This is a genomic window from Trichococcus collinsii (assembly GCF_900107505.1).
Classification (GTDB): domain Bacteria; phylum Bacillota; class Bacilli; order Lactobacillales; family Aerococcaceae; genus Trichococcus; species Trichococcus collinsii.
In genome coordinates, this window is record NZ_FNQH01000002.1 from 230,685 (window position 1) to 288,355 (window position 57,671).

Annotated in this window: 54 protein-coding genes and 1 tRNA gene (1 of these 55 only partly in view); 17 read left to right on the top strand and 38 right to left on the bottom strand. The window is 47.3% G+C overall.

Annotation, left to right across the window (positions count from 1 at the left end):
* Together BLV66_RS05385 and BLV66_RS05390 are read right to left on the bottom strand one after the other, a co-directional pair.
* On the bottom strand, positions 1-62 hold the 5' portion of the coding sequence (locus BLV66_RS05385) for a universal stress protein (RefSeq protein ID WP_086987458.1). The gene continues 352 nt to the left of window position 1, outside the view; only the first 62 of its 414 coding nucleotides appear in the window; the start codon lies at positions 60-62; its stop codon lies beyond the left edge, outside the window.
* A gap of 218 nt (positions 63-280) precedes the next feature.
* Positions 281-1,411, bottom strand: a complete 1,131-nt coding sequence (locus BLV66_RS05390; RefSeq protein WP_086987457.1) for a carbohydrate kinase — start codon at positions 1,409-1,411, stop codon at positions 281-283.
* A gap of 222 nt (positions 1,412-1,633) precedes the next feature.
* Between BLV66_RS05390 and BLV66_RS05395 the strand changes: the two genes are divergently transcribed.
* Positions 1,634-2,257 carry an HAD family hydrolase gene (locus tag BLV66_RS05395; protein WP_086987456.1) on the top strand — a complete coding sequence of 208 codons (624 nt, stop codon included), beginning with the start codon at positions 1,634-1,636 and terminating at the stop codon, positions 2,255-2,257.
* Between the two features lie 83 nt (positions 2,258-2,340).
* On the opposite strand, the gene BLV66_RS05400 is transcribed toward BLV66_RS05395, so the two are convergent.
* The 15 genes from BLV66_RS05400 to BLV66_RS05470 all read right to left on the bottom strand — a co-directional run bounded on the left by BLV66_RS05400 (position 2,341) and on the right by BLV66_RS05470 (position 19,223).
* Positions 2,341-3,000 (bottom strand): tetratricopeptide repeat protein, encoded by a 660-nt coding sequence (locus BLV66_RS05400; protein ID WP_086987455.1) that lies wholly within the window; start codon positions 2,998-3,000, stop codon positions 2,341-2,343.
* 300 nt (positions 3,001-3,300) lie between these two features.
* A complete protein-coding gene (locus BLV66_RS05405; RefSeq protein ID WP_176974150.1) occupies positions 3,301-4,467 on the bottom strand; it encodes a CapA family protein in 1,167 nt (388 codons plus the stop codon).
* Positions 4,468-4,791: 324 nt separating this feature from the next.
* On the bottom strand, positions 4,792-5,919 hold the full coding sequence (nspC, locus tag BLV66_RS05410) for a carboxynorspermidine decarboxylase (protein WP_218131814.1): 1,128 nt from the start codon (positions 5,917-5,919) through the stop codon (positions 4,792-4,794).
* A gap of 21 nt (positions 5,920-5,940) precedes the next feature.
* Entirely contained in the window at positions 5,941-7,152 is a 1,212-nt protein-coding gene (locus BLV66_RS05415) for a saccharopine dehydrogenase family protein (protein ID WP_086987452.1), read from the bottom strand.
* 251 nt (positions 7,153-7,403) lie between these two features.
* On the bottom strand, positions 7,404-7,991 hold the full coding sequence (gene leuD, locus BLV66_RS05420; protein ID WP_086987451.1) for a 3-isopropylmalate dehydratase small subunit: 588 nt from the start codon (positions 7,989-7,991) through the stop codon (positions 7,404-7,406).
* Entirely contained in the window at positions 7,978-9,366 is a 1,389-nt protein-coding gene (leuC, locus tag BLV66_RS05425) for a 3-isopropylmalate dehydratase large subunit (RefSeq protein WP_086987450.1), read from the bottom strand. The genes leuD and leuC overlap by 14 nt, the downstream gene beginning before the upstream one ends.
* Positions 9,367-9,381: 15 nt before the next feature.
* Entirely contained in the window at positions 9,382-10,428 is a 1,047-nt protein-coding gene (gene leuB / locus BLV66_RS05430; RefSeq protein WP_086987449.1) for a 3-isopropylmalate dehydrogenase, read from the bottom strand.
* 17 nt (positions 10,429-10,445) lie between these two features.
* Positions 10,446-12,002 (bottom strand): 2-isopropylmalate synthase, encoded by a 1,557-nt coding sequence (locus BLV66_RS05435; RefSeq protein ID WP_086987448.1) that lies wholly within the window; start codon positions 12,000-12,002, stop codon positions 10,446-10,448.
* Between the two features lie 645 nt (positions 12,003-12,647).
* Positions 12,648-13,646 (bottom strand): ABC transporter substrate-binding protein, encoded by a 999-nt coding sequence (locus BLV66_RS05440; RefSeq protein WP_086987685.1) that lies wholly within the window; start codon positions 13,644-13,646, stop codon positions 12,648-12,650.
* A gap of 444 nt (positions 13,647-14,090) precedes the next feature.
* The gene (locus tag BLV66_RS05445) at positions 14,091-14,666 is read right to left on the bottom strand and encodes an SOS response-associated peptidase (RefSeq protein ID WP_086987447.1); all 576 of its coding nucleotides are present in this window, start codon (positions 14,664-14,666) and stop codon (positions 14,091-14,093) included.
* Positions 14,667-14,767: 101 nt separating this feature from the next.
* Positions 14,768-15,454: a DUF554 domain-containing protein gene (locus tag BLV66_RS05450; protein ID WP_218131802.1), complete on the bottom strand. Its 687-nt coding sequence runs from the start codon at positions 15,452-15,454 to the stop codon at positions 14,768-14,770.
* Between the two features lie 205 nt (positions 15,455-15,659).
* Positions 15,660-16,217 (bottom strand): NADPH-dependent FMN reductase, encoded by a 558-nt coding sequence (locus BLV66_RS05455; RefSeq protein WP_176974151.1) that lies wholly within the window; start codon positions 16,215-16,217, stop codon positions 15,660-15,662.
* A 303-nt stretch (positions 16,218-16,520) separates the two neighbouring features.
* The gene (locus tag BLV66_RS05460; RefSeq protein ID WP_086987445.1) at positions 16,521-17,048 is read right to left on the bottom strand and encodes a biotin transporter BioY; all 528 of its coding nucleotides are present in this window, start codon (positions 17,046-17,048) and stop codon (positions 16,521-16,523) included.
* Position 17,049: 1 nt separating this feature from the next.
* Positions 17,050-18,042: a biotin--[acetyl-CoA-carboxylase] ligase gene (locus tag BLV66_RS05465; protein WP_086987444.1), complete on the bottom strand. Its 993-nt coding sequence runs from the start codon at positions 18,040-18,042 to the stop codon at positions 17,050-17,052.
* Between the two features lie 350 nt (positions 18,043-18,392).
* Positions 18,393-19,223 carry an aminotransferase class IV gene (locus BLV66_RS05470; RefSeq protein WP_086987443.1) on the bottom strand — a complete coding sequence of 277 codons (831 nt, stop codon included), beginning with the start codon at positions 19,221-19,223 and terminating at the stop codon, positions 18,393-18,395.
* Positions 19,224-19,461: 238 nt separating this feature from the next.
* Here BLV66_RS05470 and BLV66_RS05475 point away from each other — a divergent pair, with 238 nt between their 5' ends.
* Entirely contained in the window at positions 19,462-19,992 is a 531-nt protein-coding gene (locus tag BLV66_RS05475) for an HD domain-containing protein (RefSeq protein WP_086987683.1), read from the top strand.
* A gap of 70 nt (positions 19,993-20,062) precedes the next feature.
* Here the strand turns inward: BLV66_RS05475 and BLV66_RS05480 are convergent, their stop codons facing one another.
* From BLV66_RS05480 to BLV66_RS05515, 8 genes are all read right to left on the bottom strand, one after another.
* Complete coding sequence (locus tag BLV66_RS05480) at positions 20,063-20,422, bottom strand: hypothetical protein (RefSeq protein ID WP_086987442.1); 360 nt, start codon at positions 20,420-20,422, stop codon at positions 20,063-20,065.
* 153 nt (positions 20,423-20,575) lie between these two features.
* Positions 20,576-21,394: a cell wall hydrolase gene (locus BLV66_RS05485; RefSeq protein WP_176974152.1), complete on the bottom strand. Its 819-nt coding sequence runs from the start codon at positions 21,392-21,394 to the stop codon at positions 20,576-20,578.
* Positions 21,395-21,897: 503 nt separating this feature from the next.
* Positions 21,898-21,968 (bottom strand) — tRNA-Gly (locus BLV66_RS05490).
* Positions 21,969-22,113: 145 nt separating this feature from the next.
* On the bottom strand, positions 22,114-22,326 hold the full coding sequence (locus BLV66_RS05495) for a heavy-metal-associated domain-containing protein (protein WP_425445318.1): 213 nt from the start codon (positions 22,324-22,326) through the stop codon (positions 22,114-22,116).
* Positions 22,327-22,354: 28 nt separating this feature from the next.
* Positions 22,355-24,820, bottom strand: coding sequence for a heavy metal translocating P-type ATPase (locus BLV66_RS05500; protein ID WP_086987439.1), 2,466 nt, complete (start codon positions 24,818-24,820; stop codon positions 22,355-22,357).
* A 4-nt stretch (positions 24,821-24,824) separates the two neighbouring features.
* Positions 24,825-25,286, bottom strand: a complete 462-nt coding sequence (locus BLV66_RS05505) for a CopY/TcrY family copper transport repressor (protein ID WP_086987681.1) — start codon at positions 25,284-25,286, stop codon at positions 24,825-24,827.
* Positions 25,287-25,451: 165 nt separating this feature from the next.
* Positions 25,452-26,042: an Ada metal-binding domain-containing protein gene (locus BLV66_RS05510; RefSeq protein ID WP_086987438.1), complete on the bottom strand. Its 591-nt coding sequence runs from the start codon at positions 26,040-26,042 to the stop codon at positions 25,452-25,454.
* A 172-nt stretch (positions 26,043-26,214) separates the two neighbouring features.
* Positions 26,215-26,889: a deoxynucleoside kinase gene (locus BLV66_RS05515; protein WP_245826759.1), complete on the bottom strand. Its 675-nt coding sequence runs from the start codon at positions 26,887-26,889 to the stop codon at positions 26,215-26,217.
* Between the two features lie 236 nt (positions 26,890-27,125).
* Here BLV66_RS05515 and BLV66_RS05520 point away from each other — a divergent pair, with 236 nt between their 5' ends.
* Together BLV66_RS05520 and BLV66_RS05525 are read left to right on the top strand one after the other, a co-directional pair.
* A complete protein-coding gene (locus BLV66_RS05520; RefSeq protein WP_086987437.1) occupies positions 27,126-28,118 on the top strand; it encodes an aromatic acid exporter family protein in 993 nt (330 codons plus the stop codon).
* 388 nt (positions 28,119-28,506) lie between these two features.
* Complete coding sequence (locus BLV66_RS05525) at positions 28,507-29,607, top strand: 5-methyltetrahydropteroyltriglutamate--homocysteine S-methyltransferase (RefSeq protein ID WP_086987436.1); 1,101 nt, start codon at positions 28,507-28,509, stop codon at positions 29,605-29,607.
* Positions 29,608-29,883: 276 nt separating this feature from the next.
* Here the strand turns inward: BLV66_RS05525 and BLV66_RS05530 are convergent, their stop codons facing one another.
* From BLV66_RS05530 to BLV66_RS05550, 5 genes are all read right to left on the bottom strand, one after another.
* On the bottom strand, positions 29,884-30,792 hold the full coding sequence (locus tag BLV66_RS05530; RefSeq protein WP_086987435.1) for a patatin-like phospholipase family protein: 909 nt from the start codon (positions 30,790-30,792) through the stop codon (positions 29,884-29,886).
* A gap of 164 nt (positions 30,793-30,956) precedes the next feature.
* The gene (locus tag BLV66_RS05535; RefSeq protein WP_086987434.1) at positions 30,957-31,739 is read right to left on the bottom strand and encodes a flagellar motor protein MotB; all 783 of its coding nucleotides are present in this window, start codon (positions 31,737-31,739) and stop codon (positions 30,957-30,959) included.
* The gene (locus BLV66_RS05540; RefSeq protein WP_086987433.1) at positions 31,736-32,548 is read right to left on the bottom strand and encodes a motility protein A; all 813 of its coding nucleotides are present in this window, start codon (positions 32,546-32,548) and stop codon (positions 31,736-31,738) included. The genes BLV66_RS05535 and BLV66_RS05540 overlap by 4 nt, the downstream gene beginning before the upstream one ends.
* Before the next feature lie 287 nt (positions 32,549-32,835).
* Positions 32,836-33,729 carry an EamA family transporter gene (locus tag BLV66_RS05545; RefSeq protein WP_086987432.1) on the bottom strand — a complete coding sequence of 298 codons (894 nt, stop codon included), beginning with the start codon at positions 33,727-33,729 and terminating at the stop codon, positions 32,836-32,838.
* Positions 33,730-33,950: 221 nt separating this feature from the next.
* Positions 33,951-34,451, bottom strand: coding sequence for a GNAT family N-acetyltransferase (locus BLV66_RS05550; protein ID WP_086987431.1), 501 nt, complete (start codon positions 34,449-34,451; stop codon positions 33,951-33,953).
* Between the two features lie 214 nt (positions 34,452-34,665).
* On the opposite strand from BLV66_RS05550, the gene BLV66_RS05555 reads away from it, so the two are divergent.
* The 7 genes from BLV66_RS05555 (at position 34,666) to BLV66_RS05585 (ending at position 42,539) form a co-directional block, all read left to right on the top strand.
* Positions 34,666-35,367 carry a response regulator transcription factor gene (locus BLV66_RS05555; RefSeq protein ID WP_086987430.1) on the top strand — a complete coding sequence of 234 codons (702 nt, stop codon included), beginning with the start codon at positions 34,666-34,668 and terminating at the stop codon, positions 35,365-35,367.
* Positions 35,364-36,788, top strand: a complete 1,425-nt coding sequence (locus tag BLV66_RS05560) for a sensor histidine kinase (RefSeq protein ID WP_086987429.1) — start codon at positions 35,364-35,366, stop codon at positions 36,786-36,788. Before BLV66_RS05555 ends, BLV66_RS05560 begins: the two co-directional genes overlap by 4 nt.
* Before the next feature lie 211 nt (positions 36,789-36,999).
* The gene (locus BLV66_RS05565) at positions 37,000-37,686 is read left to right on the top strand and encodes a polyphosphate polymerase domain-containing protein (RefSeq protein WP_086987428.1); all 687 of its coding nucleotides are present in this window, start codon (positions 37,000-37,002) and stop codon (positions 37,684-37,686) included.
* 301 nt (positions 37,687-37,987) lie between these two features.
* A complete protein-coding gene (locus BLV66_RS05570; protein ID WP_086987427.1) occupies positions 37,988-38,662 on the top strand; it encodes a DUF4956 domain-containing protein in 675 nt (224 codons plus the stop codon).
* A 76-nt stretch (positions 38,663-38,738) separates the two neighbouring features.
* Positions 38,739-40,613 carry a carbohydrate-binding domain-containing protein gene (locus BLV66_RS05575; RefSeq protein ID WP_086987426.1) on the top strand — a complete coding sequence of 625 codons (1,875 nt, stop codon included), beginning with the start codon at positions 38,739-38,741 and terminating at the stop codon, positions 40,611-40,613.
* Positions 40,614-40,720: 107 nt separating this feature from the next.
* Positions 40,721-41,689 carry a serine hydrolase gene (locus BLV66_RS05580; protein ID WP_086987425.1) on the top strand — a complete coding sequence of 323 codons (969 nt, stop codon included), beginning with the start codon at positions 40,721-40,723 and terminating at the stop codon, positions 41,687-41,689.
* Positions 41,690-41,942: 253 nt separating this feature from the next.
* Entirely contained in the window at positions 41,943-42,539 is a 597-nt protein-coding gene (locus tag BLV66_RS05585) for a 50S ribosomal protein L25 (protein ID WP_086987424.1), read from the top strand.
* A 131-nt stretch (positions 42,540-42,670) separates the two neighbouring features.
* On the opposite strand, the gene BLV66_RS05590 is transcribed toward BLV66_RS05585, so the two are convergent.
* Both BLV66_RS05590 and BLV66_RS05595 read right to left on the bottom strand, forming a co-directional pair.
* Entirely contained in the window at positions 42,671-43,213 is a 543-nt protein-coding gene (locus BLV66_RS05590) for an NAD(+) diphosphatase (RefSeq protein ID WP_086987423.1), read from the bottom strand.
* Between the two features lie 209 nt (positions 43,214-43,422).
* Entirely contained in the window at positions 43,423-43,872 is a 450-nt protein-coding gene (locus BLV66_RS05595) for an SRPBCC family protein (protein WP_176974153.1), read from the bottom strand.
* A 365-nt stretch (positions 43,873-44,237) separates the two neighbouring features.
* Here BLV66_RS05595 and BLV66_RS05600 point away from each other — a divergent pair, with 365 nt between their 5' ends.
* Positions 44,238-45,467 carry a DUF438 domain-containing protein gene (locus BLV66_RS05600; RefSeq protein ID WP_245826744.1) on the top strand — a complete coding sequence of 410 codons (1,230 nt, stop codon included), beginning with the start codon at positions 44,238-44,240 and terminating at the stop codon, positions 45,465-45,467.
* Between the two features lie 181 nt (positions 45,468-45,648).
* On the opposite strand, the gene BLV66_RS05605 is transcribed toward BLV66_RS05600, so the two are convergent.
* The 4 genes from BLV66_RS05605 to BLV66_RS05620 all read right to left on the bottom strand — a co-directional run bounded on the left by BLV66_RS05605 (position 45,649) and on the right by BLV66_RS05620 (position 49,023).
* Complete coding sequence (locus BLV66_RS05605; RefSeq protein ID WP_086987421.1) at positions 45,649-45,909, bottom strand: hypothetical protein; 261 nt, start codon at positions 45,907-45,909, stop codon at positions 45,649-45,651.
* An 18-nt stretch (positions 45,910-45,927) separates the two neighbouring features.
* Positions 45,928-48,057: a ferrous iron transport protein B gene (gene feoB / locus BLV66_RS05610; RefSeq protein WP_086987420.1), complete on the bottom strand. Its 2,130-nt coding sequence runs from the start codon at positions 48,055-48,057 to the stop codon at positions 45,928-45,930.
* Entirely contained in the window at positions 48,057-48,293 is a 237-nt protein-coding gene (locus tag BLV66_RS05615) for a FeoA family protein (RefSeq protein WP_200831798.1), read from the bottom strand. Before BLV66_RS05615 ends, feoB begins: the two co-directional genes overlap by 1 nt.
* A gap of 232 nt (positions 48,294-48,525) precedes the next feature.
* Complete coding sequence (locus tag BLV66_RS05620) at positions 48,526-49,023, bottom strand: AI-2E family transporter (RefSeq protein ID WP_245826743.1); 498 nt, start codon at positions 49,021-49,023, stop codon at positions 48,526-48,528.
* A gap of 158 nt (positions 49,024-49,181) precedes the next feature.
* On the opposite strand from BLV66_RS05620, the gene BLV66_RS05625 reads away from it, so the two are divergent.
* Positions 49,182-50,522, top strand: a complete 1,341-nt coding sequence (locus BLV66_RS05625; RefSeq protein ID WP_256327833.1) for a hydroxymethylglutaryl-CoA reductase, degradative — start codon at positions 49,182-49,184, stop codon at positions 50,520-50,522.
* A gap of 276 nt (positions 50,523-50,798) precedes the next feature.
* Here the strand turns inward: BLV66_RS05625 and BLV66_RS05630 are convergent, their stop codons facing one another.
* The gene (locus BLV66_RS05630; RefSeq protein WP_086987417.1) at positions 50,799-51,971 is read right to left on the bottom strand and encodes a hydroxymethylglutaryl-CoA synthase; all 1,173 of its coding nucleotides are present in this window, start codon (positions 51,969-51,971) and stop codon (positions 50,799-50,801) included.
* Positions 51,972-52,227: 256 nt separating this feature from the next.
* Between BLV66_RS05630 and BLV66_RS05635 the strand changes: the two genes are divergently transcribed.
* The 4 genes from BLV66_RS05635 to BLV66_RS05650 all read left to right on the top strand — a co-directional run bounded on the left by BLV66_RS05635 (position 52,228) and on the right by BLV66_RS05650 (position 56,504).
* Positions 52,228-53,409, top strand: a complete 1,182-nt coding sequence (locus tag BLV66_RS05635) for an acetyl-CoA C-acetyltransferase (RefSeq protein ID WP_086987416.1) — start codon at positions 52,228-52,230, stop codon at positions 53,407-53,409.
* A 186-nt stretch (positions 53,410-53,595) separates the two neighbouring features.
* Complete coding sequence (gene thrC, locus BLV66_RS05640; RefSeq protein WP_086987415.1) at positions 53,596-55,083, top strand: threonine synthase; 1,488 nt, start codon at positions 53,596-53,598, stop codon at positions 55,081-55,083.
* Positions 55,084-55,413: 330 nt separating this feature from the next.
* On the top strand, positions 55,414-55,857 hold the full coding sequence (locus BLV66_RS05645) for a YaiI/YqxD family protein (protein WP_086987414.1): 444 nt from the start codon (positions 55,414-55,416) through the stop codon (positions 55,855-55,857).
* A gap of 26 nt (positions 55,858-55,883) precedes the next feature.
* The gene (locus tag BLV66_RS05650) at positions 55,884-56,504 is read left to right on the top strand and encodes an HD domain-containing protein (RefSeq protein ID WP_086987413.1); all 621 of its coding nucleotides are present in this window, start codon (positions 55,884-55,886) and stop codon (positions 56,502-56,504) included.
* 174 nt (positions 56,505-56,678) lie between these two features.
* Here BLV66_RS05650 and BLV66_RS05655 read toward each other — a convergent pair whose 3' ends face one another.
* Positions 56,679-57,650 (bottom strand): ROK family glucokinase, encoded by a 972-nt coding sequence (locus BLV66_RS05655; protein ID WP_086987412.1) that lies wholly within the window; start codon positions 57,648-57,650, stop codon positions 56,679-56,681.
* Positions 57,651-57,671: the final 21 nt, after the last annotated feature.

The window sequence follows — 57,671 nt, forward strand, 5'->3', positions numbered from 1 at the left end:
AACGCCTTGATTGAAGCCTCCGATCCGTCCACTGGGATCAATATGTTTTTATACTGAACCATTCAAACTCACTCCTTTGGAATAATCAATCAGAAAACGCTTTCCTTAATCTTATTTTACTATACTTACGGAAGAAACAAAAGATTAGCCGCCCTTCGGTTGATAAATTTACAAACCAAAAAGAGCCTGGGTGGCAGGCTCTTTTTGGTTATTTCTTACTACAATTAAAATCATCTTATTGGACGATTGATTTTCTCTGCACTCGTACGGTCTTATCTGACTAAATTTCTCTGCTTTCCAACTTACCGATTTCCTTGACATCCTTACGCAGCACCGATTGGGAAAGATTCGGGCGCACTTTATAGGCTGATTTTGATGACATGACGGCATTCACTAAGCCAGTCTGGATCATTTCCGTAATATCATCAGTCCTCAAGTAGGAATAAACGATTCCGGCACAAAGCGCCTCGTTCGTTCCCCAGATGTAGGTGTCGCTGTCTTTGTCGCTGTTCTTGAGGTCGTAGACGTGCATGCCGTATTTTTCGCTGGCATAGCCTACGCTCTGACTATTTCGGGTGATGATGACGTGTTGAACGCCTTGGCCCATCCAAAGCTGCAAGGCTTCACGCAAGGATGCATCATCCTTGATTTCGATCCCGAAGTGTTTCTCGGTTTCGTCATGCTTTGTGATGAGCAATTTCAATCCTTTTAGATTTTCCGGGATATTATAAAGCTTCAGTAAGGATGCGCTGACTAGGGCGACTGGAATATTGTACTTTGCGCCGATCTCAAGTAAGTGCTCCACGCTTTCTTTTGGACAATTCGAATCGATTATGATCGACTTCGCCCGCTTCAGCGTCGCCAGATGTTTCAACAACCACTTTGGCTGCATGTATTCATAGATATCCATCTCTGCCAACCCGATGATCATCTTGCCTGATTCATCGATGACTTCCATAAAGGTTCCTGTCGAAAAGCCAGGGACCATTTCCACTTCAGAAGTCTTCATCAATGGGCGCATGGATTCCTCGATCGTATGCCATTCCGCATCATCCCCGACCAGAGACAGCATGACGACATCTTCCTGCAACCTGCCCAGATTCTCAGCGATACTGAGAGCAACCCCTCCGATTGAAGTCTGGGAGGTGACATTGTTCGATTGTCCATGAACAAGACCGCCTTCCACAAAATAGCGGCGATCAATGCAGGCAGCGCCGATGCAAACGATTGGTCGTGTGTCATTGATGACATAGGCTTTCCCCAAAAGGTATCCCCGTCTCACTAAGCCGGAAATGATGTTTGCCACCGCGGGCCGTGACAAGCCAATCTTTGTAGCTAAATCTTGCTGCGAAATGAAAGGATTTTCCTTTATGTAGCTCAGTATTTTTGATTCTTTCTCGTTTAAAGCCATGTTTCAATTCCCCTAACTCTATTAAAACTCGGCAATGCCGATCTTATTCTTTTAGCAACAGTTTCTGCTCCTAAAGGTATAGTATATAACCAATTGGCCCAGTTTCCAAACGAACACGGCACATTGTAACCTTTTTTTAATGCGTTTGCATCATTCAGGGTCGTTTTATTACTATTCAAAGCGTGTTATAATGACAGGGACTATTTTAAGGGAGCTGTTCAAATGATTCATACATTTATTTTTGATGTCGACGGTACAATTGTGGATACCGAAGATTCCATATTCAGAGGTCTGGATGATGTCCTTAAGGAACACGCCGGAAGACCTGCAACACCGGAAGATATGCGTGTGATTTTTGGCATACCAGGCATGGAAGGCTTGCAGTCTTTAGGCTTTACCCCTGAACAAGCTGCCGATCTGCATCCGAAGTGGAGTGCGCAATCGAAAACTTATTCGGACAGCGTGAGTATCTTTGCCGGAATGGAAGATACACTGCGTCATTTGAAGGAAAACCATCATCTGCTGGGCATTGTCACCTCCAAGACAAAAGAGAGTTACGAGCTGAATATCACACCCTACGGTTTAGATGGCTTTTTTGACGTTATCATCACTTCCAGTGATACTGAAGAACACAAGCCTTCCGGGCAACCTTTGACGGAATGCCTGCGGAGATTGGGCGTTGCAGAAAATGAAGCCATCTACATTGGAGATTCCATTTATGACAATCAATGCGCACGCAATGCGGCTGTTTCATTCGGCTTGGCGGAATGGGGCTCGCATACGTCAGAAGGCTTCGATGCCGATCACATCTTCAAGGCACCTTCGGATATTCTATCTATTCTGTAGAAAATGCAAGCAACCTGAAAACGGGTTGCTTTTTTTCATTTTAAGAATGAATTTGTGCGGTCCAAAGCTACCTATTACTGTTTTCACTGTACATCCTCAACACGCTTCAGCCTTTCCAACAATTCATCTGCCGCTTCTTCATTTTTATTTTTCATGTATAAGGCATGGCTTTCGAGATAGGAATCCCGGGCTTTTTCCAAATCATTGAGGGTGAAATGATAATCACCCAGCCCGCGCATGATTCCGGCCTGACATTCCTCATCTTCGGATTTATCGGCATACTGTTTCGCCTTGTCCAGATTAACTTTGCTTTTCATTGGATTCCGTTGTAACAATGATAGAATGGCCGTCTCATGATAGCTTCGTGCCAACCCGCAATAATCATCAGGGAAATGCGTCAGTCGAAAAGTAATCTCTTCCTCACACATCAATGACGCCAAATCGTATTCCTCCAAATAACGGGTGTTCACCGCCAAGGCATGCAAATACTCGGCTTCCTTCTCCAAATCTTTGTTTTTCTTCGCATAAAACAAAAGCTCCTCGAGACATTCTTTGGCTCCAGCAAAATTTTTCTGCGCAGCATAGCACTTCGCTAACTTATTTACGACTTTTTGGTATTCTTCCGATTTCGGATCATCCAACATATATAAAGCATCAATGTATTTTTTCTCAGCATGAGCATAGTCGCTCGCCTGCATCGCAATTTCAGCGATTTCGATCAGTTGATGAACTTCCTTATCCATAGCGCATCCCCCTTACAGCACAAAGAAATTGTTATCGCTTTCAGTTCCATCTTAACATCATTCAGATGGTTTCACAAAGGATAACAACATCAGTAAAGAGCAAACAAGGCCGCACTTTTCGACAGTATTCTACAGTCCGGATTTTGCGCCAAATAAAAAGGCGCCCTTAGCCAGAGCGCCATCTTGTAAAAATGAAATCCCTAAACCCACAATGAATAAAAAAACGCAGTTACATACACATAATTTTGTTTTAATAATTTAGATACCATGTCAGTAAGTCACTTTACGGTATTTCTTTGATCACTCCAGCATTTCTGCCGGAATGACGTTCTTCACGATTGAAAGATAGTTATCCGGCGATATTTCAAAGCCTTCATATCCATTCAATCCATGCTGTAAAGCCAATTCTTCCGAGTAGTCTTCCAACTTATAGATTTTGAAATCACGTCTTGAGTTCTCAACATTTCCCGGATCCGCCACATAATGCGCAACGGTAGGCTCGAATTGGACATTTTCGACGGTTACACTATTATCAGCAGCAACGACGAAATCAAAAGTCACCATGCCGCCGAGCGTGTTGTAATCCGTCAATGAATGCGCGATGAAATTTCCCAGTGAATAGACCACAAGTGTTTGATTTTGATTCACGCCTGTAACCCACTCGATCGGCTGCAGAATGTGCGGATGGGTACCGATAACAACATCGACCTCCAAATCGGCGAAAAGTTGTGCATAAGTGCGCTGCATCTCATTGACTTCCTGCGTATTTTCATCACCCCAGTGCGCCGAAACGATGACGACATCACTAACGGTTTTGGCATTTGCCACATCTTGGCGAATCTGCTCTTCGTCAAAATAAGCGACACGGTAGGAAGTGTCGGGCTCAATGCCATTCGTCCCGTATGTATAGGTCAAGAAAGAGAACGTGACGCCTTCCCTCTCGATTGTCCGGATTTCATCACGGTCCGTCTGACTCTCATAAATGCCCGTATAGACAACATCCTCTAGTTCATTCCAGACCGCCAGAGAATTGAGGGCTCCGGGATAATCATAATCCAATGCATGGTTCGTTGCGCCGTTGACCAAGTCAAAGCCTAGATCACTCATATCCTGAGCTATTTCAGGCGGTGTATTAAACGCCGGATAACCGGAATAGGCATAACCATCCCCTGCGCTAATCGTTTCTTGGTTAAGAAAAGCGATATCGGCTTCTTCGATATCCCCCGCCACATTCTCGTAGATAGACTTGAATTCGTAGGTCCCGTCCGCCAGTTTCGCATCCTGGAAAACGGAATCGTGGATCAAGTTGTCACCGACTCCGATGAATGAAATCACTTTTGTCTCATCTTTTTCGATAGGTACATCTTTTTGTTCGGAAGAGGTGTCCACGGATATACCTTCAGAAACCGTATCCGGCTGATCCGCGCACCCCCATAAACCCAGTACCGCCAAAGATGTCACTAACATTTCCCCCCTCATGTCATTCCCCTTTCTACTGGATTTCTGCGCAATATTCGACAATTTGATTATACCGGACCTATCCGGCTTTGTCACTTGAACCAAATCGTTTAAAGCCATGTTGTATTTTCAATGGCTGTACTTTTTTTGCCCCGCAACTCCGGCGAGGCTTCTTTCGCAGGAGTTGACCGGTAATATTTTGTCTCTTCTCCGAGAAGGTATCTGCCCACCGGAGGAGACCATCAGAATGTGGTGATCAACTCCGGCCAAGCCTCCCACGCCGGAGAACAGCAAAAAAGCTGCCTCATCTAGAGGCAGCTCCTAAAATAAAAACTAGAGGCGTGATTTGAAATCTTCGTATCCGAAGGTTTTGATGACTTTTGTGCCATCTTTGACCGTATGGGCCGCGATGGCCGGCAGTTGGATGCCGTTGAAAGTCGTATTCTTCACCATGGAATAGATGGCCATATCCGTGAAAATCAGGCGATCGCCCGCAATCAGCGGTTCATCGAAGGAGTAATCCCCGATGACGTCTCCTGCCAAACAAGTCTGTCCGCCTAAACGGTAAGTATGTTCTTTCTCATCCGCTTCACCGGAACCGATAATGAACGGACGGTAAGGCATTTCCAATACGTCAGGCATGTGGCAGGTAGCGGATGTATCCAAGATGGCCAGATTCATCTGGTTGTAGGTCGTTTCAAGCACGCTCGCAACAAGGAAGCCCGCATTCAAAGCAATCGCTTCGCCAGGCTCAAGATAGACTTGCACAGCATATTTCTCTTTGATGTAGTTGACGATCTTCACCAGTTTGGCGATATCGTAGCCTTCTTTAGTGATGTGGTGTCCGCCTCCGAAGTTCACCCATTTCATACCATGCAGGTATTTCCCGAATTTCTCTTCAAATGCGACCAGTGTCGCTTCCAAGGCATCGGAACCCTGTTCGCAAAGGGTGTGGAAATGCAGACCGTCCAACAGTTCGACTTGGCTTTCATCAAAATTGACAGCAGTCGTACCCAAACGCGAAAATGGACTGGCTGGGTCATAGAGTGCATGGTCCTGAGTGGACAGCTCCGGATTGACGCGCAGACCGATTTCGATCGGGCGATCGCTATTTTTCACCATTTCGGCATACAACTTCACTTGGTTAGGGGAATTAAAGACGATGTGATCCACTATCGGGAGCAACGCCTCCATTTCTTCCTTCTTGAAAGCCGGCGCAAAGACGTGCGTCTCTTTACCGAATTCCTCATAACCCAATTGTGCTTCGTGGACAGAGCTGGCGGTCGTGCCATCCAAGTACTCGGCTACCAAAGGGTAGAAGTGATACATCGAAAAAGCTTTCTGGGCCAACAAAATCTTGCAGCCCGTCTGATCCTTGACCGATTTCAGGATTTCCAGATTGCGGCGCAATAAGGTTTCATCCACCACATAGCTGGGGGTCGGCAAGGCTTGAAAATCGATTGTAGTGTCCATCCGTACCTCCTAATCGACCAAGGTAGGATTGAAGTCCTCTTGCCAAGGCAAGCCGTAGACGTTCAATGCTTCCATGAATGGATCCGGATCGAATTCTTCGATGTTATACACACCTGGTTTCTTCCATTGTCCGGTCAAGACCATAGCTGCCCCGATCATCGCAGGGACGCCGGTTGTGTAGGAAACAGCTTGTGATCCCACTTCTTTGTAGCATGCTTCATGGTCGCAGACGTTGTAGATGTAATATGTCTTTTCTTTACCGTCTTTGATGCCTGTGAAGATGTTTCCGATGTTTGTTTTTCCTTTAGTGCGTGGTCCTAATGAAGCTGGATCAGGCAATACGGCTTTCAGGAATTGCAGCGGCACGATTTGTTTGCCTTCGAATTCGATCGGTACGATTGAAGTCATGCCGACATTCTCCAATACCTTCAAATGCGTCAGATAGCTTTCGCCGAAAGTCATGAAGAAACGGATGCGTTTAATGCCTTTGATGTTCAAAGCCAAAGATTCAATTTCTTCGTGGTGCAGCAAGTACATATCTTTCTTACCTACTTGATCGAAATTGTATTCGCGTTTGATTTCCATCGGTTCCGTTTCAATCCATTTACCGTTTTCCCAATAGCTGCCGTTTGCGGTAACTTCACGGATGTTGATTTCCGGATTGAAGTTGGTTGCGAAAGGATAACCATGGTCACCGCCGTTGCAGTCCAGGATATCGATCGTATGGATTTCATCGAAATGATGTTTTTGGGCATAGGCAGAGAATACGCTCGTTACGCCCGGATCAAAGCCCGATCCCAATAAAGCTGTGATGCCAGCTTTTTCGAAGCGTTCGCGGTAATCCCATTGCCATTTGTATTCAAATTTAGCTGTATCTTCCGGTTCATAGTTCGCTGTGTCGACATAATCTGTTTTAGTCTCAAGACAGGCATCCATGATGGTCAAGTCTTGGTATGGCAAAGCCACATTAATCACGATATCCGGTTTGTATTCATTGATCAGCGCCACTAATTCAGGAACATTGTTCGCATCCACTTGGGCAGTCGTGATTTTGGAACGCCCAGCATAAATGCCGCTTTCGATCCGATCTTTGATTTCATCGCATTTTGACTTGGTACGACTGGCAATCATAAATTCTTCGAACACTTCTGAATTTTGGGCACATTTATGGCATACGACGTTGGAAACGCCACCGGCACCAATAATTAAAGCTCTACTCATCTTATTCATTCCTCCTGTAGGGAAAATTCATTCATCCATCCTGCGGGCCTTTTTCTGCAGATATCCTCAAATCGGGGCTTAACGACAGACAAGATATTATAACATAAAGCAGTATAGGATAATGTTTTTTTAGCGACAACGACAACATATCGTCATATTTGATAGACTTTGACGCAACTCCATCTTACAACACTTCAAAAAAACAAGCGAGAATTTCCCTCTAAGTTGAAGGAAATTCTCGCTTCTTCGATTTATGCGTATATATTATCCCATTTTGCTTCGTACGCATCAATTTCATCTTTAAACGCCATCGTTTCAGTGATGTCGTCGATGCCGTTTTCCAATTTATGCTTCCAAGTCGGATCGATAGCGAACGGATACTCGGCTGTGCTGGTTCTAACCACTTGATTCGGCAAATCGATCTGAATGGTTTCATCCGCAGGCAATTGCGCCAAAGCATCACGTTGCTCTTGTGGCAATTCGATCAACAACAGTCCGTTCTTTAAGGAATTCATGTAGAAGATATCGCTGTAGCTGCCGGCGATGATGACGCGGAAACGGTAATCCTTCAATGCCCAAGCGGCATGCTCACGGGATGAGCCGCAGCCGAAGTTGTCCCCGGTTACGAGGATCGTTGCTTCTTGGCGGTCGGCATCGTTCAAAGGGAACTCCGGATTCGGGTCGCCGTTTTTCAGGAAACGCCATTCATCAAAAACGAAAGCGCCGAAGCCGGTTTTTTCGATCCGTTTCAGAAATACTTTTGGGATGATTTGGTCGGTGTCGATGTTGTTGTTCATCAAGGCAACGGTTTTACCGTTATGTACTTTAATTGGCTCCATAAGTCACTGCTTCCTTTCTGATGTCCACAAATTTACCGTTCACTGCTGCAGCGCCTGCCATGGCCGGGCTGACCAAGTGCGTCCGCGAACCCTTACCTTGACGGCCTTCGAAATTACGGTTGGAAGTCGAGGCACAGTGTACGCCGGCAGGCACTTTATCCGGGTTCATCCCCAAACAAGCCGAGCAGCCTGGTTCGCGCCATTCAAATCCTGCGTCGATGAAGATTTTGTCCAATCCCAACTCTGCGGCTGCATCACGGACTGTCCGGCTGCCCGGAACGACCATAGCCTGGATATGACTAGGCACTTTGCCGCCCTTGACGTATTTCGCCGCTTCGATCAAATCGGACAGACGCGCATTCGTACATGAGCCGATGAAGACAAAGCCCAACGGAATTTCTTCAGCCGTCTGGCCAGGCTGCAGATCCATGTAGTTATAAGCGCGCTCGTCATTCTTGTCCTGGATTTCAGGGAATTTTTCGCCGAATTGCACGCCCATGCCTGGGTTTGTGCCCCAGGTTACATAAGGCGCCAAGTTGGAAACTTCGATAGCAATGTCAGTGTCATATACAGCATCCGGATCACTCTTCAACGTTTCCCAATCCGCGATGGCCTTCTCCATGTTTTCCGGTGCATACCGGCGGCCGCGCAGATAATCATAGGTAGTCTGGTCCGGCGCCATCATACCGATTTTAGCCCCAAATTCGATAGACATATTGCAGATCGTCATCCGTTCTTCCATCGTCAAGGCTTCGACGGTATCCCCGTAGAACTCAATCGCGTAGCCGCTCCCGAAGGCTGTCCCGTAAGTCGCAATCAGGTGGAGAATAATATCTTTCGCATAAACGCCTGCAGGCAATTTTCCGGTGATTTTGACGCCCATCGATTTCGGTTTTTTCTGCCAGATCGACTGTGTTGCAAAAACATGTTCAACTTCCGAGCTGCCGATACCGAATGCCATGGCTCCGAAAGCGCCGTGCGTAGCCGTATGCGAATCTCCGCAGACGACAATCTTGCCGGGTTGGGTTGCGCCCAATTCCGGTCCGACCATGTGAACAATCCCTTGGTTGGCTGTTCCAATATCCATCAATGGGATATTGAATTCTGCGCAGTTCTTCTGCAGCGCTTCGATCTGTTTCTTCGAAATCAGATCTTTGATGTTGAAGATATCTTCCGTCGGCACATTATGGTCGACAGTTGCGATCGTTTTGTCAGGGCGTCGGACTGGGCGGTTGGTTTCGCGCAAGCCGTCGAAGCCTTGTGGTGAAGTGACTTCATGGATCAAGTGCAAGTCCACATACAACAATTGTGGTTCACCTTCTGGTCCTGTAATAACGTGTCTGTCCCAAAGTTTATCAAAAAGTGTTCTGCTCATATTGTGTACTCCCCTTCACTTTTCCAAAATGGCTTTCACTTGTTCAGTAAATGCTGTCGTTGTAGTCGTGCCACCCAGATCAGCCGTCAGGAAACCGGCATCCATCACCTCAGCGGCCGCTTTTTCAAGTGCATCCGCCTCTTCATGTAGCTGGAAGCTTTGGCGCAGCATCATGGCAACTGACAGGATCATCGACATCGGGTTCGCGATGTTTTTCCCGGCGATGTCCGGTGCGGATCCATGGATTGGTTCATATAAGGATGGACCGGACACAGCATGGCTTCCGGAAGGCAACATCCCCAATGAGCCTGTGATGACGGATGCTTCGTCGCTCAGGATGTCGCCGAACATGTTTTCCGTAACGATGACATCGAATGCAGTCGGATTTTGGATAATCTTCATCGAAGCCGCATCGACATACAAATGATCGACGGTAACTTCCGGGTATTCCGTCGCGATTTCATTGACTGTTTTGCGCCACAGTTTGCTGCTGGCCAATACGTTCGCTTTATCGACGGAAGTCAGTTTTTTGCTGCGCGTCATCGCGATGTCAAAAGCTTGGCGGACAATCCGATCGATTTCGCTCTTCTTATAGAAGAGAGTATCTGTCGCTTCTTCGTCATTCCAGTGCTTCGGCTGGCCGAAGTACAATCCGCCTGTCAATTCGCGGACAACGATGAAGTCAGTGCCTTTAACGCGTTCCGTCTTCAACGGGGACAGGTGGGCGATGCTATCGCTCACTGCGATCGGGCGAATGTTCGAGAAAAGTCCCAAAGTCTTACGCAATTGCAACAGGCCATCTTCCGGCGTTTTCTCGGCGTTTTCCCATTTTGGTCCGCCGATTGCGGCCAAAAGGATCGCATCAGCTTCGGAACAGCCTTTGATTGTTTGTGGTGGGATCGGATCGCCGGTTTCATCGATGCCGGCTCCTCCGAATGGGTAAACCGTCACGTTGAATTCATGTTGAAATTTTTTGCCGATTGTTTCCAGCAAAGTCAATCCACTTTCCATTATCTCTGGTCCAATGCCATCTCCGGGCAACGCTGCAATCGTATAATTCATCTTACTTTTCCCCCTCATCAGAAATGTGCTGATACTTTTTCTATTGTCTGTTTATTTTTTGCTTTACCGCTGGCTTGGATATAAGCTTTCGCTGATGCCGTCAGGACGTCGAAGTCGATGCCTGTGCCGTTATAGCTCTTGCCGTCCTCATCCTCCACGACCACGTGCACTTCTGCTTGTGCATCTTTTCCGCCCGTGATGGCTTCGATATTGTATTCCTTCAAAATGATTTCTTGATCCAGGATGCGGTTGATGGTGTTGTAGATGGCTTCGATGCTTCCTGATCCGGTTGCTGAATCCTGCATCTTCGCGTCTTTATTGCGCTTGTCCTGGATGCCGACGATAGCTCCTTGGATGCCATCCTTGACAAACTGCACTTGCAGGCGTTTCAACTCATAAACCGACTCGTCCTCGATAGATTTTCCGACCATCAATGCATGGATGTCCTCTTCGGTCACGTTCTTCTTCTTGTCAGCGAGTTCTTTGAAACGGGCGAACAATATTTTGATTTCTGCCGGGTCGCTGATTTCATAGCCCATTTGCGCAATCCGATCCACAAAGGCGTGACGACCGGAAAGTTTGCCCAACGGCAGCGAATTGTGCTCCACACCGACCAATTGCGGCGTGATGATTTCGTAGGTTTCCGGATTCTTCAGCACACCATCCTGATGGATACCGGATTCGTGTGCGTAGGCGTTGCCACCGATGACGGCTTTGTTGCGCGGAATTGGCATGCCGGAAAGGCGGCTGACCAAATCGCTTGTGCGCTTCGTTTCCTTCAGGACCATACCGGTTTCTTTTTCATAATAGTTTTTGCGGATATGAAGAGCGACCGCAACTTCTTCCAGAGCCGTATTCCCTGCACGTTCGCCAATTCCGTTGATGGTTCCTTCTACCCGAAGCGCGCCATTTTCGACTGCGGCCAAAGCATTGGCTGTTGCCATGCCCAGATCGTCATGGCAATGGGAGGAGAAGATGACGTCATCAAAGCGGGTTACGTTTTGCTTCAGGTATTTGAACAGGTTACCGAACTCGGTCGGATTGGTGTAGCCAACCGTGTCAGGGATATTGATGACTGTTGCGCCCTTTTCGATGGCCAGGTTGATGACTTCAACCAGGAAGTCCCAATCGCTTCGGGTAGCATCCTCCGGTGAGAACTGGACTTTCTCGAATTTTGATTTGGCGTATGCCACATGGTGTCCGATCGAGGCCAAAACTTCTTCCTTAGTCATTTTCAGTTTGTATTCCATATGAATGGGGCTGGTCGCCATAAATATATGGATTTGCGGATCGACTGCATCCCTCAAAGCATTGTAGGCAGCATCGATGTCCTTTTCGTTACAGCGGGCAAGACCTGCTACCGTCATATTTTTGACGGCACCGGCAATCGCCTTTACTGCTTCGAAGTCGCCTTCTGAAGAGATCGGGAAACCTGCTTCAATAACATCGATCCCCCATTTTTCCATCTGCAAGGCAATCTGCACCTTTTCCTTCGTATTGAAGTTCACACCAGGTGTCTGCTCCCCATCGCGCAGGGTCGTATCAAAGAATTGAATGTACTGTTTTTCGGTCATGGTCTTTTCCTCCGGTTCATTTTTCGTTTATTGGTTTCATTAAAGAATCATAAGAGTAAATTTCGAAAAAAAATGCATCCACAAATAATGGATGCATTTCGAAGGTCAATAAATAATCGCTTCAGCCCCATTATTTGTCAATGCCAAGCAGGGCTCAAACGACTGATATTACAGTGTCCAAGCCCTGCTATAATAATAAGCCATTAAAAGAAGGGGTTATCCCCATGATTACGTTATCTGATACGTTTGCATCTCCCATGACGATCCCCTCCTCTTTTTTTGTAGCCTTCTAATTTTTCGTTAAGTTTTATTATCGTATTCTCATTTTATGCAAAGTAGCTTCTTTTGTCAACCCCTTTTGGTGTTTCCTTACAAAATCATGTGAAGCATCGCGGAACTAGGGAGGCGCGCAGTGGATTGGGGTGGATTGTCCTCTCCAACTCCGATTAGGCCCCTTTCATCGGAGTTCACCGGTAACTTTTGGGATCATCTACGATGAAGCCGCGCTCATCGGAGGAGCTAACTTAATTGTTAGCCGAACTCCGGCAAGGCCTCCGCTCCCCGGAGCAGAGCGCTAAAATCCTGGAATGCACACAAAAACGAGGCAACCCCACTTAGTGTGGCAACCTCGTTTTTGTGCGCAGATTATTCCGGCAATTTGATGCTGTCTGGATCGATACCCAACGCTTCAGCCATCTCTTCATTTATGACCAATTGAAGCGTCTCAGGGAATTGGACAGGCAATTCGGAAGGGAGCTTGCCTTCTTCCAAAATCTGCAAGGCCATTTCACCCGTTTGACGTCCTAATTCCTTGAAGTCGATTCCGTATGTCGCAAGACCGCCAGCTTCAACCATTTCAGTTGCACCAGGGATGACCGGGATTTTAGCTTCCATAGCGATTTGGCCGACAGTTGCCATCGTGCTTGATAAAGTATTGTCCGTTGGGATATAGATCGCATCGACTTTTTGTACCAAAGACTCCATCACTTGTTGGACGTCATTTGTGGAAGTAACCGTCATGATTTCAACATTCACGCCTGCTGCTTCCAACAATGCTTTCGCTTGATCGCTCTGAACAATGGAATTCATTTCACTGGAGTTAAAGATGATGCCGACTGTTTCCGCAGTAGGTACGATCGACAACAACAGTTGTATCTGCTGATCCATCGGGCTCTGATCGCTTGTTCCGGTGATGTTTGCACCTGGCTCTTCTGCGCTTTCCACAAGTCCAGCATCGATCGGATCAGTTACGGCAGTAAACAAAACCGCATTTTCTTTTTCTGCATTCGCTATTGCTTGTGAGGCTGGTGTCGAAATCGCTAATATGAGGTCATTGTTGCCAGCTAAACGCTCAGCCATACTTTGCAGGTTGGCTTGGTCACCCTGGGCATTTTGGTAATCCACAATCAGATTATCGCCTTCCACATAACCGGCTTCCTCCAAAACTTCCAAGAAACCTGTACGTGCAGCCGATAAGGATTCGTGCTCAAGGATCTGCAGTATTCCGATATGTACAGCATCCGCTGAGGCTGTTGAACTTGCAGCAGAAGAATCCGTTGCTTCTTCTGTACCGCCGCCGCATGCGCCGAGCAGCAATGCAGAAGCCAGTGCCAAGGTTGTCGCTACTTTCTTTTTCCAATCCATTCCAATCATTTCTTTTCCCCCTATTTTTTAAATTGTGCGAGAACTGATTATGCAATCAATCGTTTGTTCCGGGTACACAAAAGCCCATTTAGATACGATCATCTAAATGGGCTTTTGCTAAGGTAAGTTTATGGAAACTCAACAGCCCAAATAGATTTTTTCATCTACGGGGCCTGTCACATCACGTAAAAATGCTTCAGCCTTCATAGATACAAACAAATTTTTGTTCATTGTTTGCATCCATGTCAGGCATGTCTACAAACAGCATCTAAAGTAGCTAAAGTCAAAGCTAAGGATATGATTGTGGTGTGTTGATTGCGTTTGCATAAGTTCTCCTCGCACGTCATTTATTTGTTGCTTTCAGTTTATAAGAATTAAATAAGGATGTCAACGATAAAATTAAATTTAGATGAGTGTGTTCTCATTTTACGGAAGGTCGATTGCTCATTGAATCAGCAACCGATGTTCTGTAGGTTTCAACAACTTCCAGACCAGATTCGGATCAGCTTTCTGATCCAGATAAAAGGCTTCATCTTCAGGGTCCAGTATCACCGGCATGCGATCATGGATGGCACGCATCTGTTCATTGGCGGCAGTAGTTATGATTGAAAAAGCTGTAAAAGGTTTCTCATTTTCATCCAGATACGTCTTCAGGATACCTGCCATCGAAAAAATCGGGATATCCGATACAAAAATTTTCCGCTTCAACTTTTCTTCCCCGACTTTCTCCCATTCAAAGAATGCAGTCGCCGGCACCAGACAACGCGCAGTCCGGAAAGGCTGGCTGAATGTTGGCTTTTCGAGTACGGTTTCCGCTCTGGCATTGATCAAAGGACGCTTAGCGAAAGGCTCCATAAATCCCCAACGATGATGGACCAGCTCATTGCCCGGCATTATAAGCGGTGTGCTGTTGGTCGGGAATATTTCCGCACGTTCTTCGACGTCCACCTCCATTTCCCCCAATAAGTACCTGTCCCATAACTCCCTCTTTGTCGCTTCAAGCGCATAACGTCCGCACATAGTTCTTTCCCCTTTCCGATGGCTTTCCTTGATACCGATTATAGAGAAGGATGGGTCATTGTACAAAAAAGACGCCCTATTGGAACGCCTTTTTTGTTCATTCACATAAAAAAACCGAAAAGGATTGGGAAAAGGACTGCCGGAGCATAATTCATAATTTTCAGATCCGTCAGTTTCAACATATTGAGAGCCAGACCGACAATCAGAAGAGAACCAACGCAGGTCATTTCGTTGATCACAGAATCCGTCAAAAGCGGCGAAAGGACATTGGCAAAAAGCGAAATGCTTCCTTCATAAACGAGGATCAGTCCAGCTGAAAGCAGCACGCCGATGCCTAAGCTGGATGCCATCACAATGGCTGCAATGCCGTCGATCAGAGACTTCGCGAAAAGCGTATCGTGATTGCCGGTCAAACCGCTCTGCAGTGCACCGACGATCGCCATCGCGCCCACACAGAAAAGCAGACTTGCCGTCACAAACCCTTTTGAAACCGAAAGCCCTTCGTCAGGTGAAGCAACCATATTCTCGACTGTATCCCCGAGTTGATTGATTTTTCTATCCAACTCGAGTCCATCGCCGACCAAAGTGCCAGCAACCATCGACAGAATGGTGATCAAAATATTTTCGCCTTTCAGCATGCCACTGATCCCTATGTATAATACGCAGAGGGCCAAAGCGTTCATCACCGCGTTCGCTAACCTTTCCGATAAACCTTTCTTCAATGCCAAACCGATGCTGCCTCCCAAAACGATGGCAGCGCTGTTGACCAAACTTCCCAACAAAACCAATTTATCTCCTCCAGCTGTTGTTACGTGTATTCTGATTACGTGATTCGAATGCTTACTTTTCTGCAAGCTCAGTACGTTTCAGTATAGACGTTAGCTTTCAGAAAATCAATGGACGAAAGATGAAGGAAGCATTTGTCCAAGAATGCGAAAAGACCACCATGTAATAATGGCGGTCTACTCTCAGCATTCATATTCTTCCATACTATTAACGGATAGTTTTCAATGCTCCGGACCATTTAATCAATTCGTTGAACATCGCTGTCGCATTGCCTGCATGATAATCGTTCGGTACAAAATTACTCATGTTCTCGAAATCAGTCATCAATGAGAAGTTCACTGTTGTGTGCACTGTTGCTACGCTCAATTCGCCTAGGATAACGCGCATGTTTTCGTGTGCGCGGGCCCCGCCCAAGCTTCCGTATCCCACAAATCCGGCTGCTTTATCGGCAACTTCAGGCTTAAGGAAATCCAACGCATTTTTCAAAGCGCCACCGACTGCATGGTTGTATTCAGGTGTCACAAACACGTATCCATCGAATGAAGCCATTTTTTCTGACCAAGCTTGGATCGCTGCGCCAGCTGCTGCTTGACGGTCTTCCGGTAATTTAGCGCCCAACAAAGGCAAGTCATAGTTTGCTAAAGCGACGATTTCATATTCGATGCCGCCGTCATTGCGTTTTTCGGCAAACTCGTGGATCCATTCTGATACTGCTGCTGAGTTTCTTCCTTCACGTACGCTTCCTGAGATAATTCCGATTTTCATAGTTGTTTTCCCCTTTTCGTCTGTTGTTATTGTTGTATTTTTACTTCCGAATAAAGCATTACTAATTCGAGATATTATAGATGTGTTTTCCAATTTTTTTCCTCCATGCACTTGTTTTTCAATGAAGGACTCACCTTCACTTCTCTTACATTTCGTAAGCTTGATATCATTATGCCACATTCCAGAATGTATTTCAAGTTATATATTCACGAATTCGAGATATTTTATTAAATAAAAACATCCAATACCGTCAGATAGCGGTTTTGGATGCCTTTTAAATAATTTTATTTTCAAAAATCGAAATCAGTGTTGGAATACGCGCGCACGACCTTTTAAGCGGTCAGCAAGGATGATAGCCAACAAGGCTTTGGCGATATCTCCCGGAATGAACAAGATCATGCCCATTTGGAAAATTTCCGCCAAGCCAAATTGATTGCCCATGACACCATTCAGGATTGCAGCCATGTAAGGCAGTCCGATTGCATACATGACGATGGTGCCTGCAACAGCAGCAAGCCCGTAATTCAAGAAGCTACCCTCTTTTTTATGCACGAGATAGGAAATCAATGTTGCGGCTGCGACAAAGCCAAAAACAAAGCCGAAGCTGGGCGACAATAAGGATTGGAAACCTCCAAGCAATAATTTCAGCAACAGATGCAATGATTGCGCGAAGAAAGCAGCTTTCGGACGCAGGAAGAAGCCGGTCAGCAGCACCAAAAGTGTCTGCAGAGTGATCGGAACGGGTCCGATGGGGATGCTCAGGAAGCCGCTGACGAATGTCAAAGCCGCAAATATGCTGATTTGGGTTAAATCTCTTGTTGATAATTTCATGTTATTTTCCTTCTCTCTTTTTGATTTTGATGCTGATTTCGCCATATGTCAGGGTTTTCGTTTCCCCATTGGGCAAGGCTACAACTAGTCCGCCATCGTCGTCGATTGCGATCGCTTTGGCTTCGATCGTTTCGCTTCCTTGGGGAAAAGTAACTTGTTCACCCAAGACGAAGCAACGTTTGCGGTACTCGTCCAGGTAGGACCGGGATGCCAAATCAGGGTAAAGGACATAAAAACGGTTGAGTATTTCGGCAGCCATTTGGTTCCGTGTCACCACGGCATTTTTTGAATCGAACAACGTGCCGGCAATCGATTGGATTACATCAGGAAAATCCGTTTCAGGCGCCCGGAAGTTCAGGCCGATACCTAAAATGATCGTTCCGATTGTCCGCGATTCCATATCCATGATCCCTTCCGTCAGGATGCCGCAGACTTTCCTGCCATCCAGGAAGATATCATTCACCCATTTGATTTGGGGTTCTTTTCCTGTCAATGTTTCGATTGCCTGACAGACGGCCACAGCGGCGGCAGTCGTGATCAAAGTGGCGTTGTCCAGATCAGCAACCGGCTTCAAAACCAAACTCATGTACAGGCCCGATTCGCTAGGTGAGTAGAAAACTCTACCCAAGCGCCCTCTGCCCTTTGTCTGTTCTTCCGATAAGATCACGCCTTCGAAGGTCGCTTCTTCGTTGACGATGCGTTTGGCCTCCAAGTTGGTCGAATCGATAGTTTTATGCGCAATGATCCGGTGATCTTTCAGCGCTTCCGATAGCAGAGGCACGATGGCGGCCTCCGACAACAAATCGTTTTCGACTGACAGTTGATACCCTTTATTCGTCGTTGCTTCTATCTGATAGCCTTCTTTTTTCAGGCCGTTGATTGCTTTCCACACGGATGTTCTGGAAACTTCCAATTTATCAGCCAAATCTTGGCCGGAAATGCTTTCGCCTTTATGCTGCTCCAGAAACTGCAGAACTTTCTCCTTTGTTGACATCCTTTCCCTCCATTCTCTTTAAGAAAAGCTGAACGGGTTCGCTCAGCCCTGAAAGAAATTTAGGAAATCTGGCCCTGAATGAGCATCGTAGAGCGCAATGGGTCAGATTTATCTAATTTCCGAAGGGCTAACCCGTGAAGCTAGCCACCATGTTGAGATGCATAAAATATTTTGCTATCCTGTAAAACACCTATGGTGATACACTTTTGATTACAAAATAATCTTATACTTTTCTTGAATATAAAAAAAACCACCACTTGAACCGAAGTGATGGTCTCAATGCTATATTCAGTTTAACTGCTGACCCACCTCTTGTCAACCCACAAAACAAAAAGGGTGACAATGTTTTTTTAGTGTTTCTTTGCTACCTTATACGCTCTGACCATTTCGGCATAATCCGCCATGATCGTCCGCACTATCGGATTGTCCATCGTCGGAATCGCAACCGTTCCGATTTTCGATATCGGCAGCACATTATTGCCGGTTCCGGAAACGAAGGCTCCTCCAGCATCCTTGACCCACTCGACAGGGATGGCCGTCTCGTTGATTGGAATCTGCCTTTTTCCACATATTTCGAACACTTTCTTGCGTACGATGCCCAGCAGGACCGCTTTTGCAGGGGGCGTGTATAATTCTTTCCCTTTCACAAAAAAGACATTCGTGCGGCTGCCTTCCGTGATTTCCTCGTTACCATCCACAAGCAGCAGCTCATAAACGTCTTTATCCACCCGTTCCTGCAGCACAGCTTTCTGGTAATCCGAACGGACAAGCTTGATGTTCGGATCCAGTCGTTCGATACTGAACAGGCTCGTCGTGATGCCCTCTTCATAATAGCTTTTTGGCGGGTAGATACTTTGGGTGAAAAAGATCCACAAAACGCTTTCGCTTTTTGACGTTTTCCCAAGGATGAACTTAAGGTTCTGATTCGCCACCTGATTGGCGGCTATCAGGCGATAGATGCGATCCTCGATGGATTCCGCCGTAGCTGGCAGCGGCAGGTCCAGATAAGCAGCGGACCGGAAAAAACGATCTAGATGATCCTCCAAAAATATCGCAATCCCATCCTCGACACGGATGACTTCGTATACCGTACGGCCTTCAAATTCCGGATAGCTTTCGCCGTCAGTATTTTTGACAAGATCATCGTTCAATAAGTAATACGGCCCTTCCACTTTTTCCATATTCGACGCTCCTTCCCGTTCTTATATTCCTTATTCTACTCCGGAATCCCGAAAAGTACACGCCAATTCGCAAAACAGCGGATGTGACAGCCAAATGACAAACAACTTAAAAATTAGTAAAAGTGAAGAAAAACACAACGAGTCCCTTCCTTTTTTTCTGCTGTGGGTGTATAGTATGGGCATCATGAAAAATACAAACACAACTACTTACATAAAGGATGATAGAATAAGCATGCAGATGACACAATCCCATTGGAAAAATGATATTGAATATGTTGCTTTGGTCGAAGATCTCATCTATCACGAAGAATTATTACACATGGAGACCATTACCCACCACCACTTCACCAATCGTTTGGAACATTCGATCCGCGTATCCTACAAGAGTTACCAGCTTGCAAAAAAATGGAATCTGGATACCCGTTCCACTGCACGTGCCGGTTTGTTGCACGACTTCTTCCATGAAGATCGTGATGCTGTCGCACAGCTGAACATCGGTGCCCATGCAGATGCCCATCCGAAAATCGCTTGCGAAAATGCTTGCCGCATCACTGAAATCAGCTCTTTAGAGCGCGATATCATCCTTAAGCATATGTTCCTGGTAAGCCGTTGCGGCCTGCCGCGTTACAAAGAAAGTTTTGTCGTAACCTACGTAGACAAATATGTCGCGATCAGAGAGGTCGTCGAACCGATCAAAGAAATCGCTGGATCCCGTATCCGCAATCTGGTTTCCAAATTTAGTCCGGTAAACTTGAACATCAACATTTAAGTGTAAATTTATAAAGAAGCCCAAGAAAACTTCCGCTTTGTCGGAATTCCTCTTGGACTTCTTTCTTTTTTCAGTGATTCATTTTTTTCTTTTTTGAGATGATTTCGGCGATCGAGATGATCACCACAAACCAGACAACAACATTGTCGAACCCGAATCCTGATTGTGAGGTCCCACCGAGCAGCGTCAACAATGCCATCCAGGACAACAGATAGACCAGTGCAAAAATTTGCCCATTGATTTTTTGGGTATCATCGACATTCCGAGATCGTTTCAGAACGATGGACAGAACGAACAATGCTACCAACACCCCGATGTTCACTTTCATCACAAAGCCGTTGGACAGATAGGAGTCCTGAAAAAAGTCAGCTATCATCAGCAATGTCAACGGAATGTAGAATAATAACTCACTGTACTGCTTTATTTTCATAACTTTCTCCTACTTTCGCTGAATAGTTTCTCCTTATTCTATACCAGTAGGCGAGTACTCACAAGGAGCTCGTAAGGATTGGGGTCTCGCACAAAAAAGCTGAATCCGCAAAGGATTCAGCTTTTCTTGTACTATCAGGATTGTTCATATTATTTAGAAGAATACGTTTGTTACGCCATCGCCTGAAGCACGGAAGCTTTGTGCTGAAGTTGAACGGTAACCGTTCAATACTTCGTTTACTGCTTGGATTGTGTCAGCCGTTGGTGCTTCTGCTGCTGCAGCTCCGTTTGAAACTACTGAAAATTGACCTGATGCATATAATACAGCGTCAATAGTCGTTCCGCCCCAGATACCAGATTCTACACGGTTCATGATAACTGATGCAACGTTCAATTTTTCTTGGTAGCTTGGACCTGCTTCTGCTTGGACTACTTGATACAAGAAGTAGCTAGCTTGGTAAGTCGTTGCTGCCGTTTGTGCTACTGGAGCTGGCTCAACATATGTTTCTACAGCGGGTGCTGCAATTGGTTCTGCAACTGGTGCTGCTGCTTGAACTTCTTCAACTGCTTCAACGGGTGTTTCAACTTCCACCGCTTCTTCAGAGCTGACATCGTAGCTCTTCACTTCTGAGTCTTGTTCAACAGTCACGATGCTATGGTCCGCTGACAATACGATTGCGTTGCCGGCAATAATCATATCTGCATTTCCGATGCTGTTGACATCAACTAAGGCATTAACTGATACGTCAGTAGCCAATGCGATTGCTGATAAAGTATCGCCCCATTGGAAAGTGTATTTGCTGCCGCTCTCCAAGTTTTGGATATCTGCTTTGATTTGATCTGCTGTACGTGCTGTCCAAGTGGATGAAGTATATTCTGTTGCGTTTGCTTGTGTAGGGTTCGCTGTTGCCATAAAACCGATGGCTGCTAAAGTTGCGCTCGTTACGAATAATCTAGATTTGAAGTTTTTCATGTGTGTTTTGTCCCTTTCTTCTCTTCGCAATGTTTTCGTATTGCAATTTATACTCTTCATGACCTTTTTTATTTGATAAATGAAGTATTTACCCAGGTCTCGATCGGAGTTCTTTCAACAGAGACAATCCTATCATGAATCAAACCACCAAAGTTAAAAATACATTCTTTGTTATTCCATCTTAACGTGACTGTCTCAAAAAACTGTTTACTTTACAAACATAAGTCAAATATTACGCTGTCGTAATATAGAAAATCAATTTGTAACAATTAGAACAATGACTGTCTTTTTTCACAAACTCCATGTCAAAAAATATCCAAATCACTGATTTATCAATTGTTACAGCTGTAACATATGTTTCAATGTGTTTCATTTCTCAAGCGAATCGGACCTAATCGGCTTTTAATGCATAAAAATTATTACAAAACATTTGCTTATTATAAACATAAATAAAAAAACCTTACCGAATTTACCGGTAAGGTTAAGATGCATTCAATTCTGTAAGCGGGCGACGGGAATCGGACCCGCGACATGACCTTGGGAAGGTCGCATTTTACCACTAAACTACGCCCGCATTCTGGTCTGTTCGACCGGACTGCATGTTCCATTTTACTCTTAAATTGTGCTCACTACAATAGCCAAACAGAAAAAATGTACAAATTTGTGCGGAAAAAACTCCCTCAGTGGTTACCGAGGGAGCCACAACTATTATTTTTTACTTATTTGCTGCCGGTTACTTTGAATTTCGTATCTACTAGCGCTTCATTGAAAGTAGCTTCGGATATGTCTTGGTTCATTTTGACTGTTGCTGTTTTCCCTTCCAAATCAACGGTTACCTCTTCCACACCAGCAATCGCAGAGAATTTCTCTTTGACTGTCGCTACGCAACCATCGCATTTCATTCCTTCAAGCATCAATTCTTTTTCCATCATCGTTTCCTCTTTTCTATTTATTAATCCTTTACCGTTTTGAGACGGAAGGTTTGAATCCTTTCAGACGTAATGCATTCAATACAACCGAAACCGAGCTGAAACTCATCGCTGCTCCGGCAATCATCGGATTCAGCAAGGGTCCCCCGAAGACGTGCAGGATGCCCATCGCAACAGGAATACCCAGGACATTATAAGCGAATGCCCAGAAAAGATTCTCCTTGATGTTTTTGATGGTGGCTTTGCTTAGTTCGACGGCCGTGGCTACTGCCATCAAATCGCTCTTCATCAGCACGATGTCCGCCGATTCGATGGCGACGTCCGTACCCGACCCTATGGCGATTCCGATATCAGCTTGGGCCAAGGCTGGTGCATCGTTGACACCATCTCCAACCATGGCGACTTTGCGGCCATCCGTTTGCAGTTTCTTGACTTCTTCCGCTTTATCTTCAGGCAAAACTTCACTCAAGACACGGTCGATGCCCACCTGGTTAGCGATGGCTTGCGCCGTACGTTTATTGTCGCCTGTAATCATTGCGATTTCGATGCCCATATCACGGAGTTTTTTGATTGCGGCCGCACTGCTTGCTTTCACCGTATCGGCAACGGCTATGATGCCGGCCAATTCACCATCCATTGCGATGTACATTGGTGTTTTGCCCTGTTCAGCCAGCGAGTGGGAGGTTTCGGCAAATGACCCGAGTCTGATTGCATGGTTCAGCATCAACTTTTCATTTCCCAACAGGAGCTCTTTCCCGTCGATGGTGACAGCAATACCGTAACCTGGTAGCGCATTAAAGGCGGATGGTTTCAATAAAGATAGCTGTTTCTCCTCGGCATCGCGAACGATGGCTTCTCCAAGCGGATGCTCCGACCCTTTTTCAGCCGATGCCGCCAACAGCAACAGTTCATCCGGATCCAGCCCTTCACGGACCAGAACATCCGTCACTTTCGGCTTGCCTTCAGTGATCGTCCCCGTCTTATCGAAAACGATAGTCTGGATTTTATGCGTCACTTCCAGAGCCGTCCCGCTTTTGATCAGCACACCATTCTCGGCTCCCTTACCGGTACCCACCATGATGGCTGTCGGGGTCGCCAAACCCAGAGCGCAAGGACAAGCGATGACCAATACGGAAATCGTGATGGTCAGTGCAAAAATCCAGGATTCTTGTCCCAGGAAGTACCAAGCCAGCCCGGCAAGAACAGCGAGCACGATGACGATCGGAACGAAGTAGCCCGAAATCGTATCAGCCAGTTTTGCGATCGGTGCTTTTGAACCTTGGGCATCTTCCACCAACTTGATGATCTGCGCAAGGGCCGTATCTTTCCCGACTTTTTCGGCACGGTATTGGATCGTTCCGTTTTTGTTGATGCTGCCGCCGATGATGGCATCACCCGCTTTTTTCTCCACCGGCATGCTCTCGCCTGTCAGCATCGATTCATCGACGGATGTCAGACCTTCCGTCACTTTCCCATCGACAGCCATTTTCTCGCCGGGACGGACAACCAGAATGTCCCCTACCATGACGGCATCCAGTTTGATTTCCTGCTCATTGCCGTCACGGATGACGCGGGCTGTCTTTGGCGCCAAACCCATCAGTTTTTTGATGGCTTCCGAAGTCTTGCCTTTTGAGACGGCCTCAAAGTACTTCCCTAAGGTAATCAGGGTAAGAATCACGGCTGCCGATTCGTAATACAAATTCATGACAAGCTCGTTGTTCCCTCCGATTGCTGCAAATGTACCATAGAGACTGTACAGAAAGGCGGCACTGGTTCCCAAAGCCACCAGCGAATCCATATTCGGGTGTCCTTTGAACAAGGACTTGAATCCTACTGTAAAAAATTTCATCCCCAGCACCATCACCGGAATCGTCAGGACGAGTTGCGTGAGCGCGAATGTGACCGGGTACATAGTCGGATGGAGGCTCATCGGCAACGGCAGCCCCAACATATGGCTCATCGCGATATATAAAAGCGGAACCGTGAATACAGCCGAGAGCCAGAAGCGTCTCCACATATTTTTGATGTGCTGTTCTTTTTTCGCTTGGTTTTGGTCGCTTTCTTCTATAGTAGCGTTCTCTTCGATCGCTTTATAGCCGGCTTCGGCCACAACTCTTTCGATATCCCCAACATGGAGCACTGTCGGATCGTAAGAGACGAACATTTTTTCGGTAGCCAGGTTCACGGATGCATCAGATACGCCCGCCACTGCCCGGGTCACTTTTTCCACAGTTTGGGAACACGAGGCGCAACTCATGCCTTCGATCAGAAAGGTCTTTTCCTTTTTGTTCGCCACCAACACATAACCGGCTGCATCGACTGCATTTTTCAAAAGCTCTTCGGAAAAATGGCTTTCATCGACGGCAACCGTCAGTTTCTCGGTCGCCAAATTAACTGTGGCCTCCTTGACCCCCGCTACTTTGGCGGCAGCCTTTTCTACGGCTTGTGAGCACGATGCACAGCTCATGCCTTCTATATCATAACTTTTATTTTCCATTCGTTCATTCCCCCTCATGTACGCAACCGGTTTGTTTGCAGTTGCATTGTCCTGGCGTGCACATACACTTCACTTCATCGACTGCCGTCAGCTTTTTGGCGGCGATCACCTTTTCCAAAAACGCCACATCCGCGTGGCTCAGCGTCGCCCTTTCGATTAGTTCCGCTATCGTACTGCCGACTTTTTTCGTGCAGACGTGCGCCAAAAGGTCTTCGGTAGCGCCGCCGACGCTTTCCTGTTCGGATACGTTTGCGCTGTAGATGAATTTATTTCCGATCGGTTCAGTAGCCAACAAACCTTTGTCGACGAGTCTTCCGATCAACGTTTTGACGGTAGCTTGTTTCCAATCCATTTTCTCCTGCAAAACCGAAATGATTTCTCGGCTGGTCGCTTTCCCGTTTGTCCAGACAACACGCATGACTTCCCATTCAGCGTCGGTTATCTTCTTCTGCGTCGAATCGGTCATTTTTTTCATCCTTTCGTTGTTGACTCCTGCTTCTGAAGTAAGTTTACATCTGTAGACGTTTTATGTCAAATGATTTTGATCCAAAATAAAAAAACAGCAACTTACCGCTGATTCGGTTGCCTGCTGTTTTGCTCTCAATTTATTTGTTTGCACTATAGTGGGTCGTTAGGGCCGGTGCTCTCTTTTGCGCTTGCGCACTTGTCTGCGGTATAAGGTCGGTGCCATGCCTTCCTTTTCCTTGAATTTTCGGGAAAACTCTGCCGCGGAGGGCATCCCGACCAGTTCGGCAATTTGCTTGATGAAGCATCCCGAATGAATCAGCAAGTAGCGCGCTTGATCCATCCGGACACGATTCAAATAGTCCAGCAACGAAACGCCGTAGATCCGGATGAAGATCTTCTGCAGTTCCGATGAGGGACCGTGACAGGCTTCGGCAATGCGATTCACGCTCAAGGGGTTTTGATAATGGTTGTGGATAAAACGTTCGGCCTGACCTGCCCATTCCAGATCCGTAACCGTCTTCCCGTTCGGTCTGCATCTGCGGCAAGGTCTGTAGCCATGCGCCTCGGCAGCCTCGGCTGAAGAAAAGGTGCAGACAAGGTTGAATTTCGGAAGCCGGGAGGGACAGGACGGCTTGCAGTACAGTTGCGTATTCCTGTCCGCGTAAAAGAATTCTCCATCAAAACGCTGATCTCGTTCATTGATTGCTTGCCATTGCTCCACATTCACCGCTTGCTCTGCCCTATCCGTCGCCATCGTCTGGTTCCATCCTCTTCAACTGTCATGTATGTCTGTTTCCTAATTATAGTATACAAAGCAAGGATATGCTTCAGTCCGCCACAAAAAAGCTATGTCTTCTCGTCAAAAAAACAGCAACTGCACCGGATGGCACTGCGGCTGTTTAATAACGACCCCAATGTACATTCGCTTATACGTTGCTGCTTCCGACAAAAGTCAATTCAGCCTCTTCGCCTCGGACTTCCAAGAGCGCATTTTCAATGATGGCCATGACTTTTTCTTCATCACCACTGTTATTGACGATATCAAATGTGTCAATGTTAATCCTGATTTTTGAACTTTGATCGTATTCCTGATACCACTGCTCATAATTTTTGAAAAGTAATTCGTAGTAGGCCAATAATTCAGAATCATCCTCGATTTGTTCAAATTCACGACCACGCTTGCGGATATGATCCAAAATCGTTTCGAATGAACCATCCAGATAGATCAGCAGATCCGGTGCTTTTTTGGGCATGCCTTCCAGTTCTTCCATCATGTTCGCCAACAGATCATTGTAGATATCCATCTCTTCTTCGGAGATGTTGCCTTGCAGGTGGTTGACCCGCGTGAACAGGGCGTCCTCATAAATGGAACGATCCAAGACATTATTGTCATCCGTCAAGGCAGCCTTGATGCTGCGGAAACGCGTATTCAAGAAATATATTTGAAGGCTGAAGGCCCATTTTTGTGGGTTGTCATAAAACTTGTCCAAGATCGGATTGTAATCGACGCTTTCGAAAAAGGCCTCCGTCCCTAATCTTCTTGAAATCATTTCAGTGTAGGTCGACTTTCCAGCACCTATCATTCCTGCCATTACCAGCACGCTCAATCATATCCCTTCCTTTGGTGTTATCTGATTATTTCCGTATTTTATGTAACTTCCGGTCCGCTGATTTGCGGAACAACATTTAGTATCATACCATGCCAAAGAAACGAGATATAGTGTTTTTTTGATTAGAAAACCCATTTTCAGCGCAAAAAATACTGCCTCTTTCCGCTTACGAAAACACTGGTCAAAAGCACCAAAATCCACTATCCTAGAAGAAAGGAGTGTCGCCCATGAGTTTGAACCATCGCACCATCAAAATCGCTTTTGCGACCGTCATCGCGATTCTGCTTGCGCAATTTTTTAATTTGAATTATTCCGTTTCAGCCGGGGTCATCGCGATCCTCAGTGTGCTGGACACCAAAAAATCTTCCGTCCTGACTGCATTGCAGCGGATTGCTTCCACTGTGCTGGCATTGACGATCGCGACGATCCTGTTCCGCCTTTTCGGTTTCCACATCGTCGTGTTCGGCATTTACCTTTTATTTTACGTACCGCTGGCCTACCGCTTCAATCTGCAATCCGGCATCGCGCCTTGTTCAGTGCTTGTGACGCATCTGTTGCTGGAAAAGCAGACAAGCTTGCCTTGGCTTCTGAACGAACTCGCCCTGATGATGATCGGCGCCGGCGTGGCTATTTTGTTCAATCTCTATATGCCTTCCAAAGCGAGCCAAATCATTTTGCTTCGGGAACAAGTAGAGACGCAAATGAAGGAAGTACTGCACAGTTTCAGCGTCTCCCTTCGTGAGGGGGAGGATCGCAATCAAAGTCGGCTATTGGACGAATTGGATGATCAATTGGAAAAATACAGGCAGGTCGTTTACGCGGAATTCGACAATCAGTTACTTGACCAATCGACCTATAATATCCGATACTTCGATATGCGCAGCGAGCAAGTCACCATCCTGAAATATATGGCCACTAATCTTGGATTATGCGCGCTGCCGACAAGCGAAAACAAGATTCTGGCTGGCCTGTTCTTCCTGACTGCCGCCCAGCTGCATGAGCAGAACACCGGGATTTATCTGATGGAGGACATCGATTCATTGCTGCAATCATTCCGCGAAAGCGAGTTGCCGGCCACCCGTGCGGAGTTCGAAAACCGCGCCATCCTGTTCCAGTTGCTGAACGACTTCAGACGCTTCATCCAGACGAAAAAAGACTTTTACGAAGAATACGCAGCGGAAATAAAAACAAAAAATGAATTTATCATGAGAAAAAATTGACACTTACTAATCGTATTGTTATTATGTATATAAATTCAAACAACCTCACGGTGAAAAGAAGAGTACGGATAACGGAAATGCACAGAGAACCTCGGCAGCTGAGAAGAGGACAGGAAAGTCATCCGGAAAATGGTCTTAGAGTGATTGGTTTGCGAACGCCTTATGGCCTCAGCAAACCACGTCCGCATACGTTACAATGCCGCAGTATAACAAGACAGAACGGTCGTCTTGCGTACTGACTGAGTGGGCATGCGCGAGCATACCCTGAACCAAGGTGGTATCACGATGAGCAATCATACGTCCTTGCACAGCAATGTGCGGGGGCGTATTTTTTTTTACTGTACGCTATCGTTTGACAAAAAATATAAATTGAAAGAAGGAAAACAACATGACAACAGCACAAAAAACAACAACTTTACCATTCAGAGCCGACCACGTAGGGAGCTTTTTACGCACAGAACCATTGAAGGAAGCGCGCTTGAAATTTACAGCCGGCGAAATCGACACAGCCGCTTTGGACCAAGTGGAAACAGAAGAAATCACGAAATTGGTCAAAGATCAAAAAGAAAACGGCTTGGAAGGTTTCACTGATGGCGAATTCCGTCGCTCTTGGTGGCATATCGATTTCATCGAAAACCTGAACGGATTTGAAGGCTATGTTCCGGAACACGGCTATGATTTCGGGGATGTGGAAGTCCGCAAGTACGCTTTCCGCAACGTCGGCAAAATCTCCTTCAATCCGAATCACCCTTTCTTGGCTGCTTTTAAATCATTAAACGAAATCGTCGGTGACCAAGGCGTGGCGAAATTCACGATCCCTAGCCCGAACGAAGTTTTCTATCCGGGCTACCGCAACGAAGAGATTTATCCTTCGGTTGAAGCATACCAGGCGGACGTGCAACAAGCCTATATTGACGCTGTTCAGGCTTTCTACGATCTGGGCTGCCGTTACTTGCAATTGGACGATGTGCACTGGGGATTCCTTTGCAACTTCGCGGATGATTCGGATGAGTACAAAGCTTCCAAGCGTGTTGCCGCTGAGAACGTCCAGGCCATCATCGAAGCGAAACCGGCAGACCTTGTCCTAACGACGCATGTCTGTCGCGGCAACTACAAATCCCACCACTCATTGGAAGGTGCTTATGATCCAATCGCAGAAGAGCTTTTCGGACAAACAAGCTTCGACGGTTACTTTCTGGAGTATGATACCGATCGTTCCGGCGGTTTCGAACCACTTGCCTTCTTCAAAGGCAAAGGCCGGATCGTATTAGGCCTAGTCACTTCGAAGACAGCCGAACTTGAAGATAAAGAAGAAATCAAAGCCCGCATCAAAGAAGCTAGCAAATATGTGCCTTTGGATCAATTGGCGTTGAGCACGCAGTGCGGATTCGCCTCCACCGAAGAAGGCAACTTGCTGACGGAAGCAGAACAATGGGCGAAAGTACGCCACGTTGTAGAAATCGCCAAAGAAGTTTGGCCCGAAGACTAATCGATATATGCGAAAACGCACAATCAGCCGATTGTGCGTTTTTTTGGTGATTCAGTCTAGGTGGGTGGAAGCGCCAACTGGCTTGCGACGTTAGGCCGCCTGAACTCCGGTTAGGCGTTGCTCGCCGGAGTTCAGGCTTTTTTTTCACGTGTACTCCGGTGAGGTGTCGCTCGCCGGAGTACAGGCTGGTTTTTTCCGCGAACTCCGATGAGAGAGCGCTCGCCGGAGTTGCGGACCTCCTTCCGGCTGGCTGCGCAGCTTTATTCGTCTTCGTCCTCATCCTTGCTGTCGATGTGTTTCCAACATGCTGTAGTCAATCGGATTATTCCGTAGCATCTCATTGGCGATGGCGATGACTTCCGCACCGGCTCCCACTTTAAATACAAGCTGCGGTTCGATTGGGAAGTTCACCTGGATGTCCGCCTGCTTCGTAAATTGGCGGTCCATCTGCCGGATCAGAATATCCAGGCTTTGGATCGCCACATTGAATGGTGATGCCAATTGCCGGTCTACAGCCTCATAGATCATTGAAACGGACATCAGAACGCTGAAGAGCGAACGGTCAAAAAGCGGGATAGGCAAATTCATCATCACGCCGCCATCGACCAACTGCCTCCCGTCTAAAGATGCAGTGGAAAAAATCAGCGGAAACGCACAGGATGCCGCAACAGCAATCCCCAATTCGATATCATGCGGATAGATGAGCCAGTCTCCAGTTGGGCTCGTGAAAAATTCAGGCTTGTTGGTGAAGACAATCAACTCGCTTGTATGGATGTCAACGGTCGTGATAGCGACAGGCAACCGGCAGTCGGAAAGCATCCGGCAGCCTATTTTTTCAAATAATTGACAGGCCATCTGCTGCAGACTCTGAAGTTCAACGAAGCCGTTATTGTGTTCGCGCACATGCTGAAAGAGTAGGTAGGCGGGTCTACTGAAGATGCCGCGATCGGCAAATTCCCGTTCCTCGTCCAATAATGTTTGCTCGATTTCGGATGCCGTAAGCCCACAGGCCACCAAAGCCGCTATGACCGCTCCCATCGAGGTGCCTGCTACGGCATCGATTTTCACCCGATGCTTCTCCAGATCGTGAAGGACGGCAAGCTGAGAAAAGGACTTCAGGCCGCCTCCAGCCAGACTGAGTCCAAACAGTCCCTTGCCTTTTTCTGCCTGTTCAGGCGATTTCATATGCGTTCGCTTCCTTCAAAAGTAGTTTTCTACTGTAATTATCGCTTATTTCAGCGGAATCCACAAAAAGGAAGAATGCTGAATCCCAAATGTGCATCGCCACAACGCAAAAAAGCAACCAACTGGCTGCTTTTTTGCCACCTCTATATACCGTTCTCTTGCAATCATATCTCAGTATCGTTGAACTCCGAATCCAGAAGTAGTATGTCCACCCTTCTATTTTGGGCGCGGCCTTCGGAAGTATTGTTATCTCCTGTTGGACGATATTCGCCATAACCAACTGCAGATACTTTTGTCGGATCAATGCCGGATTGATCGATTATCGCTTTTGCAACATTACTTGCGCGCATTACCGATAGATCCCAGTTCGAATCATATTCTTCATTCTTCATGGGTACGTTATCAGTATACCCTTCCACCCTTATATAACTCTGTTGCAAGAAAGGTTGATTCAGTAATTTAGCTACTTCCACAAGACTGGGGATTTGTTCTGATTTAATCTCTGCTTCGCCGCTTTCGAAGAACATCGAACCATTAAAACTTACGACCAATCCTCTTGTTTCAATCGAGGTTGTGATATCATCCGCCAATGAATTTTCGGCTATGTATTCATCAAGCATTTCCTTGACCTGCTCTTGTTTTTCGCCTTCCGATAAAGTCGCGCCTTCTTGACTTTTTCCTGTCGACGAATCTTCTTGCACCGCTTGTTGCCCCGATGACATTTCGACTCCCATGTCGACTGGTTTTTCTCCACCATTGTCATCAAAGATCGCGCCGAATTCAGCGCTGATGGAGTGCTTTAACTTTGTAGATTCGCTTTTATCCATCCTGCTCATCGCATACATGACAACAAAAAAAATCATTAATAAAGTGATAAAGTCTGCGTAAGAAAGAAGCCATCTTTCACTGTTGTCGTGTTCTTCTTCCTTCTTCTTGCGTCTGCTCATGTAGGGCTCACCACTTCTTTAGCAACAGTCGAATTTGAACCGCTTTTCTCGTCTTTTTCATCGCCATTCAGAAAACCCATTAGTTTTTCTTGAATAGTTTTAGGGCTCACCTTTTTTTCTAATAATAGAACGCCTTCCAATATTAATTCCTTTTCTAAGAGCTCTTTTTGATTATTTATTTTCAATCGGTTACCCATCGGCAGAAAAATAAGGTTTGCACTTGCTAATCCGTATAATGTTGCAAGGAAAGCAGATGCAATGCTTTTTCCTAAACTTGACATATCTGCTTCAGCCAATCCTTCAAGTACATGCACCAGTCCCAAAACGGTGCCCACAATCCCCATGGTAGGTGCTGTCCCGCCTGCAGAATTAAATATTGCGGCCCCAATTTTATGCCTCTCTTCTATACGGTCTATTTCATTACCAAGCGAATCGCTTATCGATTCATGTGATTCTCCATCAACCAGCGATTGAATCCCTTTTTTCAAAAAAGGATCGGCATCCGGATTCAATGCTACTTCCGATTCTAAACTCAACAGGCCATCTTTCTTACTTTTGACCGATAATTCATAAAAATATGTTACAAGTTGATTTAAATCCCCTTGCTCATACAATAATCCTGATTTCATAATACGCCCTATTTTTTTAAGATCGCTCACAGGAAAAGCGAGCATAGAACTTCCTATTGTACCACCAAAAACAATCAGGGCAGGTGTCCATGATATCAATGCACCAACGTGTCCGCCTTCTCCTAAAAAACCTATAATTAACGCGCCAAAGCTTACCACCAATGCAATTATGACACCCATTGAATTTTTACCTCCGTTATAATGATATCGCATAGTCATACGCTATCATTGTCGGTAATTTAGCTGAATTATTAAGTATATTTCGCAATGATTACCCAATTTTTTCTGTAAAGAAGGCAGTTTGGAGGATCCTGATAGCTCTGACATCTTAATCCATCAAAGTCGACAAATAGGGTGCATAAGCAAAAGAAGAACACCTCCCTCATTTGGTGAGGAAAAGTGTTCTTCTTCTATTATATACAAATACAGCATTTTCAGCGCCGCAATTCGTCATCTCATCGTTAGCTTTACTCGAATCCCAAGATAAAGATCCCTACCATGATCATCGCGATGACTGCGTATTGTTTTGCGGTCAGTTTTTCTTTCAAAAAGATCCGCGAAAGGATGACAGAAACCATACTATATGAAGAAATAAGCGGCGCAACGATGACTGCATTTGCGCTGATCGCAAAAACATAGAAGAACTGTCCCAATGTTTCAAAGATCGCTGCCAAACCGCGGTCTTTCTGATCGCGCAAGGCAAAGGTTTCCTTCTTGATCAAGATAAGATAGATCCAAGCCAAAACGGCTACGATCAACCAAGTCAATTCATAAGAAATGTTCGCCTGCATTTCGTCCATCCCTCGGTCGAATACCCACGCATCCGCGAATGTTCCAAGAGAATCAATCAATGCATATCCTAGAGGGAACAACAAAGCGATTGCGCCGTATTTGTACTTACGATCCACCATTGCCTTGTTCTCTTTCCGTTCCGCCTCTGCAAACCGTTGTTCGAATACCGACAGCAAGATGACGCCGATCGTGATTAGGCCTACCGCAAAAAACTGTAGGCCGGTCATCGATTGCCCCAAGAAAATGAAAGTCAGCAAACCGGATATCGCGCCGGAGGAGTTCTGTACAGGAGAAGAAATCGATAATTCCAGAAAACGTAATCCGGCATAACCGACCGCCATCGATAAGATGTACAACGCCGAAACCGGCAAGTAGGTAATCAAATTGCTCGGATTGTAAACCACGCCCGAAGTCAGCATGACATAGACCGCATGGATACCCATGACCGCACCAACCATGATGACGATCTTCAGATAACTGTATTTATCTTTCGGGTCGCTCCCTTTTTTATAAAACAAATCCGCTGTGCCCCAGGCCAAAACGGAAACTATCGCAAATATAAACCACATGCTACATCCATCCTTTATAAAATAATTTCTAAAACTTACTTACTAATTATACTATAAGGATGGGGTGCACAATCAAAATTGCGTAATATCAACAATATATCAATAGACTTATCATAAGTAAACCTCAACATAGTCGCTTATATTCGGTTGTTGGCGCGTGTTTTTGTGCCTGTAAAACGGAAGCGGCAGCGTAGCTTCATCCCTACGCTGCCGTCCGAAGGTCAGTCGCGCACTCTTTTGCCCATGTAGACAAGGTCGCGTTCGATGCCGTCGAGTTCGGCTACTCTCGGCAAATATCCCCATTGTTCGAAGCCGAATTTTTTCATCAGCCCGATGCTTGGAGCGTTGTGGCCGAAGATGAGGCAGACCAAATTGGTAATGTCCAACTCTTCGCAAGCCGCCAAGACTGTTTCCATGATCTGTGTGCCCATTTTTTTGCCGCGGTAGTCTTCATGGATATAGATGCTCAATTCTGCTGTCTTGTCATAGGCAGCGCGCTCGTGGAAAGCCTGAAAGCTCACCCAAGCACAGATTTTCCCATCCTCTTCAAAAACCCAGATCGGTCTGTAGCTTGGCGAATGGTCCAAGAACCAGCCCATTTTTTGTTTGACGGTCACCGGTTCAAGGTCGGCCGTCACCATCCGGCTGGATATCGTCTGATTGTAGATGGCGACGATATCTTCTACATCGTCCAAAGTTGCGTTTCTATGTGTAAGGGTCATAGTTTATTCCTCCAAAAATCAAAGATTCACAGCCCGACTTCTCGAAGGACTATACGCTATTTTACCAGTTTGTCACAGCGATGTGCCATCTATTTTCACGAGAGTATGCAAATAGTGTTTCCCTGTTCCAATTTCTGCAAGATTGCCGCAGTTTTTCGTAATCTTCCCGATGAAAATCAGTTATACTGGATACAAGAATGGGGTGGATAACATAATGAATGAACAAATATATATTGCAGAAGATGAAGAAGGCATCCGTTTGACGGTGAAGACGTTTCTGGAGAGCGAGGGCTATGTGGTCTCCGACTTTCCTAATGGCGACCTGCTTTACGATGCTTTCCTCAACAAACAGCCGGACTTGGTCATCCTGGATGTGATGATGCCGGGATCGAGCGGTTTCGAGATCACAAAAAAAATCCGCGACGTCAGTTCTGTTCCGATCATCATCCTGACCGCAAAAGACAGCGACATGGACTACGCGACGGGCATCAACCTAGGCAGTGATGATTATTTCACTAAACCCTTCAGTGCCATCGCCCTGAATATGCGCGTGAAGGCGATGCTGCGTCGCATCAAGATGGATCAGGAACGCATGCCTTCTCGCGATGAAGAACCGACACTCCGGATCGGTGATATCGAAATCGATTTGGCCGCCATGTCCGTCAAACAAAATGGTACTTCCCTCAACCTGACACCGAATGAATACAATGTGTTCGTCTATCTAATAGAAAACAAAAACCGTGCCGTTTCGAGGGATGAGCTTTTGGATTCGATCTGGGGCTACGGCAAGGACATCGAGACGCGGGCCTGCGACGACACGGTCAGGCGCTTGCGCAAAAAACTGGCCGGTTCCACAGTCGAAATCGAGACTGTCTGGGGATTCGGCTTCACCGTGAAGGAGTCGTCTGAGGGATGAAGACATCGAAAAAAAGTTTGAAGATCCGGCTCCTGACGACCGTCACGCTTCTGTTGGCGGCGGTCTTTGCCTTTATTTACCTGGTGTTCAATTTTTTCTTCACCCAATACATCGAAACGACAGCGGACTCCCTGCTTGCCGAAGCGAGACGAAATTACATCGAGCGTCCCTTCGATGAGGACAAAAAGTTGGAATCCGAGCCAGCTGCATCGGATGCAATCATCGTGGATGAGCCGAGGGACAAGAATAAAGAACCGCATACAGCCTTCGCGTCCAGCGTCCAAAAGACGATCATTTCCGAAGATTTCGAAATACTGTTCCCGCAGATTCAGGACACTGGCTTCAGTGATGATGATGCCTTGACGAATTTCGTTTCCGGACTGGAAAGCTCCGACATCACGTTGGCATTGACAGCCGATGGGAAATTGGAATTGGAGGACAATCTCTACTACTATTCCATCGCTCCCAACGCCGAGGAGGAAGGAACCTACGCGGTATTCTTCCTTAACATGTCCGATCTGTTCGTCTTCGAGCAGAACCTAAATCAAATCCTTTTGATCATCATGCTGATCGGGTTGGTGACCATCGCCACCATCACCTATCTGCTCGTTTCACGAATCACGAAACCGTTGCAGACACTAGCCTTGTTCGCGAAAGAAATCGGTGAAGGAAACTATCAGACGATCGATGAGGAATTCGTCGATTTGGAGCTCCATGAACTGAAGACGACCATGAACGATACCACCAACAAACTCAAGCTGTATGACGCCGATCAGCGCACGTTCTTCCAGAATGCTTCCCATGAACTGCGCACACCGTTGCAGATCATCAAGACAAACGCGGAAGGCATCGAAGTCGGCATCATTGATGACAAAAAAGGCGCCATCGCTATCAAAAACGAGACCGACAAACTGGGTACGCTTGTAGAGGATATCCTCTACCTGTCGCGTCTAGAGACGCGTTCATCGGATCGGTTAACGGCCACCAACGATATCCGCGAGACCTTAGCCTATACCGCTGAACGCTATGCCAGCGTCAGCAATCAAAAAAATCTGCAGGTGCAGTTTGACTTCCAGAAGGATCCCGTCCTGTTCCATTACGATGAGCGGGATTTTGAACGGGCGTTTCAAAATCTCATCTCCAATGCCCTGCGTTACGCAAAAGGCATCATCCGTCTGGGCTGCAAGGAGATAGACAACCGGATTATGATCACCATCTACAACGATGGGGAACCGATTTCCAAGAAAGACCTGCCGCATATTTTCGACCGCTTCTACAAAGGCAATAAAGGCGTGCACGGCATCGGACTCTCCATCGTCCAATCAATTGTGCAGACCTACGGCGGACGCATAGAAGTCATGTCATCCGCAAAAGGAACAACTTTCACGATCATCCTGCCGCAACAAAAAAAATCTATTTAATAGAACACGGACCGAAACGCTGCCCTCCCCCATAGGCCAGCGTTTCGGTCTCTTTTTGTCGTCAAAATCGGCACTCTTTCAACTTTACGCATCTTTCCGCTCAATTTGCTCCATTTTTGCAACAACTCTCTGCCCTGTTTACGGAGAATTGTTTCCCAAATCGGCATAGAATTAAGGACATCAAGAGAAACAAGAAACGAGGTCGAGCGTTATGAGCGAAATATGCTACCGCAATGAATTCAAACATGAAATTTCCCAAAAGAACAAAGTCGTCCTCACAAGTCGGCTGAGAAAGGTCCTGAAACATGACGAGAATTCAGTAGGCAACAGCTACAGCATCAGGAGTCTCTATTTTGACACGATTTATGATGATGCTTATTGGGACAAAGAGGATGGCCGCAGTTACCGCGAGAAGTTCCGGATCCGTTATTACAACAATGACGCTTCCTTTATCCGCTTGGAAAAAAAAGTCAAGGACGGAGCAGTCGGTTACAAACAGAGCGCATGCATCACGAAAGAAATGGCCGACCAGCTTATCCAAAAAAAATATGACTGCCTGGCTGATGCCAGTCATCCGTTGCTCCAGGAATTTTATGCAAAGTGCAAAAGCCAATGCATGGAACCAAAAGTAATCATCACTTATGAACGGGAAGCTTTCGCCTATGGCCCCGGGAACACGCGCATCACACTGGATTTTGATATGCACGCCAGCACGCAGATATCCTCTTTCTTCCACGATGGCCGCATCGGAATAAGGGAGCCCGGGATAGACTGCGTACTGGAAGTCAAATTCGACAATTACCTGCCGGGTTGGATCCAGAGTCTGGTGCAGACAGAAGAAACAAACAGCACCTCACATTCAAAATACGCAATTGGAAGACATTTAAATCAAATTTAAGAAAAGCGGAACGGGTTCGTTCAGCCCTGAAAGAAATTTAGGAAATCGTGCCATGCAACGTTCCCTACGGTCACCTTGTACTGGGACTCTAAGGGATGAATCCCTAAGAGTCCCATGCAACTGAGCATCGCAGAGCGCAATATGCTGAGAGACTTCCTGCGTCAGCAGGTTAGTCGAACAGTATCCTTAGCTCGCAGAGACAAGGGGTTCCTTTATCCTTTCCGAAGGGCTAACCCGTGAAGCTAGCCATCGTTCTAGAAGTAAGTAATATTATTTAAAACATACCAGGAGGAATATTGAAATGACAACATTTACAGATATCATTAAAAACAGCTTTTTGGAGGAAACGGCCGATTTTTCCATCGCGGCGGCGTCAGTTTCCCTGCTATCGGCGCTCTTCATCGGCCTGTTCATCTTCTTCATCTATAAAAAAACCTACGCCGGCGTCATGTATTCGAAACCCTTCAACACGTCGTTGGTGCTGTTGTCGGTCCTGACCACTTTCGTCATCCTGGCCGTAACCTCCAACGTTGTCCTTTCCCTAGGGATGGTCGGTGCCCTTTCCATCGTCCGCTTCCGTACCGCCATCAAGGAGCCGCTTGACCTGGTCTTCCTCTTCTGGTCGATCAGCGTCGGCATCATCTTGGGAGCTGGATTGTATTCTCTGGCTTTCCTCGGATCTGCATTCATCACGGTCATCCTGCTTGTTCTGACAGGGAAAGTCGATTCTTCGGCCCCTTACATCTTGATGCTTCAGCTTGAGAATGAGAATGCGGAATTGCAGGCGACCGAAATCATCAAAAACCGTTTCGGCAAAATCATCGTAAAATCCAAGAGCATCACGGACGGTCAACCGGAATTGATCTATGAAGTAAAAGTCAAGAACAACGAAACAAGCTTCATGAATGAATTGAGCGCCATCGAAGGCGCCCAGAACGCCACTTTGGTCAGCTACAATGGCAACCAAGCAGGATAAGAAAAGCTTACCCATGCAGCTAGACATCAACAGCAGATATTAACCAAAAAAACATACCAGACAGGAGAACTAACCCATGAAAAGTACTATAATAAATCTAAAGAATAAACCTCTAACTCAAATGCTCGCTCTGACAGGCACCTTTGCCTTATTGACCGCTTGCTCTACTGAAGCGAGCACCACAACAGCATCAAGCGATGGCTCGACCACTGAGGCTACCGTTGAATCCACTCTTGCATCAGACTCCAGCTACTCAGAAAGTAACAGCACAGCCATCAGTTTTTCCGACGATACCATCACAGTCGACGGATCCGGAGCTGCGGCTGACGGTTCGATCCTGACCATCACGCAACCAGGCACGTATATCCTCAGCGGAACCCTAAGCGAAGGCCAGGTTCGTGTCGAAACAGTCGATGAAGCCGATGTCCAGATCGTTCTCGACGGGGCTACTATCACGAATTCCACCGGAGCCGCCATCTACGTGAAAAGCGCCAACTCCGCGACCATCACTTTGGCTGAAGGAACGACCAATACTTTAAGCGACGGAGAAACGTATACCTTCGAAGACAGTGAGGATGAGCCGGATGCTACCCTATTCAGCAAATCCGACCTCATCCTGAACGGAACGGGAACGTTGGTCGTCGATGCCAATTATGCTCATGCCATCAAAGGGAAAGATGATGTGACCATCGCAGAAGGAACCTATGAGATCACTTCTGTCGGCGACGCCATCAAAGGAAGCGATTCGCTCTTCATCAGCTCCGGCACTTTCACGATCGATGCGGGCGGAGACGGACTGCAGTCCACAAATGAGGAAGAAGAAGGCAAAGGGACCTTGACTATCGAATCCGGCACTTTCGCGATCACAGCAGCCTCTGATGGCATCCAAGCCGCAACCGATCTGCAGATACTTGGTGGCGACTTTACGATTACAACCGGCGGTGGCAGCACGAATAGCAGTACTGAGAGCGAAGCTTGGGGAACATGGGCAGCACCTGCTGAAGAAGCAGCTACCACTACCACCGAGGAAACAACCAGCGCTAAAGGTTTGAAAGCGACAGGCTCATTAGCGATTTCCGGTGGTACCTTCATCTTGGACACTTCCGATGACGCCATCCATACCAATGACACGATCCAAATCACGGGCGGAGACTTCACGATCGCTTCTGGGGATGATGGCATTCATGCCGACAACACCTTGACAATCGATGACGGAACCATTAATATCAATCAAAGTTATGAAGGAATCGAGGCTACCGAAATCACACTGAATGGCGGAAACATCACTTTGACGTCAACAGATGACGGTGTAAACACAGCCGGCGGAAACGATGCGTCAGCCGTCAGCGGACGCCCTGGCGAAAACACGTTCACCTCGACTTCAGAAGGAGCAGGACTCTTGACCATCAACGGCGGAACGCTTGTGGTAAACGCGAGCGGCGATGGACTCGACAGCAACGGAAGCATCGAAATGAACGATGGCACCGTAATCGTCAACGGCCCGACCGACAGCATGAACGGTACGTTGGATTACGACAGCACATTCAACATGAATGGCGGTACCCTGATCGGGGTCGGCAGCTCCGGAATGGCGATGAGCCCTTCTTCAACATCAGCACAAAGCTTCCTGTTCACATCCTCTATCCCCTTGGCTGCGGATGAAGCCATCCAGATTACCGGTCCGGACGGAGAAGTGATCATGACCTTTGAGGCTTCCACAACGGCACAGTCGCTTGTATTCTCCAGTCCTGACCTGGTCAACGGCTCTGCGTACACAATCACAACCGGCGGAACAGTTTCCGGCGAATCCACTACCGGTATTTATGAAGATACGTCCTTCAACGGCGGTTCATCCACCGTTGATGTCAGCGCCACAACTGAAGCAAGCAGCGGACAAATGGGCGGCATGGGCGGCAACTCAATGCCCGTATCAGGTGCATCCGTGAAGTAAACACACATCAACAAAATATCTTTCCTAGCCGAGCAATCCGGACAAGAGGCTAACCATTCCCTCTTTCCGGTCATTGGCAAAAATTAGCCCCAGAAGAGGTAACTGCTATGAAAAATAGAAAAAAACTAAAGAAAAAATATGCGCTTTTCCTGTCCACCATGTTTCTTGCGGGCTGTGTCACGTTCCTGCTGTGGGACTCAGCAAATTCCCAAGAGGGAGACAGTTCCGCATCAGCCCAGACCTTGACGACGGATGTCACCTATGCGGGTGATGAAGTACTGAAAGCTAATGATTCCAGCATCGCGGAAGCGAACGCGATTCTCCAGAGCAGCACGATCATGACGACAGCCGGAGAAGATTTGGCGGCGGATTTGGATGAACTGAATGCTGCCTACCCTAGTCAGCTTGGCTTTGTCCTCATCAACGAGCAGACCGGCGAAGCCGTCACAACCAATGCGTCCCGCGTCTTCACCAGTGCGAGCCTGTATAAATTATTTCTTACCTACGCTATCCTTGAACAAGTAGATGCCGGAGCACTTTCGTTGCAAGATCAGATGGCGGATGGCGCAACGATCGACGATTACCTGACCAGCACCATCACCGTTTCAGACAATGAAACGGCTAAGGAACTCGCCTATCTGATCGGATGGGACAACATCGAAACCTTCATCCATGATCAGGGCTTCGTTTCCACGAGTTTTAACCCTTATCTGGAATCCGACGGTGTCTATTACAACGGAGACTTGGAAACAACGCCAGCCGAAGTCGCTTTCTTGTTGGAACGCTTGTTGGATGGCGAATTGCTTTCAGAATCCAGCACCGAATACTTTCTGGGACTCTTGGGCGATCAGCAGCTCGTCTATGCATTGAACATTGGCCTTACCGATGAGGTAACCTTTGCGCATAAAACCGGCTTGTTGACTGACGTATCCCACGATGCTGGGATCCTGTCGATGGACGGTCAGAATTACATCGTAGCCGTCTTGACGGATGGTTGGCTGAACGCGACCGATGACGCGACCCCAGTATTCGAGGGAATCGGCTCGGCAGTGATGACTTACTTATATGCACAATAAACTAAAACACATGCCGAAAGCTTGGTCATTCGGAATATTTTTTCGGACCCCAAGCTTTCGCTATACAGCAACGTTTTATCATGGTAAACCCTTGCGCAAAAAGCCTGAAACTAGAGACAGCAAAAGGCTTATCGTTAGCTATCTGGCCTGAGATGCGGTATGCTATAGAGGTACTATCTATTTGCTGACGTTATATTTTTTATATCCAGCTCAAATCCAAGCCAGTACAGGTATACTTCCAGGAGGAAAACATATGAAATTACAAGTAGAGAAACGCGAAAAAGTTGGCTCATCTGCAGCAAAGCGTGCACGATTGGACAAGAAACTGACTGCAGTCATCTATGGTAAAGATGTTGAAGCAACTCCAGTATTACTTGATGCAAAAGATTTTGACGAAGTGCTTAAGCAATTAGGTAAAAATGCGATCTTTGAAGTCAGCATATCCGGTGGAAAAACGATGCAAGTCATCCTTAAGGACATCCAACAGGCTGCCCTGAAGAACGAAATCCAAAACGTCGAATTGCAAGTAATCACAAAAGGTCAAAAATTGACGATGACTGTTCCGATTCACTTGGTCGGTAGTGAGGACGTCAAAGAAGGTGTCTTGACTCAAACATTGAACGAATTGGAAATCGAAACGGAAGCTACCAATGTGCCTACTGAATTCCAAATCGCTGTTAATGAAATGACCATCGGTGATACTTTAACAGTTGCTGATATCAAAGTCGATGCCGACATTACAGTCCTTACGGATCCAGAAGAAGCAGTTGTTGTTGTTTCTGCGCCAGTAGCTGAAGAAGTTGAAGAGGAAGCAGCTCCAACTGAAGAAGCAGAAACTGTCACTGAATAATTTTTAAATCAGATAGGCATAAAACCTTGATTGACACACTTACAGGTCTCATCAAGGTTAGGCTTACCTACACAACAAAAAAAGTTTCGGTTTTGAACGTCAAAACCGAAACTTTTTTTGTTTATTCCCAATTAATTCCTGAACCATGTTGGTTGGGAATCCTTCACAGTGGTAAATGGCTCCAGCCCGTGGCTATTTTCCAAATAGTTTTCAAGGAAGCGCTGAGCCAAACTGCCTTTTTTGATATTAGCTTTCGCAGCCTCGGGGGAAAACCATTCCGCCTGATCCACCTCATCCGTCATGTCATCTAGACGCTCGTCCGCGACGATGCAGGAAAAATTCAGCATCAATGTATTACTTTTTTCAAAATATTCACTTTTGTTGTAGCGCAATCCAACCGTTTGCAGCCCAAGCTCTTCGGCGATTTCACGGGCCGCTGCCTGTTCCGCATCTTCGCCTTTATTGACGTATCCCGCACAGAGAATGAAATCCGCACCGCCGTACTGTTTGATCAACAAAATTTTATCTTGTTCCTTGTTCAGGATGACCATGCTGACAGCTGTATTGAACACAGGAAATCGATAACCCTCACAACTGTTGCAATAAGGGATTTCCCCTTCATTTTCCAGATATTTCGCTTCCAGTTCTGTTCCGCATTCCATGCAATAATTCATCTATTTTGTACGCCCTTTCTGATTATGATTTTGTTCGCTTCTCTGAAGCCGTTACACCCTTTCCAAAAAGGATTCGGCGTTTTTTTATCCCAAGACAATATGAAACATTATAGCATGCCTGCTTTGTCTTTCTTTCCTCTTGAAAAAAATAACCCAAAAACTGAACATTCGAAAAAACGAAAGTTCAGTTTTTGGGTTTCATTTCTTGTTTATTGTGCTGATTCGCAGATGGCTTTAATGTTTTCCAATGTATGCTGGGTAGAGTTTTCTTCCATTTTGTCCGTGACCAGTTTGTCGAGTATTTTGGTGAACAGTGTTTCAGGCGGAACGCTATCGATATCAAACGTTAGCTCCGTTCCTTCATCTTTTGCAACGTAACGGCTGGTTTGCTTGGTCGGGAAACTCCCGGTGATGTTCCCGCTCCAAATCGCGCCATCGTCAGTAAGCTTACATTCCGTCACTTCGATAGTGATTGGGAAATGGATGCCCATCATGGAATAGCTCGATTCGACGATCGTGCCCACTTCCCCTTTTCCTTTGACGCTTTCCGGTTCGGAAAGTCCGTTGTAAAAGTGTGACCAATTCTCAGGATTGATTGTGTACTCATAGACTTTTTGGACGGGTGCATTGATGAAGATTGTTTTTTCAAAAGTAGCCATTTTTGGTGTTCCCCTTTCAAAATCCACGCTGTGCCTGTTTGCTTCATTGACGACGGGATGGCAGGAAGGACGAAAAAAGTTGTTTAGCGATTGCATTCTCCATGGGATAATTTTGATAATTTTCTTATTCGTCTTCATTATACGCCTGTGTTCGCCATTATCAAAAGTGTACTGCTGACTTTTTCAAATAATATTAATATGCGGATTTTCAGCTTGTTGATCGTATCATTTGTCCTCCGTCAGTAATCGCACTAAAATAGGATTAACAACTGGAATAAATACTTATGTAATTGCATACTATTTTTGGCCGCCCAGTTCAAATGCCTTCAGCTCCTGGAAGATGATTAGCAAGCGAGGGGATCACAATGGAAGAAGAAGTCAAGAAAAGCACCAGAGAAGAGGAAATGGAGCAACGCCAAGCAATTTTGAAGAATCTGATTCTCCGCCTTCACGCAGGTGAGGACTACGAACAGATCAAGAAGGAATTCAAGGAACATTTCGCGACGGTCAGCGCTCTGGAAATTTCGATGATGGAACGGAGATTGATCGAACAAGGCATTGCCGTGGAGGAGATCCAGCGCCTTTGCTCGATCCATGCCGCTCTGTTTGCCGATGCAGTGACCTATGGACAAGCCCCCTCTCCCGAGAGCGAGAAACCGGGACATCCGATCCGAGTACTGAAGGAAGAAAATATGGCCATCGAAGCGACGCTGGACCGGATTGCGCGCCTTTTGGAAAGCTATCTGGGTGAGCCGGATCCTTCACTGAAAACCGGGCTGCTGAAGCAACTGGATATCCTCTGGGGCTTCGACAAGCATTATACGCGCAAAGAATACGCCATTTTCCCAATCATGGAGCGCTACGGCATGACCGCTCCGCCGAAAGTGATGTGGGGCGTGGATGACGAAATCCGGGGATTGTATAAGAAAATGAAACGGATGTTGGAGGAAGGACAGCTAGACGCCCTCAAAGTGACATTCGAAACGCTGCAGCAGGAAATGAAGGAGATGTTCATCAAGGAGGAGGACATCCTGTTGCCGATGGTTTCCGACTCATTCACTGAAGACGATTGGCTGAAAATTGCGGCTGAATCAGATGAGATCGGCTATTGCATCGTCCACCCGGAAGCGCAATGGCAACCTGAACGCACCGCTTTTGAAACAGGCGAAGTGATGGGTTCTGTTCCGGAAGGCAACATCACCTTTGGAACAGGCTTTCTGACGGTTAAAGAGCTGGAAACGATGTTGAACCGATTGCCATTGGAACTCACCTTCATCGATGCGGATGGGATCGTGAAATATTATAATGACGGGCCGGATGAGAAAATCTTCATGCGCACAAAATCCGCACTGGGAAGGGATGCCGAAAACTGCCATCCGCCAAAAAGCGTCGCGTTCATGAGGCAGCTAGTTTCGGACCTGAAATCCGGAAAGAAAAGCCACGAGATCATGTGGTATGAAGAAGGCGGGAAGTTCATCGTCGTGAATTATTGCGCGCTCCATGATGAGGACGGCACCTATTTGGGCGTTCTTGAATATGTGCAGGAGGCCCAGTCCATCCGCGAGCTGAAAGGGGCAAAACGCCACCTTTCTTAATGGAGTCTGGAGCGGACGGATGAGATTCCGGGTGAATATTTTCTTAACCCGAGAATCCGAATTTTTTCATGTTCTCCGATGAGCGCTCCTTCGCCGGAGATTCCGCTCTTTTCTCCCACAAAAAGACGGTGCCTCAATCCTTTTTGATTGAGGCACCGTCTTTTTTGGCAATTCGTTTTTATTATTTGATAATTTGGGAGGTCGTGCAATGTTTTTCTGCCGATGCACCCTCTTGCGCAACACCGAGATGGACCATCAGTGCGGTCCCAGCGATACAGTCGGCCTCAGCTTCTGCCGGAGTAGGCTCATTCATCGGGCAAACCGTTACGGTGCAGGCATTGCATTTCTTTCTGCCGCTCGCGATCAAACGGATTTGACAGAATAAGATGTACCCCATCAAGGTCAGAAACAACAACAAAACGATCCAAGATTGAACATTCATAGTTTATTCCTCCTCTTCCTATTTGACCATTGGTTTCGCCAAGCTTCCCCACATCGGCGAAGCTTTTTTAGGAGCAGGTCTGACGACTAAAAATACCAATATTGCCGTTGCTGCAGCAGCTACGCTGGCTCCCGCTCCGAAAGGCGCACCCAACACGATAACGGCCCCGAGCTGATTGATGATGAAGGCCAATACATAAGCTAAGGTTGTCTGATACAAGACACCGAAAAGCGTCCATTTAGCGCTGCCGAATTCGGTGCGCATCGCTCCAACAGCCGCGAAACAAGGCATGCAGATCATATTGAACACGAGGAACGATACTGCGCTGACCGGGTTGAATAGTGTGCTGAATGCAGCAGCTACCTCCGCCTCCGATCCGGTCGTCCCCATGAGTACACCAAATGTACCGACAACATTTTCCTTAGCAATCAGTCCTTGGATGGTCGCCACCGTCGCTTGCCAAGAGCCGAAGCCCAATGGTGCGAAGAAAACCGCAACTGCACTACCGATCTTGGCTAGGATGCTTTGATCGCTTTCGGCAGCCATCCGTAGCTGCCAGTTGAAAGAAGATAAAAACCAAATAAAGCTGGAGCTGAGGAAAATGACAGTTCCCGCATTTTTGACGAAGGCTAAACAACGGGCCCATACCGCGCGGAAAATGCTTTTCCATTGCGGCCAGTGATACATCGGCAACTCCATGACGAATGGCGATGCTTCCCCGGAAAAGATGGCTGTCTTACGCAGCAGCACGCCGGAAAAGATGACCGTCGCAATCCCCAACAGGTACATCGATAAAGCGACCCAGGATGCGCCGCCGAAGATAGCATTCGCGATCAGGGCGATGACCGGCAGTTTCGCTCCGCATGGGATGAATGAAGTGGTCAGGATCGTCATGCGGCGATCCTGCAGGTTCTCGATTGTTCGGGAAGCCTGGATGCCCGGGACCGAGCAACCGGAACCGATCAGCAACGGAATGAACGATTTACCAGAAAGACCGAAGCCGCGGAAAACCCTGTCCATCACGAATGCGACGCGGGCCATATAGCCGCTGTCCTCCAGCAAGGTTAAGCAGAAGAACAAGGCGGCCATCTGCGGCAGGAAGCCCAGAACTGCACCTACGCCTCCGATGGCACCATCGATCACAAGGCTGCTGACTGCGGGATGGATGTCGATGCTGTCGAAGAAACTTTGCACGACCCCTGGCACGATGCTTCCGAACAACACATCATTGACCCAATCGGTCCCCCACGTACCCACTGTTGTGATGGCGAAGTAGTAGACCGCATACATGATCAGCACGAAAATCGGCAACCCGAGCCAACGGTTGGTTACGATGTGATCGATCATGACCGAGAAAGAAGCTTTGTCGCTATTTTTCACGAGCACTTGGCGCGTAATTTTCGTCACGAATTTATAGCGTTCATTGATCAGGATGGCCTCGGAGTCGTCGTCCAATTCCTTTTCATAACGGCTGAGAAGCCCTTCCATGACAGCCTGTCCGTCCTCGGGAATCGCAAGTTTCCCAGAAGTTTGTCCATCCCTTTCGAAAAGCTTGATGCTGTAGTAGCAACGCAATTTTTTCGGAACCAACGGAGTAATGATTTCCTCAATCGTATCGAGAATGCTCTCCACAACGATGCTGTATGCAATCGGTTCGGCCACAGCAATCGGTTCAGCGATGGCCTTGTACAGCTCTTCCAATCCGCTTTCCTTCAGTGCCGAAATCGTCACGAACGGCATACCGAACGAACTCGACAGTCCGGCGACGTCGAGCTGATCGCCCCTTTTTCCGACGATGTCCATCATGTTCAGGACGACCACGATCGGCAGCTGCAATTCCATCAACTGAGTCGTCAGGTAAAGATTTCGCTCCAAGTTGGAGGCATCGACGATGTTGATGATCAGATCCGGCGCATCCAGCGTCAGGTAATCGCGCGTGACGATTTCCTCGATCGTATATGGGGACAACGAATAGATGCCGGGCAGATCGATGACCTGCGTCTCGCCGTCATGCAGCAAGGTGCCTGCCTTCTGTTCGACCGTCACCCCCGGCCAGTTGCCTACGCGTTGGGTGGACCCTGTCAAATGGTTGAATAAAGTCGTTTTCCCGCTGTTGGGATTTCCAACAAGCGCTATGGTTTTCCCCATCATTTTTCCTCCCCGAACGTAACTTCGATCATCTCGGCATCTTTTTTGCGTATCGATAATTCATATCCGCGCACCATCACTTGGATCGGGTCACCTAATGGAGCGACTTTTCTGACATAAATGGCAGTGCCTTTCGTAATCCCCATATCCATCAATCTTCTGCGGGTAGCGCCTTGTCCTGTTATTTTGTTCACAATCGCAGATACACCGATCGGCAAGTCCCTTACATTCGTCAAAATCGTCCCCTCCATTCTTTCAGCAATAGTAATTCCCCTGCACTAATTGAGAATCGTTCTCATTAAGTCATAGCTTAAGGCATAGACTCCTTCAGGTCAAGATAATTCGTGCATTTTTACTTATTTTTTTATACCGGAAATGAATGGATGAGGCCTGTCCGCGAGGGTGCGAAAAAATAAAAAGGCACGCAAGAAGTCACCCTCTCCCGTGCTTGTGAAATGCGTTCTCTTTTCAGCGACGATATTTGTCATAATTGTTGCGGCTGACACTCGATACTTCCAAAACGGCTTTGATCACTACGGCAACCACTGCGCCCAGAACGGCTCCAAGCGGCCCGAACAATAGGATACAGATGACTGTCGCCAGAAACGTGTACAACGGCCGGATACCAAGTTCCTTACCGGTAATGAACGGCTCTGCAATCTGACGGACGACCACCAAGATAATGTAAAGCAGCCCAATTTGCCAAGCCAGCGTTGTGTTCCCCAACAGCAAATGGATCACCGCCCATGGGATCATCACCATCCCGCTCCCCAGAATCGGGATGAGATCGAAAACCGCGATCCCCAGAGCCTTCAGGAACCAAAAATCGATGCCGAAGTACAGAAAGCCGATGCACAACAGGACAAAACTGATGGCAGCCAATTTGACGGCTGATATGAGATAACCCTTCAATCCTTTTCCGGTTGCGTTGATGATTTCCTTTATATAATAGCTGATCGTATCCAATGCGATCCCCCGCTTTCTCTTTATTCATTCAGTATACACCCTGTGTGTCTGCCAGTCATCGGGCATTGGACGGATTCTTTCCCGTTGCCTACAGGAGGCTTGACGGCTGATGCCATCAGGATTGTTCTATGCTAAAATGATATAGGAAACAGACACTGATTACACGTCAAAACACTTGGGAAATGGAGCATAAAATGGAATCCAAATATCTTCAGAAATTTTACGATAAAACACCAGCCGAAAGGATCACTGCCCTACACTTGGCCGGCATTCTGAATGAAGAAGCGACAGCCAAGCTTCAGGAAGGATTGAAACTGCCGCAGGAAATCGCCGACAACATGATCGAAAACCAATTGAGCACGTACGAATTGCCTTACGGGGTCGCCTTGAACTTTCTGATAGACGGAAAAGACTATGCCGTCCCGATGGCCATCGAAGAGCCTTCCGTCATCGCTGCGGCCAGCGCCGGCGCAAAAATCATCGCTATGGCGGGCGGATTCCGCACGACAACCCAGGAACGGATCATGATTGGCCAAGTTGCCTTGAAAAACGTTCCCGACAGCGTTGCTGCTGAACAACTGATTCTTTCGCATCAGGAAGAGATCCTGAAGGTGGCCAATGCTGCCCACCCTTCCATCGTGAAACGTGGCGGCGGTGCCCGTCGCGTCAGCGTCAGGATTCTGCCTGCAGATGATGTTGAAAGGATTCCATCATTTTTCATCGTCCATCTCCATGTCGAGACATTGGAGGCGATGGGGGCCAACATCATCAATACGATGATGGAAGGCGTCATCCCTTACCTAGAGAGTTTGACCGGTGGCGAGGCTTTGATGGGAATCCTGACCAATTACGCAACAGACTGCTTGGCGACCGCCGAGTGCAGGATACCGGCTGTACTTCTTGCCAGAGGTGCTTTCTCCGGTGATGAAGTGCGCGACCGGCTGATCGAAGCCTATCAGTTCGCCTACGTCGATCCTTATCGCGCCGTCACCAACAACAAAGGCATCATGAACGGCATCGATGCCATCGTGCTGGCATCTGGAAACGATTGGCGTGCCATTTCTGCGGGAGCGCATGCCTATGCTTCCCGCAGCGGACAGTACCGTTCGCTGACAACCTGGAAAAAAACGGAAAACGGGGATCTGCTTGGAAGTCTGACTTTACCATTGCCGATCGGAGCTGTGGGAGGATCAATCAACTTCCACCCTGCTGCGAAAATGACGAAAGAAATCCTTGGCTACCGTTCAGCATCCGAACTGGAGTCCATCATCGTATCGGTCGGGCTAGCGCAAAACTTCTCTGCCATCAAAGCACTGGTGACGGAAGGCATTCAAAAAGGACATATGGGCCTGCATTCGCGTTCACTCGCGATCAGCGCAGGTGCGATCGGAAACGAAATCGAAAAGCTGTCGGAGCTGCTTAAGAGTGAAAAAAATATGAATCTGGCGACAGCTCAGACACTTTTGTCGCAAATCCGCGGTGCGGATGCAGGCGATTGAGGTATAGCGCCGTGACTGATGGAGATTTGCAGGCGAGATATCGTGCTGCATTCCAGTTTTTTTCTCCGGGGAGACTCGCCTCTCTGGAGTAGAAGTATTGGATTTTTTTCTTCTCCGGTCGCAGCGGCTTCGCCGGAGTACAGGAACTAAATTGTTTCTTCTCCGGCTAAGGCCGGCCTGACCGGAGAATCCGGCCTCGGGAACCCATTCAAAAGCAAAAACAGCACGCCGACAACCAGATTACTGGTGATGGCGTGCTGTTTTTCATCGCATTCATTATCTGATTTTGTTCAGATAGATGCGTTTGTTGTAGTCCATCCCTTCGATGCAGATGGTTGCAGGATCTGCGTCCACATCCAGCTCGATGCTGGAACCATCGACAGGCAAAACATGGGAAAAGATATCTTCATATTCTTTGACGGTCACTTCTTTGCGTTCGGCGAACATTTTTCCGTGCTCGGCGGCAGCCAAAGCTTCTTTGAATCCATCCTGCAGCGTAGCTGCGAAGAACTCGCCGACCGCTCCGGATCCATAACTGAAGAGACCGATTTTGTCGCCCGCCTTCAAGTCGTCGGAAAGCTCCAGTAAGGACAACAGGCTCAAATACAGGGAGCCCGTATAGATATTGCCTACGATTTTGTTGTAGACAGTGCTGGTCTGGTAATGCGCCAATAAACGTTCGCGGTCCGCTTCGGAACCTTCGTCCAGCACTTCGCGCAGAGCTTTTATGCCCATTTTCGTGTACGGCAGATGGAAACAGATTGCTTCGAAATCAGCCAATGTAGCTCCGTATTTCACTTTGAAGTCTTCCCAAACGTTCACAAAGAACGAAATGTACTGCTCATTTGAATATTTACCGTCGACAAAAGCCGTTTCCGAGTAGATGGGTCTCCAAAAATCCATCACATCAGCGGTCAGATAACTGCTCTCATTTTCCAGCGCTAGGATGCGAGGTTCCGCGCTGATGACCATGGCTACTGCACCGGCACCTTGCGTCACTTCACCAGCCGTGCCGATTCCGTAACGGGAAATGTCCGAACCGAGCACCAAGACCCGGCTTTCCGGATTCAAAGCGACGTGGCCTTTCGCCAATTGGATGCCGGCAGTGGCACCGTAGCAAGCCTGCTTTAATTCTATGCAACGGGCATGTTCCTGGATCCCCAAAAGATCATGTACGTATACGGCACCTGATTTCGAATTGTCTATGCCGGATTCCGTTCCAAAAATGACCAGGTCGATTTTCGCCAGATCCTCTTCATCGATGATCCGTAAAGCGGCATTCGCAGCGAGTGTAACAGCATCCTGCGTGATGGGCGCGACAGCCATCTTTTCTTGCCCGATGCCGATCGTATATTTGGCCGGATCCACTCCCCTGGTCTCTGCTAATTTTTCCATATCCACAAAGAAGTGCGGCGCATAAAAGCCAATCTTATCTATCCCAATCTTCACGACAACTACCCCTTACTTTTCATATATAACTTATTTGATGCCTCTCATCCCAAATGATAGACCAGACCGCTCAAAAAAACAACCTCAGGCCACCAAATTAAAGATATCTTACAAAACCCTTATCCGCAAATTGCGCTTTGTTTGTAATTCTTTACAAATTCTTATATCATTATCAGGCCTTTGTCACGTAAAATAAGAAGTATCAAAGGTCGAAATATACAATCTACCCAAAATAACACAAAAAAGGAGAGATTTAATGGAAGAAGTCGTAATTGTCAGTGCTGCCAGAACCCCAATCGGTTCATTCGGAGGCAGCCTCAAAAATTGTACCGCAGTCGATCTGGGGAAAACGGCAACGGAGGCTGCATTGAATCGAGCCGGCCTTTCCCCTGAGGAAGTCGATTCCGTCATTTTCGGGAACGTCCTGCAGGCAGGCATCGGCCAGAACACGGCGAGGCAGATCGCAGTCGCCGCCGGAATCCCTTATGAAAAAACAGCCATGACAATCAATGAAGTCTGCGGTTCCGGATTGAAAGCGATCATTCTGGCGAGCCAAGCCATCCGTCTGGGCGATGCCGAAACGGTAGTCGTCGGAGGCACTGAAAGCATGTCGCAGGCTCCCTATCTCTTGCCGAACCAACGCTGGGGCAGCAAACTCGGAGATATCAGCGCCATCGACAGCCTCGTGCACGACGGCCTGATGGATGCTTTCAATCAGCAACACATGGGCATCACGGCTGAAACGGTGGCGGAAAGATTCCAAGTGAGCCGCGAAGAGCAGGATGCTTTCGCGTTGCATTCGCAACAGAAGGCTGCCGCCGCGCAAGAAGCGGGCTACTTTAAGGAAGAAATTGCGCCTGTCATCCTCACGGACCGCAAGAACCATCAGACGGTGGTGGCCGATGATGAATATATCCGCAAAGATGTCACCATGGAGAGCTTGGGCAAATTAAGGCCTGCTTTCCAAAATAATGGCACGGTCACTGCTGGGAACTCATCCGGGATCAACGACGGAGCGGCTGCCTTTGTGCTGATGCCGAAGTCGGAGGCCGAAGCGAAAGGCATCCCTTACTTGGCCACAATCAAAGGCTATGCCGAAACCGGGATAGATCCTGCCATCATGGGCTACGCGCCTTACTATGCCATCAAGCAAGTATTGGACAAAACCGGGCTGCTTGCAGAGGACATCGACCTCTTTGAATTGAATGAAGCGTTCGCCTCCCAGAGTATTGCCGTAATCAGGGATTTGGGCTTGCCTGAGGGAAAAGTCAACATCAGCGGCGGAGCCATCGCCTTGGGGCATCCCATCGGTGCTTCCGGATCCCGCATTTTGGTGACTCTGCTACATGCGTTGGAAAGGACCGATACGAAGGTCGGTCTCGCCTCCCTTTGCATTGGTGGCGGAATGGGCATCGCCATGATCGTTGAGCGCCCTTGAACCTGTTTTTGGCCACACCCGCTCCCTCCCCCGTCATTTGCTTGAACGGGGGATTTTTTTCATAAAAACGTACATAAGAACAGGGCGCATTTCGATATGTTATTGAGTTTTCAACGAAAATGTGGCATACTCTTTATGAGAAATTTTTAATTTAAAAATGAGAATAATGTAGAGGAGACTGAATCCGTGACGACCTATCATAGCACACGAAATGCAGAAAAAACACTGACGGCTTCACAAGCAATATTACAAGGGATAGCGCCAGACGGCGGATTGTACGTACCTGATCACATTCCGGCTTTGGACATCGCATTGGATCGCCTTGCCGACATGACTTACCAAGAATTAGCCTACGAAGTGATGAAAAACTTTTTTGACGACTTCACTGAAGAAGAATTGAAACATTGCGTCAACGCAGCCTACGATGACAAGTTTGACGACTCAAGCATCGTCCCGTTGGTGAAAGCTGGCGGACACCACTACCTAGAACTATTCCATGGTCCGACTATCGCGTTCAAGGATATGGCCCTTTCCATCTTGCCACACCTGTTGACGACATCAGCCAAAAAGAACGGCAGCACGAAAGAAATCGTGATTCTGACGGCAACTTCCGGCGATACCGGAAAAGCGGCCTTGGTCGGATTTGCGGATGTTCCGAACACACGCATCATCGTCTTCTATCCTAAGAACGGTGTCAGCGCCATTCAGGAAAAACAGATGGTGACGCAAAAAGGCGATAACACTTCTGTTGTAGCCATTGATGGAAACTTCGATGACGCACAGACGAACGTCAAAAACATGTTCGGAAATACAGACTTGGCTGCACGTTTGGATGAAGCAGGATTCCAATTCTCATCAGCCAACTCCATCAACATCGGACGTTTGATTCCCCAAGTGGTCTATTACGTCTACGCTTACGGCCAAATGGTGAAACAAGGCGCCATCGCTGCCGGTGAACCGATGAACGTCGTAGTCCCTACCGGAAACTTCGGAAACATCTTAGCTGCCTACTTTGCAAAACAAATGGGCTTACCAATCCAAAGATTAATCATCGCTTCAAATGAGAACAAAGTCTTGGTCGATTTTTTTGAGACAGGCGCTTATGATCGTAACCGCGACTTCATTTTGACAACTTCCCCATCTATGGATATCCTGGTTTCCAGCAACTTGGAACGCCTATTGTTCCTGTTGGCCAATGAGAGCGCGACAGCTGTCCAAACTTTCATGGATCAATTGAAGGAGAATGGTCGTTATGAAGTGACGGAAGAAATGAAGGAAAAAGCAAAAGATTTCTATGCCGACTTCGCGACTGAAGAAGAAGTTAGTGCTCAGATTGCTGCGCTTTATCATGCTGAAGGCTATGTCATCGATCCCCACACAGCTGTGGCGGCGCATGTTGCCAACACTTATGTAGCTGAAACCGATGATCACACACCGATCATCATTGCGTCGACTGCCAGCCCTTATAAATTCCCGCAAGCCGTCTTAACTGCCATCGATCCTGAGTTTTCGGATGATTCCATGGAAGAAATGTTGGACCGCCTGAGAGAATTGAGCGGCGTCGCTTTCCCGGCAGCAATCGAAGAATTATTGCATGCGGAAGTTCGCCACAACACCGTTGTCGCTTCCGACGACATGCAGAAGAGTGTTGAGTCCATCCTTGGCTTGAACTGATTCATAAATGATTAACTGCCTAGCTTAGCCGGCGGTCCGGAATGTTTCCGGGCTGCCGGCTTTTTTGCGTTTTTGGGCTAGGTTTCGTTCTGTCCACCGGTGAAAACAGTCTTCACCGAATCTGAGGATGCAAAAATCCGCTCTCCTCCGGCCAGCTTCTCCTCACCGGAGGTAGCGGCTAGCTTTCACTCGCAACTCCTGCCGGCCGTCCTTGGCCGGAGTTGCCGGTAATATTTCCTTCATTTCTTCGTCCAGGCATACACATCATCAAGAAATCCGCGCTGTTTTTTGGTAAAATGGAGTCAGAAAGAACCAGAATCGAGGCGCAACATGAATATATTGATTGACGGGGATGCTTGTCCCGTAAAAGACATCATCATCGAAGAAGCCATCAAACGCGAAATACCGGTCACAATCGTCACAAGCTTTGCCCACTTTTCAAATGCGCCCCAACCAACCGGAGTGAAGACGGTCTACGTCGATTCCGGCGCGGACGCAGCCGACTTCAAAATCATCCAGCTTGCAAAAAGAGGCGATCTGCTGGTCACGCAGGACTACGGTTTGGCCTCACTCGCTTTGCCGAAGGGACTCACTGTCCTCCATCACAAAGGCTTTGCCTACGACAACAGCAACATGGAACGGCTGCTTGAGGACCGCTACATGAGCGCAATGGTCCGCAAAAGCGGCAAACGCACAAAAGGCCCGAAGCCATTCACGGATGCTGATCGGCATACATTCCGGAAACTGCTCATTTCCAAGTTGCAAAAAACCTAACAGAATCAAGAAAGAGGTGCATCAAGATGCGTAATGAAATCATTATCGAAGATGTGAAACATGTCGTCGCAGAAAAGCTGAGGAACGAAGCTACGGGGCATGATTGGTGGCATACGCTGCGGGTCTACAACACGTCCATGGACATTGCCGAAGCGGAAGGAATAGGCGATCGCCTCATCATCGGTTTGGCGGCTCTTCTCCACGATGTCGCCGACCACAAATTCGGCTACACTGACGACGATCGCGAAGATATCATCACCGACATCCTCAGGCCTTTCGAGCTGAGCGACTCCATCATCGAGCAGGTCATCTACATCGTGAACAACCTTTCCTTCAAGCAAGGGAAAAACAAGCATGTTTTGGAAACAATCGAAGGCCGGATCGTGCAGGATGCCGACCGCTTGGATGCGATCGGTGCAATCGGCATCGCGCGCGCATTTGCGTACGGAGGGCACAAAGACCGGCCGCTTTATGATCCGGAGCACAGCGATGATCCGGATAGCGATACGATCGGCCACTTCCACGAAAAACTGCTCCTGCTGAAGGACGGCATGCACACGGAAGCCGGCAAACAAAAGGCGATTGCCCGCCACGAGCGGATGGAACAGTTCCTGAAGGACTTCCATTCCGAGTGGGACGGAAAATAGCAATCAGAACAAAAAAGAGTGGCTCCAAATCAGTTCGAATGATTTGGAGCCACTCTTCTTCATTAAAAATATTTCGTTACTGATTTTTGATTCAAAAAACAGAGCTATGATCATCTTATGAGTTTTTGCGCTTCTTAAAATTATTTATCACCACTGAAATATACAATAACTTGTTCAGCACTTGTTCGCATTTGTTACTACTAAATAACATGCCCCAACAACGCCAGCATCGTTACCCAACTCAGCAAGCTTCAATTTAGTCGATTGCTGTACATTTGGGAAAGCAAATCCCAAAAAGTGTTTATTGACCTTTTCTAGCAAAAATTCTCCTGCGGCAGAAACGCCGCCACCGAGAATGATGGAAGACGGATTCAACAAATTGCCGATATGGCTACATGCCAGACCCAAAAAAAGGGCAAAGCGATCCACAACGATAAGCGCCAATGCATCGTCAGTTTTAGCGAAATCGAAAATCATTTTTGAAGTGATTTCCTGGCCATCATCGATCAGGCTTTTTATGGTTGAATCTCCGGCGTATTCCTCTGCGTGTTTGCGCGCTAACTTGACGACCCCGGTTGCACTGGCAACGGTCTCCAAACATCCTTTTTCCCCGCAAGTGCACTCAAAGCCCTCAGGATCGACCGTTATATGCCCGATTTCCCCGCCCGAACCGGCTGTCCCGTGGATCAGGTGCCCGTCTGCAATGATTCCTCCACCGACGCCTGTCCCTAAGGTGATGAAAACGACATCATCGTTATCCCCACCTGCACCACGCCATTTTTCTCCAAGCGCTGCGACATTTGCATCATTGTCGATGAAAAACGGTATGCCCGTTTCTTGTTCCATCGTTTCCCTTACCGGTTGCGGGGTAGTCCAATTCAGGTTAAACGCCCCAGTAACGGTTCCTTTGCTTCTATCAACCGCGCCAGGCGAACCCATGCCTATACCCAAAAAGTCTTCAGGAGTGAGTCGGTATAAGGTCAGATGATGTTTGATGGATTCGATTATGTCCGGCATTATTTTAACACCGTGGTCACGGTTATCTGTCGGGATACTCCATTTTTGGAGCACTTCCCCTTCTTCGGATAGTATGGCTAACTTCACTGAAGTTCCACCCAAATCTATTCCCATTACTTTGTTGTGCATCCCGTATTGCCTCCAAATCAG

Excerpts from the sequence above, each read along its gene's own strand:
- BLV66_RS05390 (WP_086987457.1), bottom strand. The coding sequence starts at position 1,411 with ATGGCTTTAAACGAGAAAGAATCAAAAATACTGAGCTACATAAAGGAA.
- BLV66_RS05395 (WP_086987456.1), top strand. The coding sequence starts at position 1,634 with ATGATTCATACATTTATTTTTGATGTCGACGGTACAATTGTGGATACC.
- BLV66_RS05400 (WP_086987455.1), bottom strand. The coding sequence starts at position 3,000 with ATGGATAAGGAAGTTCATCAACTGATCGAAATCGCTGAAATTGCGATG.
- BLV66_RS05405 (WP_176974150.1), bottom strand. The coding sequence starts at position 4,467 with ATGTTAGTGACATCTTTGGCGGTACTGGGTTTATGGGGGTGCGCGGAT.
- BLV66_RS05415 (WP_086987452.1), bottom strand. The coding sequence starts at position 7,152 with ATGAGTAGAGCTTTAATTATTGGTGCCGGTGGCGTTTCCAACGTCGTA.
- leuD (WP_086987451.1), bottom strand. The coding sequence starts at position 7,991 with ATGGAGCCAATTAAAGTACATAACGGTAAAACCGTTGCCTTGATGAAC.
- leuC (WP_086987450.1), bottom strand. The coding sequence starts at position 9,366 with ATGAGCAGAACACTTTTTGATAAACTTTGGGACAGACACGTTATTACA.
- leuB (WP_086987449.1), bottom strand. The coding sequence starts at position 10,428 with ATGAATTATACGATTGCAGCGTTGCCCGGAGATGGCATTGGACCAGAG.
- BLV66_RS05435 (WP_086987448.1), bottom strand. The coding sequence starts at position 12,002 with ATGACCGAAAAACAGTACATTCAATTCTTTGATACGACCCTGCGCGAT.
- BLV66_RS05440 (WP_086987685.1), bottom strand. The coding sequence starts at position 13,646 with ATGGATTGGAAAAAGAAAGTAGCGACAACCTTGGCACTGGCTTCTGCA.
- BLV66_RS05445 (WP_086987447.1), bottom strand. The coding sequence starts at position 14,666 with ATGTGCGGACGTTATGCGCTTGAAGCGACAAAGAGGGAGTTATGGGAC.
- BLV66_RS05455 (WP_176974151.1), bottom strand. The coding sequence starts at position 16,217 with ATGAAAATCGGAATTATCTCAGGAAGCGTACGTGAAGGAAGAAACTCA.
- BLV66_RS05460 (WP_086987445.1), bottom strand. The coding sequence starts at position 17,048 with ATGAAATTATCAACAAGAGATTTAACCCAAATCAGCATATTTGCGGCT.
- BLV66_RS05465 (WP_086987444.1), bottom strand. The coding sequence starts at position 18,042 with ATGTCAACAAAGGAGAAAGTTCTGCAGTTTCTGGAGCAGCATAAAGGC.
- BLV66_RS05470 (WP_086987443.1), bottom strand. The coding sequence starts at position 19,223 with ATGGAAAAAGTGGAAGGGCCGTATTACTTATTGAACGATGATCTTGTC.
- BLV66_RS05475 (WP_086987683.1), top strand. The coding sequence starts at position 19,462 with ATGACACAATCCCATTGGAAAAATGATATTGAATATGTTGCTTTGGTC.
- BLV66_RS05480 (WP_086987442.1), bottom strand. The coding sequence starts at position 20,422 with ATGAAAATAAAGCAGTACAGTGAGTTATTATTCTACATTCCGTTGACA.
- BLV66_RS05485 (WP_176974152.1), bottom strand. The coding sequence starts at position 21,394 with ATGAAAAACTTCAAATCTAGATTATTCGTAACGAGCGCAACTTTAGCA.
- BLV66_RS05495 (WP_425445318.1), bottom strand. The coding sequence starts at position 22,326 with ATGATGGAAAAAGAATTGATGCTTGAAGGAATGAAATGCGATGGTTGC.
- BLV66_RS05500 (WP_086987439.1), bottom strand. The coding sequence starts at position 24,820 with ATGGAAAATAAAAGTTATGATATAGAAGGCATGAGCTGTGCATCGTGC.
- BLV66_RS05505 (WP_086987681.1), bottom strand. The coding sequence starts at position 25,286 with ATGACCGATTCGACGCAGAAGAAGATAACCGACGCTGAATGGGAAGTC.
- BLV66_RS05510 (WP_086987438.1), bottom strand. The coding sequence starts at position 26,042 with ATGGCGACGGATAGGGCAGAGCAAGCGGTGAATGTGGAGCAATGGCAA.
- BLV66_RS05520 (WP_086987437.1), top strand. The coding sequence starts at position 27,126 with ATGAGTTTGAACCATCGCACCATCAAAATCGCTTTTGCGACCGTCATC.
- BLV66_RS05525 (WP_086987436.1), top strand. The coding sequence starts at position 28,507 with ATGACAACAGCACAAAAAACAACAACTTTACCATTCAGAGCCGACCAC.
- BLV66_RS05530 (WP_086987435.1), bottom strand. The coding sequence starts at position 30,792 with ATGAAATCGCCTGAACAGGCAGAAAAAGGCAAGGGACTGTTTGGACTC.
- BLV66_RS05535 (WP_086987434.1), bottom strand. The coding sequence starts at position 31,739 with ATGAGCAGACGCAAGAAGAAGGAAGAAGAACACGACAACAGTGAAAGA.
- BLV66_RS05540 (WP_086987433.1), bottom strand. The coding sequence starts at position 32,548 with ATGGGTGTCATAATTGCATTGGTGGTAAGCTTTGGCGCGTTAATTATA.
- BLV66_RS05545 (WP_086987432.1), bottom strand. The coding sequence starts at position 33,729 with ATGTGGTTTATATTTGCGATAGTTTCCGTTTTGGCCTGGGGCACAGCG.
- BLV66_RS05550 (WP_086987431.1), bottom strand. The coding sequence starts at position 34,451 with ATGACCCTTACACATAGAAACGCAACTTTGGACGATGTAGAAGATATC.
- BLV66_RS05555 (WP_086987430.1), top strand. The coding sequence starts at position 34,666 with ATGAATGAACAAATATATATTGCAGAAGATGAAGAAGGCATCCGTTTG.
- BLV66_RS05560 (WP_086987429.1), top strand. The coding sequence starts at position 35,364 with ATGAAGACATCGAAAAAAAGTTTGAAGATCCGGCTCCTGACGACCGTC.
- BLV66_RS05565 (WP_086987428.1), top strand. The coding sequence starts at position 37,000 with ATGAGCGAAATATGCTACCGCAATGAATTCAAACATGAAATTTCCCAA.
- BLV66_RS05570 (WP_086987427.1), top strand. The coding sequence starts at position 37,988 with ATGACAACATTTACAGATATCATTAAAAACAGCTTTTTGGAGGAAACG.
- BLV66_RS05575 (WP_086987426.1), top strand. The coding sequence starts at position 38,739 with ATGAAAAGTACTATAATAAATCTAAAGAATAAACCTCTAACTCAAATG.
- BLV66_RS05580 (WP_086987425.1), top strand. The coding sequence starts at position 40,721 with ATGAAAAATAGAAAAAAACTAAAGAAAAAATATGCGCTTTTCCTGTCC.
- BLV66_RS05585 (WP_086987424.1), top strand. The coding sequence starts at position 41,943 with ATGAAATTACAAGTAGAGAAACGCGAAAAAGTTGGCTCATCTGCAGCA.
- BLV66_RS05590 (WP_086987423.1), bottom strand. The coding sequence starts at position 43,213 with ATGAATTATTGCATGGAATGCGGAACAGAACTGGAAGCGAAATATCTG.
- BLV66_RS05595 (WP_176974153.1), bottom strand. The coding sequence starts at position 43,872 with ATGGCTACTTTTGAAAAAACAATCTTCATCAATGCACCCGTCCAAAAA.
- BLV66_RS05600 (WP_245826744.1), top strand. The coding sequence starts at position 44,238 with ATGGAAGAAGAAGTCAAGAAAAGCACCAGAGAAGAGGAAATGGAGCAA.
- BLV66_RS05605 (WP_086987421.1), bottom strand. The coding sequence starts at position 45,909 with ATGAATGTTCAATCTTGGATCGTTTTGTTGTTGTTTCTGACCTTGATG.
- feoB (WP_086987420.1), bottom strand. The coding sequence starts at position 48,057 with ATGGGGAAAACCATAGCGCTTGTTGGAAATCCCAACAGCGGGAAAACG.
- BLV66_RS05635 (WP_086987416.1), top strand. The coding sequence starts at position 52,228 with ATGGAAGAAGTCGTAATTGTCAGTGCTGCCAGAACCCCAATCGGTTCA.
- BLV66_RS05645 (WP_086987414.1), top strand. The coding sequence starts at position 55,414 with ATGAATATATTGATTGACGGGGATGCTTGTCCCGTAAAAGACATCATC.
- BLV66_RS05650 (WP_086987413.1), top strand. The coding sequence starts at position 55,884 with ATGCGTAATGAAATCATTATCGAAGATGTGAAACATGTCGTCGCAGAA.
- BLV66_RS05655 (WP_086987412.1), bottom strand. The coding sequence starts at position 57,650 with ATGCACAACAAAGTAATGGGAATAGATTTGGGTGGAACTTCAGTGAAG.